The organism is Marinobacter sp. C7, assembly GCF_022343555.1.
Lineage (GTDB): Bacteria > Pseudomonadota > Gammaproteobacteria > Pseudomonadales > Oleiphilaceae > Marinobacter.
The window spans coordinates 515,667-573,337 of the sequence record NZ_JAKQZH010000002.1 but is presented as its reverse complement, the minus strand read 5'-3'; the positions used below and the strand labels follow the sequence as shown (position 1 = coordinate 573,337).

General features: G+C 59.6%; 46 protein-coding genes (2 of these 46 cut by a window edge). 17 read left to right on the top strand and 29 right to left on the bottom strand.

Annotation, left to right across the window (positions count from 1 at the left end; all coding sequences use genetic code 11):
* The 4 genes from MD273_RS12510 to MD273_RS12495 form a co-directional block, all read left to right on the top strand.
* Positions 1 to 2,034, top strand: the 3' portion of a protein-coding gene (locus tag MD273_RS12510) for an amidohydrolase family protein (RefSeq protein WP_239038120.1). It extends 435 nt beyond the left edge of the window; only the last 2,034 of its 2,469 coding nucleotides appear in the window; its start codon lies beyond the left edge, outside the window; it ends in the stop codon at positions 2,032 to 2,034.
* Between the two features lie 15 nt (positions 2,035 to 2,049).
* Positions 2,050 to 5,055 carry a parallel beta-helix domain-containing protein gene (locus tag MD273_RS12505; RefSeq protein ID WP_239038119.1) on the top strand — a complete coding sequence of 1,002 codons (3,006 nt, stop codon included), beginning with the start codon at positions 2,050 to 2,052 and terminating at the stop codon, positions 5,053 to 5,055.
* 139 nt (positions 5,056 to 5,194) lie between these two features.
* Entirely contained in the window at positions 5,195 to 7,072 is a 1,878-nt protein-coding gene (locus MD273_RS12500) for a putative nucleotidyltransferase substrate binding domain-containing protein (protein WP_239038118.1), read from the top strand.
* A complete protein-coding gene (locus MD273_RS12495) occupies positions 7,062 to 7,790 on the top strand; it encodes a 3'-5' exonuclease (RefSeq protein ID WP_239038117.1) in 729 nt (242 codons plus the stop codon). Before MD273_RS12500 ends, MD273_RS12495 begins: the two co-directional genes overlap by 11 nt.
* A gap of 7 nt (positions 7,791 to 7,797) precedes the next feature.
* Here MD273_RS12495 and msrA read toward each other — a convergent pair whose 3' ends face one another.
* The 5 genes from msrA to MD273_RS12470 form a co-directional block, all read right to left on the bottom strand.
* Positions 7,798 to 8,961: a peptide-methionine (S)-S-oxide reductase MsrA gene (gene msrA, locus MD273_RS12490; protein WP_239038116.1), complete on the bottom strand. Its 1,164-nt coding sequence runs from the start codon at positions 8,959 to 8,961 to the stop codon at positions 7,798 to 7,800.
* A gap of 105 nt (positions 8,962 to 9,066) precedes the next feature.
* Positions 9,067 to 10,548, bottom strand: coding sequence for a sensor histidine kinase (locus MD273_RS12485; protein WP_239038115.1), 1,482 nt, complete (start codon positions 10,546 to 10,548; stop codon positions 9,067 to 9,069).
* A 3-nt stretch (positions 10,549 to 10,551) separates the two neighbouring features.
* Positions 10,552 to 11,253, bottom strand: coding sequence for a response regulator transcription factor (locus MD273_RS12480; RefSeq protein WP_239038114.1), 702 nt, complete (start codon positions 11,251 to 11,253; stop codon positions 10,552 to 10,554).
* A 35-nt stretch (positions 11,254 to 11,288) separates the two neighbouring features.
* Positions 11,289 to 11,576 (bottom strand): hypothetical protein, encoded by a 288-nt coding sequence (locus tag MD273_RS12475; protein WP_239038113.1) that lies wholly within the window; start codon positions 11,574 to 11,576, stop codon positions 11,289 to 11,291.
* Between the two features lie 146 nt (positions 11,577 to 11,722).
* Positions 11,723 to 12,697, bottom strand: coding sequence for an NAD(P)H-dependent flavin oxidoreductase (locus tag MD273_RS12470; RefSeq protein WP_239038112.1), 975 nt, complete (start codon positions 12,695 to 12,697; stop codon positions 11,723 to 11,725).
* A 55-nt stretch (positions 12,698 to 12,752) separates the two neighbouring features.
* Between MD273_RS12470 and MD273_RS12465 the strand changes: the two genes are divergently transcribed.
* On the top strand, positions 12,753 to 13,334 hold the full coding sequence (locus tag MD273_RS12465) for a QsdR family transcriptional regulator (protein ID WP_239038111.1): 582 nt from the start codon (positions 12,753 to 12,755) through the stop codon (positions 13,332 to 13,334).
* Between the two features lie 197 nt (positions 13,335 to 13,531).
* Here the strand turns inward: MD273_RS12465 and MD273_RS12460 are convergent, their stop codons facing one another.
* The 6 genes from MD273_RS12460 to MD273_RS12435 all read right to left on the bottom strand — a co-directional run bounded on the left by MD273_RS12460 (position 13,532) and on the right by MD273_RS12435 (position 22,666).
* The gene (locus tag MD273_RS12460; protein ID WP_239038110.1) at positions 13,532 to 14,947 is read right to left on the bottom strand and encodes an aldehyde dehydrogenase family protein; all 1,416 of its coding nucleotides are present in this window, start codon (positions 14,945 to 14,947) and stop codon (positions 13,532 to 13,534) included.
* 10 nt (positions 14,948 to 14,957) lie between these two features.
* On the bottom strand, positions 14,958 to 16,064 hold the full coding sequence (locus MD273_RS12455) for a zinc-binding dehydrogenase (RefSeq protein WP_239038109.1): 1,107 nt from the start codon (positions 16,062 to 16,064) through the stop codon (positions 14,958 to 14,960).
* 171 nt (positions 16,065 to 16,235) lie between these two features.
* Positions 16,236 to 18,038 carry an acyl-CoA dehydrogenase gene (locus MD273_RS12450; RefSeq protein ID WP_239038108.1) on the bottom strand — a complete coding sequence of 601 codons (1,803 nt, stop codon included), beginning with the start codon at positions 18,036 to 18,038 and terminating at the stop codon, positions 16,236 to 16,238.
* A gap of 18 nt (positions 18,039 to 18,056) precedes the next feature.
* Complete coding sequence (locus MD273_RS12445; RefSeq protein ID WP_239038107.1) at positions 18,057 to 19,241, bottom strand: acetyl-CoA C-acyltransferase; 1,185 nt, start codon at positions 19,239 to 19,241, stop codon at positions 18,057 to 18,059.
* Positions 19,242 to 19,441: 200 nt separating this feature from the next.
* Positions 19,442 to 21,535, bottom strand: a complete 2,094-nt coding sequence (locus tag MD273_RS12440; RefSeq protein ID WP_239038106.1) for a 3-hydroxyacyl-CoA dehydrogenase NAD-binding domain-containing protein — start codon at positions 21,533 to 21,535, stop codon at positions 19,442 to 19,444.
* 306 nt (positions 21,536 to 21,841) lie between these two features.
* Complete coding sequence (locus MD273_RS12435) at positions 21,842 to 22,666, bottom strand: IclR family transcriptional regulator (protein WP_239038105.1); 825 nt, start codon at positions 22,664 to 22,666, stop codon at positions 21,842 to 21,844.
* A gap of 275 nt (positions 22,667 to 22,941) precedes the next feature.
* On the opposite strand from MD273_RS12435, the gene MD273_RS12430 reads away from it, so the two are divergent.
* Entirely contained in the window at positions 22,942 to 23,871 is a 930-nt protein-coding gene (locus MD273_RS12430; protein ID WP_239038104.1) for a 2-hydroxyacid dehydrogenase, read from the top strand.
* 33 nt (positions 23,872 to 23,904) lie between these two features.
* Here MD273_RS12430 and MD273_RS12425 read toward each other — a convergent pair whose 3' ends face one another.
* On the bottom strand, positions 23,905 to 25,266 hold the full coding sequence (locus MD273_RS12425) for a hypothetical protein (RefSeq protein ID WP_239038103.1): 1,362 nt from the start codon (positions 25,264 to 25,266) through the stop codon (positions 23,905 to 23,907).
* 171 nt (positions 25,267 to 25,437) lie between these two features.
* On the opposite strand from MD273_RS12425, the gene MD273_RS12420 reads away from it, so the two are divergent.
* Complete coding sequence (locus tag MD273_RS12420) at positions 25,438 to 26,607, top strand: acyl-CoA dehydrogenase (RefSeq protein ID WP_239038102.1); 1,170 nt, start codon at positions 25,438 to 25,440, stop codon at positions 26,605 to 26,607.
* Here the strand turns inward: MD273_RS12420 and MD273_RS12415 are convergent.
* From MD273_RS12415 to MD273_RS12400, 4 genes are all read right to left on the bottom strand, one after another.
* Complete coding sequence (locus tag MD273_RS12415) at positions 26,592 to 26,900, bottom strand: DUF6316 family protein (protein ID WP_239038101.1); 309 nt, start codon at positions 26,898 to 26,900, stop codon at positions 26,592 to 26,594. The two genes, MD273_RS12420 and MD273_RS12415, sit on opposite strands and share 16 nt — an antisense overlap.
* A gap of 69 nt (positions 26,901 to 26,969) precedes the next feature.
* Positions 26,970 to 28,331 (bottom strand): DUF1329 domain-containing protein, encoded by a 1,362-nt coding sequence (locus MD273_RS12410; protein ID WP_502846057.1) that lies wholly within the window; start codon positions 28,329 to 28,331, stop codon positions 26,970 to 26,972.
* Positions 28,332 to 28,360: 29 nt separating this feature from the next.
* A complete protein-coding gene (locus tag MD273_RS12405) occupies positions 28,361 to 30,253 on the bottom strand; it encodes a DUF1302 domain-containing protein (RefSeq protein ID WP_239038100.1) in 1,893 nt (630 codons plus the stop codon).
* Between the two features lie 133 nt (positions 30,254 to 30,386).
* A complete protein-coding gene (locus tag MD273_RS12400) occupies positions 30,387 to 33,377 on the bottom strand; it encodes a hypothetical protein (protein WP_239038099.1) in 2,991 nt (996 codons plus the stop codon).
* 279 nt (positions 33,378 to 33,656) lie between these two features.
* On the opposite strand from MD273_RS12400, the gene MD273_RS12395 reads away from it, so the two are divergent.
* From MD273_RS12395 to MD273_RS12380, 4 genes are all read left to right on the top strand, one after another.
* Positions 33,657 to 34,244 (top strand): RNA polymerase sigma factor, encoded by a 588-nt coding sequence (locus tag MD273_RS12395; protein WP_239038098.1) that lies wholly within the window; start codon positions 33,657 to 33,659, stop codon positions 34,242 to 34,244.
* Positions 34,231 to 34,920: an anti-sigma factor family protein gene (locus MD273_RS12390; protein ID WP_239038097.1), complete on the top strand. Its 690-nt coding sequence runs from the start codon at positions 34,231 to 34,233 to the stop codon at positions 34,918 to 34,920. The genes MD273_RS12395 and MD273_RS12390 overlap by 14 nt, the downstream gene beginning before the upstream one ends.
* Complete coding sequence (locus MD273_RS12385; protein ID WP_239038096.1) at positions 34,917 to 35,363, top strand: hypothetical protein; 447 nt, start codon at positions 34,917 to 34,919, stop codon at positions 35,361 to 35,363. The genes MD273_RS12390 and MD273_RS12385 overlap by 4 nt, the downstream gene beginning before the upstream one ends.
* A 77-nt stretch (positions 35,364 to 35,440) precedes the next feature.
* The gene (locus tag MD273_RS12380) at positions 35,441 to 36,757 is read left to right on the top strand and encodes a tetratricopeptide repeat protein (RefSeq protein WP_239038095.1); all 1,317 of its coding nucleotides are present in this window, start codon (positions 35,441 to 35,443) and stop codon (positions 36,755 to 36,757) included.
* 21 nt (positions 36,758 to 36,778) lie between these two features.
* On the opposite strand, the gene oadA is transcribed toward MD273_RS12380, so the two are convergent.
* The 5 genes from oadA to MD273_RS12355 all read right to left on the bottom strand — a co-directional run bounded on the left by oadA (position 36,779) and on the right by MD273_RS12355 (position 43,115).
* A complete protein-coding gene (gene oadA, locus MD273_RS12375; RefSeq protein ID WP_239038094.1) occupies positions 36,779 to 38,578 on the bottom strand; it encodes a sodium-extruding oxaloacetate decarboxylase subunit alpha in 1,800 nt (599 codons plus the stop codon).
* Positions 38,579 to 38,598: 20 nt separating this feature from the next.
* A complete protein-coding gene (locus MD273_RS12370) occupies positions 38,599 to 40,020 on the bottom strand; it encodes an acetyl-CoA carboxylase biotin carboxylase subunit (RefSeq protein ID WP_239038093.1) in 1,422 nt (473 codons plus the stop codon).
* A 583-nt stretch (positions 40,021 to 40,603) separates the two neighbouring features.
* The gene (locus MD273_RS12365; protein WP_239038092.1) at positions 40,604 to 41,203 is read right to left on the bottom strand and encodes a CBS domain-containing protein; all 600 of its coding nucleotides are present in this window, start codon (positions 41,201 to 41,203) and stop codon (positions 40,604 to 40,606) included.
* Between the two features lie 71 nt (positions 41,204 to 41,274).
* The gene (locus tag MD273_RS12360; protein ID WP_239038091.1) at positions 41,275 to 41,601 is read right to left on the bottom strand and encodes a hypothetical protein; all 327 of its coding nucleotides are present in this window, start codon (positions 41,599 to 41,601) and stop codon (positions 41,275 to 41,277) included.
* A 203-nt stretch (positions 41,602 to 41,804) separates the two neighbouring features.
* Positions 41,805 to 43,115, bottom strand: a complete 1,311-nt coding sequence (locus MD273_RS12355; RefSeq protein ID WP_239038090.1) for a DcaP family trimeric outer membrane transporter — start codon at positions 43,113 to 43,115, stop codon at positions 41,805 to 41,807.
* A 331-nt stretch (positions 43,116 to 43,446) separates the two neighbouring features.
* On the opposite strand from MD273_RS12355, the gene MD273_RS12350 reads away from it, so the two are divergent.
* The 5 genes from MD273_RS12350 (at position 43,447) to MD273_RS12330 (ending at position 47,634) form a co-directional block, all read left to right on the top strand.
* Positions 43,447 to 44,643, top strand: a complete 1,197-nt coding sequence (locus tag MD273_RS12350) for an acyl-CoA dehydrogenase family protein (protein ID WP_239038089.1) — start codon at positions 43,447 to 43,449, stop codon at positions 44,641 to 44,643.
* A 10-nt stretch (positions 44,644 to 44,653) separates the two neighbouring features.
* Complete coding sequence (locus MD273_RS12345; protein WP_239038088.1) at positions 44,654 to 45,796, top strand: acyl-CoA dehydrogenase family protein; 1,143 nt, start codon at positions 44,654 to 44,656, stop codon at positions 45,794 to 45,796.
* Between the two features lie 130 nt (positions 45,797 to 45,926).
* Complete coding sequence (locus MD273_RS12340) at positions 45,927 to 46,688, top strand: class II aldolase/adducin family protein (RefSeq protein WP_239038087.1); 762 nt, start codon at positions 45,927 to 45,929, stop codon at positions 46,686 to 46,688.
* Positions 46,689 to 46,723: 35 nt separating this feature from the next.
* Positions 46,724 to 47,179 (top strand): MaoC family dehydratase, encoded by a 456-nt coding sequence (locus MD273_RS12335; protein WP_239038086.1) that lies wholly within the window; start codon positions 46,724 to 46,726, stop codon positions 47,177 to 47,179.
* Between the two features lie 143 nt (positions 47,180 to 47,322).
* On the top strand, positions 47,323 to 47,634 hold the full coding sequence (locus MD273_RS12330; RefSeq protein WP_239038085.1) for a site-specific integrase: 312 nt from the start codon (positions 47,323 to 47,325) through the stop codon (positions 47,632 to 47,634).
* A gap of 11 nt (positions 47,635 to 47,645) precedes the next feature.
* Here the strand turns inward: MD273_RS12330 and MD273_RS12325 are convergent, their stop codons facing one another.
* Positions 47,646 to 48,068: a hypothetical protein gene (locus tag MD273_RS12325; protein ID WP_502846056.1), complete on the bottom strand. Its 423-nt coding sequence runs from the start codon at positions 48,066 to 48,068 to the stop codon at positions 47,646 to 47,648.
* 274 nt (positions 48,069 to 48,342) lie between these two features.
* On the opposite strand from MD273_RS12325, the gene MD273_RS19095 reads away from it, so the two are divergent.
* Positions 48,343 to 50,472 (top strand): TonB-dependent receptor plug domain-containing protein, encoded by a 2,130-nt coding sequence (locus MD273_RS19095; protein ID WP_285229154.1) that lies wholly within the window; start codon positions 48,343 to 48,345, stop codon positions 50,470 to 50,472.
* Here the strand turns inward: MD273_RS19095 and MD273_RS12305 are convergent.
* From MD273_RS12305 to MD273_RS12275, 7 genes are all read right to left on the bottom strand, one after another.
* Positions 50,469 to 51,284, bottom strand: coding sequence for a citrate synthase family protein (locus tag MD273_RS12305; RefSeq protein ID WP_239038084.1), 816 nt, complete (start codon positions 51,282 to 51,284; stop codon positions 50,469 to 50,471). The two genes, MD273_RS19095 and MD273_RS12305, sit on opposite strands and share 4 nt — an antisense overlap.
* On the bottom strand, positions 51,281 to 52,117 hold the full coding sequence (locus tag MD273_RS12300) for a citryl-CoA lyase (RefSeq protein ID WP_239038083.1): 837 nt from the start codon (positions 52,115 to 52,117) through the stop codon (positions 51,281 to 51,283). The genes MD273_RS12305 and MD273_RS12300 overlap by 4 nt, the downstream gene beginning before the upstream one ends.
* Positions 52,118 to 52,129: 12 nt before the next feature.
* The gene (locus tag MD273_RS12295; RefSeq protein WP_239038082.1) at positions 52,130 to 53,854 is read right to left on the bottom strand and encodes a thiamine pyrophosphate-binding protein; all 1,725 of its coding nucleotides are present in this window, start codon (positions 53,852 to 53,854) and stop codon (positions 52,130 to 52,132) included.
* A 29-nt stretch (positions 53,855 to 53,883) separates the two neighbouring features.
* Positions 53,884 to 55,611 carry a putative bifunctional diguanylate cyclase/phosphodiesterase gene (locus tag MD273_RS12290; protein ID WP_239038081.1) on the bottom strand — a complete coding sequence of 576 codons (1,728 nt, stop codon included), beginning with the start codon at positions 55,609 to 55,611 and terminating at the stop codon, positions 53,884 to 53,886.
* Positions 55,604 to 56,062, bottom strand: a complete 459-nt coding sequence (locus tag MD273_RS12285; protein ID WP_239038080.1) for a response regulator — start codon at positions 56,060 to 56,062, stop codon at positions 55,604 to 55,606. The genes MD273_RS12290 and MD273_RS12285 overlap by 8 nt, the downstream gene beginning before the upstream one ends.
* A 105-nt stretch (positions 56,063 to 56,167) precedes the next feature.
* Positions 56,168 to 57,628 carry an ATP-binding protein gene (locus tag MD273_RS12280; protein WP_239038079.1) on the bottom strand — a complete coding sequence of 487 codons (1,461 nt, stop codon included), beginning with the start codon at positions 57,626 to 57,628 and terminating at the stop codon, positions 56,168 to 56,170.
* Positions 57,625 to 57,671: the end of a YfiR family protein gene (locus MD273_RS12275; RefSeq protein WP_239038078.1), read on the bottom strand. It continues 490 nt past the right edge of the window; the window shows 47 of its 537 coding nt (coding positions 491-537); its start codon lies beyond the right edge, outside the window; its stop codon occupies positions 57,625 to 57,627. The genes MD273_RS12280 and MD273_RS12275 overlap by 4 nt, the downstream gene beginning before the upstream one ends.

Here is a 57,671-nt window from a genome sequence, read left to right as displayed (position 1 = left end):
GGCGAGATCAGCTACCTCATCGCCGGGCTTGGGGATACCACCAATCTGATCCTGGACCCTGTCGCTCCCCTGGGGGATGCCCTGCGGGCCATTGGTGAGAGCCTTGAGTTCACCGGTGATCAGATCGGCGATACCACCGTCAACCCGGCCCTGGCCATGGTCGATGCCCCCAGCGATCTGGCGGTGTGGCAACTTCAGCGATCCGGCCCGGGACCGGTGTTCAACATGGCATCCGATGTAACCGGCCTGATGCTGACAACCACCGAAAACGGCCTGGCCCTGGTGTCACCCTCTCTGATCGACGAATCGGGCGGTTTTGCCCTGCACAAGGCGGAGGGCTGCCAGCAGTACCCGGAAGCAGAACTGAACGCCGAGACGCTTGATGAGCAAGGGCCGGCCATCTACCTGAAAGAGGTGGATCGTTTCCGCAATGTCCGGGGCATCGACAAAGACGACGTGTTCGGCTTCGTCGATACCCACTCCCATATTTCCGCCTATGAGTTCATCGGCGGCCGGGTCAATTACGGCGCCCCTTTCCACCGCTTCGGGGTGACCCACGCCCTGAAAGACTGCGAAGCCGTTCACGGCCCCTGGGGTGCAACCGGTTTCGTGGAGCTGGCCACCAGCGGCATCGGCCTCCACGACACCCAGGGCTGGCCTACCTTCAACGACTGGCCAAGGTACAACTCCCTGCAGCATCACCAGAGCTATTACCGCTGGCTGGAACGGGCCCACCTGGCGGGCATGAAGATCCTGGTCAATCACCTGGTGCACAACGAGATCCTCTGTCGCATCAATCCACAGAAAAAGAACGATTGCGACCCCATGGAATCCATTCTTCTACAGATCCAGCGCATGTATGAAATGCAGGATTACATCGATGCCCAGCACGGCGGCCCGGGCGAGGGCTGGTTCCGGATCGTGACCAGTCCGGGTGAAGCCCGCGAGGTCATCGGGGATGGCAAGCTCGCCGTGGTACTGGGCATCGAGATGTCCAAGGTGTTCAAGTGCGGCGAGTTTCTCGGGATAGCCGAATGCACCCGCGAGGATATCGTCGAACGACTGGATCAGCTCTACCAGCTGGGTGTGCGCAACATCTTTCCGGTCCACAAGTTCGACAATGCCTTCGGTGGTCACCTGCCGGATCTTTCAACCGGCATCGGGATCGGCCCGATCCTGTATGCCGGAAACCTGCTGGAGACCGGCCATCCGGTCGAATTCGAGCAATGCCCGGAGAACGTCGAATACACCGGGGGCGAGCCGGATCAGAATGCCTCGCTCCAGCCTTTTGGCCTGATCGACCAGCTGCTGTACCAGATGGACTACCTGGGCGAACGGTTCCCTGAGACCCCCGAGGAACTGGCCGCTCTCGATCCCCGCCGGGGCACCGACCAGCTCTGCAACCGCCGCGGCCTGAGTGACCTGGGCGACTTCCTCATCGAGGAACTGATTCGCCGCAAGATGATGATTGAAACGGATCACATCAGCCGCAAGGCCGCAGCACGGATTCTGGAAATAACCCGACCGCTGGATTATCCGGTGATCAACAGCCATGGCGGCTGGGGTGGCACCGAGGCCCTCAGGGACCGAATTGCTGCCCAGGGCGGCATCACCGCGTCCTTCGGTGGCACCCGGGAAGACTGGGTACGCAAGCTGACCCGGGATGGCAACCGCCCGCGCAATGAAGACGACAAGGTCGGTCCCTTCGGCGGTGCCGGCTTCGCCTCCGACGTCAACGGCATCGCCCAGCTGGCAGCCAATTCCGGCACCGCCGAGGATGAAGCCGCGCTCTATCCGTTCACCTCCATCGATGGCCGGGTCCGGTTCGACATCCAGCGCACCGGTGACCGTGAGTTCAGCCTCTACGACGGGCGCGGCGTTGCCCACTACGGCCTGTATCCGGACCAGATCGAAGACATGATCCGCAACAGCGCAGCTGATCCCGAGCAGATCGATGACGCCATCAATCAGCTTTTCACCTCCGCCGAAGCCTACCTGCGGATGTGGGAACGAATTGAAAACGCCCCGTTGTAAGGAGAACAACAAGCCATGAACTTCACCAGAATCCAGAACCGTCGGCAACGGGGTCCGTTTGGCCTCATTTCCGTAATGACTGCCCTCGTGTTGCTCACCGGTTGCTTCGGTGGCGGAGGCTCATCGGATGCAACACCGACCGGTGAGAACGCGGGCGATAAAAACAGTGTGGCCGGCAACCGGGTGGAACGCTTCAGTGACGGCCGAACGTTCCGGGTCGATCCCGGACCCGAGGCCACCCACGAGATGATCAACGCCATGATCCAGCTGCGTCCGGGGGATACCCTGGAATTCGGCTGTGGTTTTTTCGAGCTGGATCATGGCCTGCTGATCCAGGCCACCGAGGACGTCCTGATCAAAGGCTGTGGCAAGGACCGTACCGTGCTGTCTTTCCGTGACAGTGACAACGTGACCGGTCTGGAAGCGCTCAACGTTCGCGGCATCACCGTGCGCGACCTGACCATCGCTGATTCCCCGGGTGATGCCTTCAAGCTCAAGGGCGTCAAATGGGGAACGCTGCTGAATGTGCGGGCCATCTGGTCCGGCGGTGGCGACCCCATCACCGCCGATAACTACACCAGCAGGCTGGACGTGCAGTGCACCAACCCGCCGCTGAACGAGGGGGACCCGACTCCGGATTACATCCCCAGCTCTGCCAGTGGCCGCTACGGCATCTATCCGGTGGAATCGGAGAACATCCTGGTGGACAACTCCGAATCCGTCGGCGCCTCGGATGCGGGCATCTACGTGGGTCAGACCAACACCGCGATCATCCGCAACAGCCGGGCCATCTATAACGTTATGGGGTTCGAGATCGAGAACGTCCAGGGCGGCGAATACGACAGCAACGTGGCCGAGTGCAACACCGGCGGTTTCCTGATCTACGATCTGGAGAACATCACCCAGTACGGCGACACCTCGGTGATGCACGACAACGTGGCCCGCAACAACAACACCTACAACTTCGCCCACAGCGGTCTGGTGTCCGCCGTGCCCCGGGGCACGGGTTTCATCACCCTGGGCTACGACAACATCGAGGTCTTCAACAATACCTTCGAGGACCACAGCACTGCAGCGGTCATCTATACGAGCTATGAGCTGATCGACGGCAAGGGCAAGACCTCGGACAAGAAGCTGGACCCGTATACCGAAGGCCTGCACATCCACGACAACGTGATGCGCAACTCCGGTTACGACCTGCCCCCACCCAACTTCGAGAAAGTGCTGCTCGAAGGTCAGGTGGAAACCGTGCTGCCCACGCTGATCGGCCTGAAAAACATCACCAATCCGGGTAAGGGCGCGCACATTGTCTGGGACGGGTTACTGGACGAACTGGATGCGGACTGCCCCTACCCGGTGGACGCCAACGGTGATCCTGTGCCCGCCGATGAAAACGGCAAGCCAATCCACACCAATGAGCACCCGAACCCGTCGTGTCACTACAACGCCTACAAGTTCAACGACGCAGGCGAACGGAAACTGCCCCAGTGGGGTTCCTGTTTTCATGACAACCTGCTGGATCCGGACAGCCAGCCGTACATGAATTTCCATGGCACCGAGGGACTGGAACTCGTCCTGGCGGCAGCAGAGCAGGACACCAGCATCCTCACCCTGGAAGGCCTGCAATCGGTACTGGCAGGTCTGGATGGTGCGGTCGCCGACACAGACCAATCCGTCCACGACTGTCAGGCCCGGTTCGGAAAGGTCCTGCCAGAGTTGCCTCGCGTGGAGATCCCGCCATTCGAGCCCAGCGGCACGATTGATCCGGCGCCAAGCGAGGAATACATCAACCGGCTCTGCAGCAACACAGGCAAACCCGGCAGCGTCAACCGGGAGGCCCTGGCAGTCAACTGTCCCAGACTCGACCAGTACAATCTGTTTGCCGATCCCCACGATCCCCGCAGCATGCCGAACGAGGGCGGGGTTCCTTTCGTACTCAACAGCAAGCTGTTCTCGGACTATGCAACCAAGTACCGGGTCGCCTTCGTGCCGCCGGGAACAAAGGCGGTCTACATGGATGGCCAGGGCGGCGGCAACCTGAACGGCACCATCCACTTCCCCACCGGCACGGTGATCGTCAAGACCTTTGCCTTTACCGACGAGAGCCAGGGCACCGAGGAACTGGTGGAAACCCGCCTGCTGATCAAGCGGGTCAGCGAGAGCGGCAAGGCATTCTGGGATGGTCCCACCTATATCTGGGACAAGGACAGTGAGGGCAATCCCGTGGCAAAACTCGCCCTGGGCGGCGGTACCCGGGCGGTGAGCTGGCATTATCAGGACCCGGTCACCGGGGAACTGCTGTCCGGCAGCACCGACAGTTACGCCATCCCCAACGCCAACCAGTGCATTACCTGCCACAGCAACGATGACGTGGAATCCGGCAGTGCACCGATCGGCCCGAAGCCGCGCAACCTGAACCGTGCCTACGCCCCCGAATCCGCCTTCATGGGCACGCGGGGCCAGGGAGGGTTCCCCCGGGTCAACCAGCTCAAGTACTGGCGGGACCAGGGCATCCTGACCAACGTGCCGGACCTGCAGATCGACGGTCGCGGCGTGGCCACCAACATTGAGCGCCTGCCCCACTGGAACCTGCCGGGTGACAGCGGCGAGACTGCCGGCTCCAACGCCGATGTCGAGGCCCGCCTGCGCGCGTACCTGGAAGTGAACTGCCAGCATTGCCATAACGATCGTGGCGCCGCCTCCAATACCGGGTATTACCTCGACCACTACCGGACCGTGGACGCCGGCTACGGTATCTGCAAGAAACCGACCGCCACCGGCGGTGGCTCCTGTGGCCGTCAGCACATCGTGGTGCCCGGGGATGCCGACAGTTCGATTGTGTCCTGCCGGCTGGCGGATGATTCCGATCCTCAAAGGCGGATGCCGCCCATCGCCCGCAGCGTTACCCACGCCGAAGGAGTGGAGCTGCTGAATTACTGGATCAACAACGTAGTGGACACCGACTACGAAAACGGCGATGCCTGTGGCAACCAGAGCATCTTCCAGTCCCTGAACCCGTAAACGCCCTCCCCGGACAATGGATGGCGACCTTCCGGTCGCCATCCATACACCACCCTCATGGCCAGTTTCCCCTCCGGTTGCTATAGTCCTTGATTAACAACAACTTTCGGACCTCACCCACGGCGCACCAGGGAGCGATATGCAGGCGGAACTCATTGATATCCGGAACCACATGGCCCAGTTCCCCCCGTTTGACGAAATGCCCGAGGAGCTGCTTGATCACGTGGTCGGCGGCGTTGAGGTTCAGTATTTCCGGGCCGGCACGCAGATCCTGGAGTTCGGCCAGGACAACCCGTGGCTCTATTACATTCGCAGTGGTGCCGTGGAGATCTTCCGACGCTCGGGCGAACTCTATAACCGGATCGGAGAGGGCGATATCTTTGGCCAGTTCGGGCTGCTGATGAACAAGACCGTGCGTTTCCCCGCCAAGGCGCTCGAGGATACCCTCATCTACCGGATCCCGGAGGCCACTTTCCAGTACCTGTTTGAAAACGATGACGGTTTTGCCGATTTTGTCGAGACGGAGGACCGGTCCCGGCTGCGATCCGCGGTGTCCCGTCGGGAGAAGTCCAATGACCTGATGACGTCAAAGGTCACCCGTCTGATCTCCCGTGCGCCGGTCTCGGCGCCCTGCACAGTCCGGCTGCAGGAGGCGGCCCGGATCATGACGGATCAGGGCGTTTCGGCGCTGCTGCTGATGGACGAGAGCGGCGACGAGCCCAGGTTAAAGGGCATCATCACCGACCGGGACTTGCGCACGCGGGCTGTCACCGAGGCCCTGCCATCGGAAACCCCCATCAGCGACATCATGTCCGAGGGCCTGATCACCATTCGTGCCAGCGCCTACATATTCGAGGCGATGCTCATGATGCTGCACAACAACGTCCACCACCTGCCGGTCATGGACAAGGACGAGGTGCGGGGCGTCATCGCACTCTCGGACATCGTCAAGTACGAGAGCCAGAGCAGCCTGTACCTGGTCAGCAACATCTACCACCAGAACGACGTCAAGGGCCTCAAGAAGCTCAGCCGGGATGTGCCCGATACCTTTGTCCGGATGGTCAACGAGGACGCCAACTCCCATATGATCGGCAGTGCCATGGCCGGCATCGGCCGCAGTTTCACCCAGCGGCTGCTGGAGCTGGGCGAAGAAAAGCTGGGGCCGCCCCCGATTCCTTACTGTTTCATGGCACTGGGCTCCATGGCCCGGGACGAGCAGCTGGTGGTAACCGACCAGGACAACGCCATGATCCTGGACGACAGCTTCGTGCCCGACGAGCACGACGAATATTTCCAGGCGCTGGCGAAATTTGTCAGCGACGGCCTGGCGGAATGCGGTTACAAGTACTGTACCGGCGAGATCATGGCCACCAACCCGAAATGGCGCCAGCCGCTGCGGGTGTGGAAGGGCTATTTCACGGACTGGATAGAGAACCCCAAGGCCGACGCGCTGCTGAACAGCAACATATTCTTTGATCTGGACGGAATTCACGGCCAGAACGGCTTTGCCGAGGAACTCAAAGCGCTGGTTGCGGAAAAGGCCAGCCACAGCCAACGCTTCCTCTCACTGATGGCACGCAATGCCCTGAACCGGACTCCGCCCCTGGGCTTTTTCCGCACCTTCGTTCTGGAAGAGGATGGCCAGCACCGCAAGACCTTCAACCTGAAACGGCGCGGCACCGCCCCGCTGTCGGATCTGATCCGGATCCATGCCCTGGCCTGTGGCTCCCGGGCCCAGAACTCCTTTGAGCGCCTCAAGGCCATCGGCCAGACCAAGCTCCTTCTGGAGGACGATCTCGGCAACCTGCGCGACGCGCTCGAATTCATTTCCATCGTCCGGATCCGGCACCAGGCCCTGGCTATCGAAGCCGGCCGGGCCCCGGACAACAACGTACGGCCCGAGGATCTTTCCCCCTTCGAGAGAAGCCATCTCAAAGACGCCTTCCAGGTGGTCAGTAACGCCCAGAAATTCCTGCGCTTCCGCTACAACGCTCAGGTAGGCCGCAATGCCCAGTAATCCGGATGATCAGGTGAGCAACCCGAAAGCCACCTGGCCGGAGCAGTACCGGACACTGGCCGACCAGGCCAGGTCCCCGCTGCTCAAGGCCTTCTACGAGGCGGGCTGCGTCGACCCGGATACTCCGATGTCGGATGTCCCGCTGGTGGCAGTGGATTTCGAAACCACGGGACTCGACCCCAACCAGCATTCCATCGTCAGTGTCGGTCTGGTGCCCTTTACCCTGAACGGTATTCAGCTGAGCCGTTGCTGGCACCAGGTGGTGCGCCCGGCACTACCCCTGCATCAAACTTCCATCGAGGTGCATGGCATCACCCACTCCGACATCGACAAAGCCCCGGACCTGGCCGAGGTCCTGGACAAAATGTTCAGCTACCTGAACGGTCGGGTCCCGGTCGTCCATTACCGGGAGATCGAACGGCCATTTTTCAATGTGGCACTGCAATGGCGACTGGGGGAGGGCATCCGGTTCCCGGTGATCGATACCATGGCGATTGAGGCCCACCTGTATCCCGACCGGCGGCCGGGCCGCTGGCAACGTTTGCTGGGCCGCAAGCCCGTATCGATTCGGCTTGCAGACAGCCGGCTGCGCTATGGGTTGCCCCATTACGCCTCCCACAACGCGCTGATCGATGCCATCGCCACCGCCGAGCTGCTGCAGGCCCAGGTTTACCACCATTTCGGGCCCAACACGCCGGTCAAGGATCTGTGGCTCTGAACGAGGGTCAGGACTGCTCCCCCGTGACCTCGTCAATGTACTCCCCGTAACCCTCGGCCTCCATCTGCTCCAGGGGAATGAAGCGGAGCGCCGCAGAATTCATGCAGTAACGCAGCCCGGTGGGGGCCGGTCCGTCATTGAAGACATGGCCCAGGTGCGAGTCGGCATAACGGCTACGGATTTCGGTGCGGGTCGTCCACAGAATTCGATCCTCCCTTTCAACCACGGCATCCGGGTGAATCGGGCGGGTGAAGCTCGGCCAACCGGTGCCGGACTTGTACTTGTCCCTGGAAGAGAACAACGGTTCTCCCGACACAATATCGACGTACAACCCCGGACGTTTGTTGTCCCAGTATGCATTGTTGAAGGCTCGCTCGGTCCCGTCCTCCTGGGTGACTTCGAACTGGATATCGGTCAGGCGTTTCTTCAGGGTTTTCCGGTCGGGCTTCACGAAGGCCTGCGGGTCAAAGCCCTCGCTCTGCCCGTCTGATTCCATGGCCGCCGGCCTGAACTTCGAGAAATCCAGCTCATAGTTCTCACCATAGATTTTCTCGATGAACTGGTAGCGTCCGGAATTGAAGGTGTAGAACTTGTAGCGCAATGGATTCTTCTTGTAATAATCCTGGTGGTACTTCTCCGCCGGATAGAAGGTGTCCAGCGGTACGATTTCAATCACCACCGGCTTGTCGTAGATACCCGACGCCTGCAGCTCCTGCTTGGCGGCCTCGGCCAGACGCTTCTGTTCGGGATTGTGGTAGAAGATCGCCGGCCGGTACTGCTTGCCCCGATCGACAAACTGGCCATTGGCGTCGGTGGGATCCATCATCCGCCACAGGCCCTGCAACAGCCCCTCGTAGGTGATTTCATCCGGGTCGTAGTAGACCTGGACCGCCTCGGTATGACCGGTGCTGCCTGACGAGACCTGCTTGTAGGTGGGATTTTCGACACTGCCACCGGCATAGCCGGAAACCGCCTCGACCACGCCGGGCACCTTCTCGTACCCAGCTTCCACACACCAGAAGCAGCCGCCAGCGAAGGTCGCGACCGCCAGGTCCGGGTTCTCCGGGGCGAATTCGGTATCGTGCCTGTCTGCGGTGGCGAGTGACGTATATGCCACGCCTGCCACTAGCAGGGACAGCACGAGGGCAAAACCTGAGTTTCTGCGTTTCATGGTACATCTCCTGTGTTTGATACCATGCTGTCAGCCTAACCCTGTGGCTTCACGAAACCGTTCACGGAGTATTACGAATCTATAACGGCGTGGATTTTCCGGGCGTTACCCGGTGCTGGCGAGCGGCAAACGGACCCGGAACTGGGCACCGGTCGGATCGAGGTTCCGAACCTCGATCCGACCCTGCTGGAGATCCACCATACGCCGGGCGATGGCGAGGCCCAGGCCCGCATGACCGGCGTTTGCTGCCCCGCCCCCCTGGTAGAAAGGTTCGAACAGGTGGGCGCTGTCTTGCGGGTCGATGCCCGCGCCGGCATCCGAGACAGTCAGCAGCACGGCATCCCCGTCCTGCCGGACGGCCAGGGCCACCTCGCTGTTGGCCGGGGCGTGGGCAATGGCATTGCTGATCAGGTTGTCGAGGACACGCTCGGTCATGGCAATGTCCGCCATCACCATGACTCCGTCAGCGTCAGTGATCCGGAGCCGTACCGATGCACGCTCCGCTTCAGGCTGGTGTTTCTGGACCACATCGTGCAGCAGTTCTGCCATCATGAAGGGTTCCGGGGACGGCTGTTTCTCCCGGGCTTCCAGCGCGGCCAGCTCGAACAGCTCCTCGACCAGCCGGCCGAGGCGCCAGGTTTCCGCCAGGGCAACGTCCAGGAAACGGGCTCGCTCAGCGGAATCCAGGTCCGCCTGTTTCATTTTCAGGGCCTCCAGGTAGCCCTGGATAGACGCCAGTGGCGTGCGCAGGTCATGGGAGACCTGGGCAACCATCTGCCGACGCTGGTGGTCCTTGTCTTTCAGAAGATCCATCTGGGCGGCAATCCGACCGGCCATCTGTTCGAACCGTGCTGCCAGGTAATCGATGTCGTCCCCCCGGGAGACGGGGAATTCCCGTGTCTCCGGGAGCAGAAGCTCGCCGTTAATTTCGAAGTTTTCCACCCGCTCGGTCAGTCGGGACAGTCTCCGCGTCAGCAGGTGAAAGAACACCAACCCTGCCAGAAGGCCGACAACCAGGCTGATTGCCAGGGCTCCCGCCCCCATCTGCAGCAACTGATTGCTGTGCACCATGCTCTCGGCAAGGTCATATTCCTCGCCCCGGAGCACGACGTACAGATAGCCCGAGCGGCCATTCTCGAAAGGCACAGGGGTTACCGAAAACACCTTGCGACGGTCGTGACTGCGGGGGTCATCCCCCGGGAGCGGGAAAGCACCGGGTTGGGCAAGCAGAGTCCGGATCGGCTCCAGGGAAACCCGATTGCGCTTGATCCGGTCCGGGTCAGCGGAGTAGGACAGGATCTGGCCTTCCGGGCCCAGCAGGTAGATCTCGATACCCGGGTTGATGGTCATGTACAGGTCGAACAGTTTTTTCAGGGCTTCCTGATCGAGCTGGCCCTCTGTCACCAGATTACGGTCGGATACCAGATTCCGGGCCAGGTCGCGATTGAGTTCCTGATTGACGGCAGCGGTGTACTCACGCACCGAATAGAGGCTGAGGAACGTGAACAGGCCGCCCACAATGACCAGCAGCAGGAACAGACCGAGCGCCAGCCGGGCATAGAGCGTTCGGAACAGTGACAGCGCCATGATTCAGTCCATAAACCGGTAACCGACGCCCCAGACCGTCTGGATGTATCGGGGCTGGGCCGGGTCGGCCTCGATCTTGTTCCGAAGCCGATTGATGTGGGTGTTGACCGTATGCTCATAGCCTTCATGGTTGTAACCCCACACCGCATCCAGTAACTGGGCACGGCTGAACACCCGGCCACGGTGACGAACAAAATGCCAGAGCAGATCGAATTCCCGGGCAGTCAGCTCAACCTCCTGGTCGTTCCTGAAGACGCGATGACGAACCGGATCTATCCGGAGGCCCTCCACCACCACCTCTTCTGTTTCACTCTCGTCGGTGTGCCCGGATGACAGGGCATCGACCCGGCGAAACAGGGCCTTGATACGGGCGGCCAGCTCGGCCACGCTGAACGGCTTGGTCAGGTAGTCATCGGCCCCCATCTCCAGGCCAAGCACCCGGTCCAGCTCGGAACTCTTGGCCGTCAGCATCAGCACCGGAACGTAACCGGTACCCGAGCGGATTTCCCGGCACACCGCCAGGCCATCCATCCCGGGAAGCATCAGGTCCAGGATCACCAGGTCGATCCCGCCCTGATGGAAACGCTCGATGCCCTCATCACCACGGCCGGCAAGAATGGCCCGCATACCCAGGTCGGTCACCTGCATACGCACCAACTCGCCAATACCGGGGTTATCCTCAATGATCAGTACGGTTCGCGTCATGGTTTCCTGGCCCTGATGGGCATTTCCGGCAATGATTATTCCATGGTGTCGTTGTCCATAGTGTCGTCCATGGGCATGGTCTTGTCGTCCATGGACATGCTGTCCATGTCGTCCTCTTCCATACCCTTCATGGTATCGTCTTTCATGCCGTGCTCCATGTCATTGGTCATGTCCTCTTTTTCCATGCCTTTTTCCATGGATTCTTCCGCCATCATCCCGTCGTCTTTCATGGTCTCGTCGGACGCCCCCATGTCGTCGGCAAGAGCAAACGAGGCGCCAACGCCCAGCATGACGGCCACAAACATTCGTGTCAGTGATTGCATGATAATCTCTCCGTGTGGTTCTCAAGGGTGCGGGCACCAGTGGCCCGCCTCACGGAAAAGATTCGCAGCATAGATTTACGGCAGCGTCACACCCGGATAAAGAGTCTATCGCGGAAATATCACGAAATGATCACGCCTGTCGCCGGCTACAGGAAGCTGGCCAGTCGCTCACGCACAATGGCATTGGCCTCGGCCATGATCCGGCTGATCAGTTCGTCGCAGCTGGGAATGTCGTGGATCAGTCCGGCCACCATGCCGCAGCTCCAGGCCGCTTCGTCCATGCGGCCCTCGTGGAGTACCAGCTTGCCCTTGGCGCCAGTCACCAGGTGGCGGATGTCGTCAATGGTGGTGGCGTCGCCCTTCTCGGCTTCAATGCGGATGATTTCATCCACGGCCCGGTTGCGAAGGACCCGCTCGGTATTCCGGAGCGGGCGCATGATCAGCCGGGTCTGTAATTCATCCGAGTCGACAATGGTCTCTTTCACCCGCTCATGTATCGGGGCTTCGCGAGTCGCCAGAAAGCGGGTGCCCATGTTCATACCCTCGGCGCCCAGCGCCATGGCAGCCACCAGACTCCGGCCATCCGCCATGCCACCGGAGGCCACGAACGGAATGGTCAGTGCCTCGGCGGCCCGCGGCAGCAGGATGAAATTGGGAATGTCATCCTCGCCGGGGTGGCCGGCGCACTCAAAGCCATCGACGCTGACCGCGTCACAACCGATACGCTCGGCCTTGAGGGCGTGGCGCACCGAGGTACACTTGTGTATCACCCGGATACCGGCAGTTTTCAGCTGATCCATGTACTTTTCCGGGCTCCGGCCGGCGGTTTCCACGATTTTCACACCGCCGTCGATGATCGCCTGGATGTAGTCCGGATAGGGCGGCTCCTTGAACGACGGCAGAAACGTGAGATTGACACCGAAGGGCTTGTCCGTCATTTCCCGACATCGGGCAATTTCCCGCGCCAGATCCTCGGGCGTCGGCTGGGTCAGGGCTGTCAGGATACCCAGGCCACCGGCATTGGATACCGCCGCTGCCAGTTCGGCGTAGCCGACCCAGTGCATGCCGCCCTGGATGATGGGGTGTTCAATGCCAAACAGCTCGGTAATTCGTGTCTTCATAGCGGCGTTCTCTTTTTGTCGTTAGAATGAAATCGAATTTGGATAAGAGGTTCCAGTGACAGCCAGAACAATAACGAAAGCGACACCGGCCGATGCCTTCAAGCGCGCGCGGCGGATGTGGCTGAAGGGCGAGCGTATCCACCTTGCATCCCTCTCGGACGAACTCAATATCGGCCGGGCCACGCTGTTTCGCTGGGTCGGCAACAAGGACCTGCTGATTGGCGAAGTCCTCTGGTCGCTCTACGAGCCGGTCCGGCAGGAAGCGCTGGCCGTCACCCCGGGGCACGGTGTTGACTACGTGGTCGGGGTTTACCGGCACATCAACTCCACCGTCATGCATTTCGAGCCTTTACGCCGCTTCATCAACGAAGATCCGGAGTACGCACTCAAGATCCTGACCTCATCCAAATCGACGTTGCGCAGCCGCACCGTCGAGGCAAACACCCGCCTGCTCCGGGACCAGGTAGCCAAGGGCTACATCACGCCGCCGATGAACATAGACAGCCTGTCCTCATTCATGGTCCGTCTCGCCGAATCCTGCCTTTACAGCGACATCCTCGGGGGGCGTGAACCCCGGGATGAAGAGCTGGAAGACGCCTGCACCGCGGTCCGGATCCTGCTGGGCGGCAAGGCCTGAGGTGAAGCTGGGGTCAGAAGAAGGTTTTCTTCAGACCCCGGGAACTTCGGCAGTTCGGATCCTGCTTGGGGGCAAGGCTTAAGAAGGGGTCAGAAGAAGGCTTTCTTCAGACCCCGGGTTTGAGCGTGAAGTCGGGGTCTGATGAACGCTTTCATCTGACCCCTTTTTCAGACCCCAGGTACAACGCCCACTCCGCCTCACAGCTGCAGCGACCGAACCTCCAGGAACTCCTCCAGCCCCCACTTGCCAAACTCCCGGCCGAGACCGGAATGGCCAAAGCCACCGAACGGCGCCAACGGGTTGAAAGCACCACCGTTAACGGTCACCTGACCGGTGCGCAGCTTGCCCGCGACCTTCTTCGCATGGTCGTCATCAGCGGACCAGACGGCGCCGGACAGACCGTAGGGCGTGCCATTGGCAATGCGGATCGCCTCGGCCTCGTCGTTGTAGGGGATGACGCACAGCACCGGTCCGAAGATCTCTTCCTGCGCGATGCGGCTGTCCGGTTTAACGTTACCGAACACGGTCGCCTTGACGAAGTAACCCTTCTCACAACCTTCCGGTGCTTCTGGACCGCCCGCCACCAGCGTCGCGCCTTCCTCGATACCGAGCTTGATGTAGTCGATCACCCGATCAAGCTGCTGCGCGGATGACAGCGGGCCCAGACGGGTGGTTTCCTCGAGCGGATTGCCCGGGGTCATCTTGGCCACGGCGGCGGCCGCCAGTTCACAGGCCTCATCGTGCTTGTCCGCCGGCACCAGCATGCGGGTCAGCGCGGTGCAGGTCTGACCGGAGTTCAGCAGGCAGTTGTTCACGGTGCCTTTGACCGCGCCGGCGAGCTCGGCGTCCGGGAGAATGACCGAGGCCGACTTGCCCCCCATTTCCAGCGCAATGCGTTTGAAGTCGTCGGCGGCGGCATGAGCGATCAGGTGACCGGTCCGGGTCGAGCCGGTGAAGGACACCATGCGTACGTCCGGATGCTTGATCAGGGTGTCGCCGACGGTCTGGCCGAGGCCACACACCATGTTGAACACGCCCTTGGGCAGATCGGTGCCGTCGAGGATTTCCGCCAGGATGTACGCCGTCTGGGGCGCGATTTCCGACGGCTTCAGCACCACGGTGCAACCGGCGGCAATGGCCGGTACGATCTTCAGGATCACCTGGTGCAGCGGGTAGTTCCAGGGGGTGATACAGCCGACCACACCCACCGGCGCGTACTGCACCTCCGAATTGCCGGACTGCTCGGTGAACGGGAACTCCGGCAACATCTTCAGGTAGGTCTTGGTGACCGCCGCCGGCATGCCGGCCTGGATGGGTGTGGCCAGTTTGATCGGCATGCCCACTTCCCGGCTCACGGTCTCGGCAATTTCCGGCGCCCGCTCCTTGAGTCCCGCGTGCAGCTGCTCCAGCACTTTCAGGCGCTGCTCCAGGCTGCTTTCGGACCAACTCTCGAACGCAGCGTCGGCGGCGGCGATGGCCTGTTCCATCTGCTCGCGACCGGAGGCGGGCACCCGGGCAATGACATCGCCGGTACCGGCCTCGTGGACATCGATCAGCTCGCCATTCCAGTCGACCCACTGGCCGTTGATGTAATTCTTGCTCAATTCGTTCATATGCTCCCCCTTAATCAAAGACGATCACGCCACGGGCGTTCTTGCCGGCCACCATATCATCGAAGGCCTGGGCAGCCTCTTCAATGGGGTAGGTCCGGGTAACCAACTCATCCAACTTGAGTTTACCGGCCTTGTAAAGTCCCAGGATCCTGGGGAAATCGTGTTGCGGGCGGGCAGAGCCCAGCCAGCTGCCTTTCAGCGTGCGCTCATCCGCCGGCAACGTGAGGGTAGTCAGGGAGGTCTTGTCCTTCGGATCGGCAACACCCACCACCACGGCGGTGCCCCCACGGCCGAGGCATTTGTAGGCCTGCTCCACCACCGGGCCGGAGCCGACACACTCAAAGGCGTAGTCCACGCCACCGGTGAGTTTCTTCACAGCCTTCGCGGCATCCTCCACCTCATTGATGTTGACCGTGTGGGTGGCCCCGAATTCCCTGGCCATCTCCAGCTTCTTCGGGTTGCTGTCCACTGCCACGATCATCTCGGCACCGGCGGTGGCACATCCCTGGATGGCGTTGAGTCCCACGCCACCGATACCGAATACGGCCGCCCGGGAGCCGGGTTCCAGTCGGGCGGTGTTGAAGACGGCGCCCACGCCAGTCATCACCGCACACCCGACCAAGGCGGCGTTCTTCATGGGTACGGTGTCGTCCACTTTCACACAATTGTCCACGTGCATAGTGGCGTACTCCGCCATCACACCGCAGGCCCCGAACACGTTCAGTGACTCGCCGTTGGCGCCCTTGGTGCGCACTGTGCCATCCGGCAGATTAAACATGGCTTTGCGGGCGTTCTCACACAACACCGGCCGGCCCCGGACGCACTGGCGGCACTTGCCACACATGGAGATGAAGGAACTGACGACGTGGTCCCCTTCCTGGAATTCAGTCACCCCTTCACCCACTTCCACCACGACTCCGGCAGCCTCGTGGCCCAGCACCAGGGGTGGCGGATAGGGAATCTTGCCGGTGGTGGCGGACAGATCGCTGTGGCACACGCCGCAGGCGGCAATCTTGATGGTGACCTCACCCCGCTTGGGGCCCTCAACGGTAATGGTCTCAACCTGGACGGGCTGGCCCCATTCCCGGCAGACCACGGCTTTGGCTTTTCTGTCCATTTTTTACTCCCCTTTTTTGTTTAAGGAGGGGTCAGATGAAGTTTTCATCAGACCCCGTTGGGGTTGGTGGAGGTGAAGATGGGGTCAGATGAAAGCATTCATCTGACCCCGGTTTAACGTCGCTCTCTGGGGTCTGAAGAACACCTTCTTCTGACCCCCTCTTAAGGCCTATCAAAACGCCTCATCGGCCATGCTCAGCGCCGTCTCGTCGACTGCACCCAGAAGCTCGGCAGCAGTCACCACACCCGGCAATTCATACGTCGCGAAATATTCACAGGCCTTGAGCTTGCCCTCGTAGAAAGCATCGTCCTGCCCCTCCGATCGTGCCAGGCCCTCGAGGGCTTTCAGTCCCTGGCGCAACCACAACCAGCCGACCACCACCTGCCCGAAGGCATCGAGGTACAGGGTCGCGTTGGCCAGGGCTTTTTCCTTGTCACCGCCGGCCTTGACAGCATTGATGGCCTCGGTGGCACCCGCCATCGCCCGTGCCGCTGCCTCCAGACGTTCGGCGCTGTCGGCCAGTCTTGGCTTTGTGCGCCCTTCGCCAATGGTGGCGTCAATCTTGGCCATCAGCTCCTGATAAAACCGTCCGCCGGCCATGGAGACCTTCCGGCCCAGAAGGTCCAGACCCTGAATGCCGTGAGTACCTTCATGAATCGGGTTCAGCCGGTTATCCCGGTAGAACTGTTCCACCGGATACTCCCGGGTGTAGCCATACCCTCCGTGCACCTGGATGGCCAGACTGTTCGCCTCCAGGCAATAGCGGGAAGGCCAGGACTTGATGACGGGAGTCAGCAGATCCAGCAAGCCGGCGGCCAACTCACGCTGTTCACCGGTTTCCGCAAACTTCTTCTCGTCCACCAGCATGGCACCCTGCAGGCACAGGGCAAGACCACCTTCCACGTAGGCCTTCTGGGCCAGCAGCATGCGCCGGATATCGGCATGACGAATCAGCGGCACCTGCGGGCTTTGCGGGTCCTTTTCACCAATCGGGCGGCCCTGGCGCCGTTCCCGCGCATACTCCAGGGCATGCAGGTAGCCGGTGTAACCCAGCATCACCGAGCCGAGGCCGACGCCGATCCTGGCCTCGTTCATCATATGGAACATAGCGGCAAGCCCCTGGTGTGGCTCACCGACCAGGTAACCGACCGCACCGCCGTTTTCGCCGAAGTTCAGCATGGTGGAGGTGGTACCGCGATAGCCCATCTTGTGGATCAGACCGGCCAGGGCCACGTCATTACGCTCGCCCAGGGAGCCGTCCTCGTTCACCAGGATTTTCGGCACCAGGAACAGGGAAATGCCCTTCACGCCCGGTGGTGCATCCGGCAAGCGGGCGAGCACCATGTGGATGATGTTCTCGCTCAGCTCGTGATCACCGCCGGAGATGTAGATCTTGTTGCCGAACAGCCGGTAGCTGCCATCCGCCTGGGGCTCGGCACGGGTACGAAGATCGCCCAGGGACGATCCCGCGTGGGGCTCGGTCAGGCACATGGTGCCGAAGAACCGGCCCGCCAGCATCTGGTCGGCGTAGCGGGTCTTCTGTTCCTCGCTGCCGTGAGCCAGGATCAGGTTGGCGGCCGCGATCGTCAGGCCGGCGTAGCCCTGGGTGCCGACGTTGGCCCCCTTCAGCAACCCCACGCACATCTGGGCCACGGCGGCCGGCAGTTGCATGCCGCCCCGCCCGTAATCCTGGCTGGCCGCCATCAGGCCGGTGCCCTTGAGTACATCCAGGGCCTTGCGGACTTCCGGTCGCATTTCCACGCGCCCGTTCTCGAAGACGGGTTCTTCCTCGTCCACCAGTCGGGCGTGTGGCGCAAACTCTTCCGCCGCCACTTTCAGGGCCAGGTCGAGCGCCGCCTGCAGGGTCTCGCGATTGTGCTCCGAGTAGCGTTCAAACCGAAGCACCTGCTCCACGTCGTGCAGCTCATAGAGCTGGAACGCCAGATCGCGGGTGTTGATGATTTTCTGCTGCATGGCGACGCTCCTCCGGTTTTACACGACTTCGAACAGACCGGCTGCACCCTGGCCGCCGCCAATACACATGGTGATCACCACGTACTTGGCTCCGCGACGCTTGCCTTCGATCAGGGCATGACCGGTCATGCGGGAGCCGGTCACGCCGAAGGGATGGCCGATGGAGATGGAACCGCCGTTGACGTTCAGCTTCTCCATGGGGATGCCCAGGCGGTCACGGCAATACACGACCTGGGACGCGAACGCTTCGTTGAGCTCCCAAAGATCGATGTCGTCCATGGTCAGACCGGCACGCTCAAGCAGCCGGGGAATGGCGAACACCGGGCCGATGCCCATTTCGTCAGGCTCACAGCCGGCAACGGCGAAGCCACGGAAGATCCCCATGGGCTCGATGTTGTGCTTCTCGGCATAGGTGCTGTTCATGACAGTACACACCGACGCGCCGTCGGAGAGCTGGCTGGCGTTACCGGCGGTGATGAACTGGTCCGGCCCACGCACCGGCTCCAGACCCGCAAGGCCCTCGAGGGTGGTGTTCGGGCGGTTGCACTCGTCGCGGTTCAGGGTTACCTGCTTTTCGCTGACGTCACCGGTTTCCTTGTCTTTGACCAGCATGGTGGTGTCGAACGGTACGATTTCGTCATCGAACTTGCCGGCCTGCTGGGCAGCTGCCGTGCGCTGCTGGGAAATCAGCGAGTACTCGTCCTGGGATTCCCGGCTGACGTTGTAGCGTTTGGCCACGATGTCCGCCGTCTCGATCATCGACAGGTACAACTCGGGCTTGTGCTTCATCAGCCAGTCGTTGGTGGCATGGAAGCTGTTGATCTTGTCGTTCTGCACCAGGGAGATGGACTCGACGCCACCGGCGACCATCGCCGGCACCTTCTCGGACACAACGCGCTGGGCAGCAAGGGCAATGGACTGCAGACCGGAGCTGCAGAAACGGTTAATGGAAAAACCTGCGGTGGTCACCGGAAGACCGGCGCGAATGGCCGCGAGGCGGGCGATATTCCGGCCCTGGGCACCTTCCTGGAACGCGGCCCCCATGATGACATCTTCAACGATGGCCGGATCAATGCCGGCGCGCTCGACCGCGTGCTTGATGACATGGCCGGCCATGTCCACGCTGTGGGTGTTGTTCAGGGAGCCCCGGTAAGACTTGCCGAGGCCGGTGCGGGCGGTGGAGACGATGACTGCTTCAGACATGGGTTTGCTCCCGTGAAGGAGGGGTCAGAAGAAAGCGTTCTTCTGACCCCGGAATTTTGGGTTAAACGCTGGTTAAGGTGGGGTCAGATGAAAGCTTTCATCTGACCCCGTTTTCATGAGACTCCGGGGCGGGGCCCTCAACCTGGGGTCAGAAGAACGTTTTCTTCTGACCCCGTCTTCAAACCCACCCCTCACTCAGATCAGAGGTCGCCGAATTTCTTCCCTTCGCTGACCAGCTTCTCCAGCAGTGCCGCCGGCTTCCACTGCTCACCGCCAACGGTATCCTGGTACTTCTTGACGGCTGCAAGGATGTTGTCCAGGCCTTCCTGGTCGGCCCAGAACATGGGGCCACCGCGGTAGGCCGGGAAGCCGTAGCCGTAGATCCAGACGATGTCGATGTCGATGGGACGGTCGGCGATACCCTCTTCGAGGATCTTGGCGCCTTCGTTGACCATCACATACATGCAACGCTCAAGGATTTCCTGGTCGGTGATCTCGCGCGGTGTAATGCCCTGCTCCTTGCGGAACTCCTCGATCAGCTGCTCCACCTCCGGGTCCGGAATCGGCTTGCGGCTGCCTTCCTCGTACTTGTAGACGCCCGCCTGGGTCTTCTGGCCAAGACGGCCCTGCTCGGCGAGTTTGTCCATCCAGCTGGCCGGGATGTCTTCGCCGGCCTTGCGGCGCTCCTCGCGGATGCGGTAACCGACATCGATACCGGCCAGATCGGACATGGCAAACTGCCCCATGGGGAAGCCCAGGTCCGTCAGGACCTTGTCTACCTGCTGCGGCGTGGCGCCCTCATCCACCAGGGACATGGCCTCGGTACCGCGCTTGTGCAGCATCCGGTTGCCGACGAAGCCGTAGCAATTACCCACCATGACGCCGACCTTCTTGATCTTCTTGGCGACGGCCATGACCGTGGCCTTCACCTCGTCGGAGGTCTTGCTGCCGCGCACGTTCTCCAGCAGCTTCATGACGTTGGCCGGGCTGAAGAAGTGCATGCCCACCACGTCCTCGGGACGCCCGGTGGCGGAAGCGATCTCGTCGATGTCCAGGGTGGAGGTATTGGAGGCCAGGATGGCGCCCGGCTTGCAGACCTCATCCAGCTTGGCAAAGATCTCCTTCTTGATGGCCATGTTCTCAAACACCGCCTCGATCACCAGATCAACATCCCGGAAATCGTCGTAGGTCAGGCTCGGCGTAATCAGCGCCATACGCTGCTCGACCTGTTCCTGGGTGAGCTTGCCCTTCTTCGCAGAGTTCTCGTAGTTGCGGCGAATGATCGCCAGGCCCTTGTCCAGCGCTTCCTGCTTAACCTCAACGATGGTGACCGGAATGCCCACGTTGGCGAAGTTCATGGCAATACCGCCACCCATGGTGCCGGCGCCAATGATGCCCACGCTTTTCACGTCACGAACCGGCGTGTCCTTGGCCAGCCCCTTGACCTTGGAGGCCTCACGCTCGCCAAAGAAGGAATGGATCAGGCCCGCGCGCTGGGGCGATTCCATGCACTCCATGAACAGTTCACGCTCGCGCTTCATACCTTCCTCGAAAGGCAGGTTGAAGGCAGCTTCCACGGCATCGACACACTTGAATGGTGAGAACAGGCCGCGGGCCCGCTTTTTCAAACCTTCGCGGAACTGGTCAAAGACATCGCTGCCCTTTTCCGCGTCAATCTTGTCGGTGATGTCCCGAACCCGGCGCACCGGCTTACCCTCGTCTGCGATCTTCTGGGCAAACGCCAGGCCCACGGCGCGGATATCGTCGCCCTCTTCCACGGCATCCAGAATACCGAGGGCCAGGGCGTCTTTGGCCCCGACGAATTCACCGGTAGTGATCATTTCCAGCGCCTTCTGGGCACCGGTCAGGCGCGGCAGGCGCTGGGTACCACCGGCACCGGGCAACAGGCCCAGCTTCACTTCCGGCAGGCCCACCTTGGCGCTGCTCAGGGCTACCCGGTAATGGCAGCTCAACGCGGTTTCCAGGCCCCCCCCCAGGGCGGTGCCGTGAATCGCGGCAACCAGCGGCTTGTCGCTGTTTTCATAGGTATTGACCACCGTCGGCAGCGACGGCTCCTGCATCGGCTTGCCGAATTCGCGGATGTCAGCGCCGGCAATAAACGTGCGCCCTTCGCACACCAGCAGCAGTACCTTGGCGTCTGTGTCCTTCTGGCCTTGCTCCAGGGCTTCCAGCAGCCCGGAACGAACAGCATGGCCGAGGGCATTGACCGGCGGATAGTTCACGGTAATAACGCCGATACTGCCTTCCCGGTTATAGCTTACGACCTCAGACATAATCTCTCCTCGCCTTAATTGAAATGTGATTTTAACTAGCGAAACATGCGTACGATTTAATACAAGTTTCCGGACGGTTTCAACCATCCATTAAACTACAGACACAAAAAAACCGCAGAATTTCCTCTGCGGTTTTTTTGTTTTTCCCGGACCAGGGACGCGTCAACCCGCCAGTCATGGGAGGCGGCGGGCAGGGCGATCCGAAACCTTGCGGAGCCAGGGATGGCGGAGCAGAGCGTACAGGGACGTATTCACAGCGTGTTTCGGATCGCCCTGCCCGCCGGCTACTACCCCAAGGTCTGGCAGTTAGACACCCAGCGATTCAATATCACCCGCCAGCATCGCCAGCTGATGGGCAATGGAGCCACGAAGCTTCTCACCGGATACCAGGTAAGACGGCGCCGCGCAGGTCAGGGCCATGATGGTGCCGTCCTGCAGGTGGATCGGCACACCCGCGGAGTTGATGTTGCGGTCCCATTCCCCCAGGGACAGGCAGAAGCCGTGCTCCTTGTAGTCCTTCATGGCCTGTTCCAGGCCCTCTTTCTTTTCCGGCCAGGCATCGCCGTATTTGTCGGCCATGGCCTCGTCGATCATCTTGCGGGCCTTGTCGCTGATGGCGCAGTAGTAGGCACGGCCGGCAGAGGTGGTGGCCATCGGCAGTTTCAGACCAATCTCCATGCGCAGCAGGGAGGCCTCGGGCGGCAGCCGGTTTTCCACGTAGATCATGTGCAGGCGGTCACGGCAGGTCAGGCCTACGGACATATTGGTCTGGCGCGCGAACTCATCCATGTACGGTTTGGCCAGCTGACGCACCTTGAGGTTGGAAACGTAGGCGTAACCCAGTGCCAGTACTCCGGAGCTGAGCTGGTACTTTTCCAGCTGGGTGTTGTAGCTCAGATAGCCAAGCTTGGTGAGGGTGTAGGTCATGCGGGACACCGTCGGCTTGGGCAGGCCGGTGATGCGGGCAATGTCCTGGTTACCCAGGATGACCGAGCCCTGGCTGAAAGCACGGAGCACGTCCAGGCCACGGGAAAGGGCCTCGACGAACTTGCGATCCTTTTCCGGCTTGACCGGCTCACCGTCACCCGATGCCACTTTCAGTTCCGGTGAACTCTGTTTTGTTCTTGCCATAATGGGGCGTCCTCCAACCGCGTCGCCTGCTCCGGTGTGCGGGATATGAATCTGATGAATAACCAAAGATTCGGTATTTTAATCGCTGCGTAAATCAAGTACCAGAAAGTCTTTTCAAAACTCGTGCCAAATATGAAACACTCTTGGGTTATGTTTCAAAATAAAGCTCGCAGGGCGATACCGAGTATCGCCTTTACGGCAATTAATCGATACCTTATTCTGCATTGCAAAACAAATTAGCAGTCTGAATAGTCAGTTACGACCCGGGAGGCCAAATGAAGGTTCTATTTGTAGCAGGTGACCCCAAGCCAGAGCGCTGGACGGTTCCCATCAAGGAATTGCTTCCGGAAGCCGAGGTCCATGTCTGGGACCCCGAGGGCCCGGCAATTGATGCCGACTATGCGATTGTCTGGCAACCGCCAGCGAAACTGTTCGAACGGGAGAAGCATCTCAAGGCGGTATTCAACCTCGGAGCCGGGATCGACGGGCTGCTGAAGGTGCCCAACCTGCCTGAAGATCTCACGGTGGTGCGCCTGGAGGACGCGGGCATGTCGGTGCAGATGGCCGAATACGTGCTGCACCAATTACTGGAGGCCAGTCGTGAGATGGAAACCTACCGGGAGCAGCAACGCCGGGGCATCTGGAAAATCCACCGCCCGATAAAGCGCAGCGAATGGCCGGTGGGCGTTATGGGGCTCGGGCATATTGGCAAGCGCGTGGCCCGCACCCTGGCGGATCTCGATTACCGGGTACACGGCTGGGCCCGGGGCCAGCACGAACTTGAGGGCATCAACACGTATGCTGGCCCGGACCAGCTTGGCGATTTCCTGGAATCCACCCGGGTACTGGTCAACACCCTGCCCCTGACCGATGAAACCCGGGACCTCATCGACTATGAATTGCTGAGTCAGCTGCAGCCCGGTGCCGTACTGATCAATGTCGGCCGGGGTGAACACCTGGTGGAAGAAGACCTGCTACGGGCCCTGGACGAGGGCAAACTGGCCAGGGCTTCTCTGGATGTGTTCCGCAAGGAACCGCTGCCCGAAGGGCATCCTTTCTGGCAGCGCAGTGAAATCACCATTACTCCGCACATATCGGCCCGAACCCTGCGGGATGCAACCCTGGAACAGATCACCGGTAAAATCCGGGATCATGCACGGGGCCGCCCCATTTCAGGCATTGTCGATACCGCCAAGGGCTACTGAACACCGGGAAAACGCGAAGAGTGGCGGCACCGATTACGATACGGTCGGTGCCAGCCAGGCCACCAGGGCCGTCAATACCAGCAGCAGGGGCACAGCAATCAACACGAATCGCCCGTTCCAGCGGAATGCCACCGCCCATCGTGACACCTGACCGAATCTTGAGAGCAACATCACCGACGGGCCAAACGGCGAGAGCATCATGGCCAGTGAGAAGCCGATCACCAGGGCCACAGCCACCGGCAGCGGATTCATCCCGGCGGCCACCAGTTGCGGCAGCAGTCCGGCCTGAACGCTCAGGACGGTGATCGGTATGATCCCGATCATCGAAAACATCGGCATCATCAGCATTCCCAGCACCGCCAACAGGAACAATCCGCTACCACTCGTTACCAGTCCCGTCAGAGCGTCGGCGGGTATTACCGCTGACAGGGCCACCCCCAGAATCGCCGAAGCAGCAAATATGGCCATCTCATTGTTCATGGTTCCGACCTGCTCCGCGCCTTCCTGCAATACCCTAATCAGGCTGCGTTCCGTCCAGAGCATGTAAAGCAGCGTCACGGAGGGCACAGCCAGCATGGCCGCCACGGACACTTTGAGACCGGTAACGGCCACAAGGCCCGCCATAACCGCAAACACCACGCCAATGAGGATCAACAGGCGACCGGTCCCTCCCGGCCAGCTCTCCAGCGCGATTCTTTCACTGCTGACCCGGCGGAAACGTTGCTGTTCAAGTACCCAGCCCACCAGAATCAACAAAGCCGCGGCAACCAGCCCGAAAGGCAACAACAAGGACCAGCTCAACTGGGGAAGCTCCCGGGTGAGAATGGCAACAGCCACACTGGTCGGGGCTACCAGCGGTACCAGGGCAAAGCCCCTCAGGGCGCTGATCAGAACACTGCGCAGCCACTGGAGACGGGATTCGCCGGTAATCCCCCTTTCCCGCAAGGTCTCGGACAGGGTTCCGCACAGGAGACTCATCATGCCGAAACTCAGTACCGAGGCAATGCCACAACTTACCACCGCGTACTTGGGATATAACCACAGCGGACGGCCACCCAGCAGTACATCGTGAATGCGGCGCAGCACCTCGAAGCGCCGAACAAGGCACTGCATCATCCCCAGGCTACCCAAAAACGCCGAATAGAACGCCGCATCCGACGCCGCCTTCACCAACCGGGCTGCCTCGAGCACTCCGTGCGCGGCAAGCCCCACCAGCACTGCAAGGGCGACCAACAGCAGCATCCGGGAATAACCCTGCAAACGCCGCGCGCCCGCCAGGAAAGCAGAAACGAACATCAGCCCGGCAAACGCGCTGAGCCCCCGGTGCCCGAGGCAGATGGCCACCAGCTCCGTCAGCACCGCCAGCGACATAAGCCATTTCAGAATCCCGTTCATATCCGGCCTGACCGATACCAATTGATCACTGCTTGCATTTCCATAATACCCGGATTAGTCTTTTGCCGCCCATTTACAAAACTGTGTTTCACTACACGAAACCATATTAACACACATAGCCGGGAAATCTTATGATCGGGCTTCCCGCTCATTGCCTGCAGGAGAATACGAATGGCTTCCGCACCCTGGAATGACCTGCTGAACTTCGATGCACAACTGGACGAGACCGAGCGCCAGGTTCGCGACAGTATCCGGAGTTTCTGTGATCAGAGATTGATGCCCGGCATCATCGAGGCCAACCGCCACGAGAAGTTCGACCGCAACATCTTTAACGAGATGGGTGAACTGGGCATGCTTGGGGCCACCCTGCCGGAAGAATATGGCGGCCCGGGGCTGAACCATGTCTGCTATGGCCTTATCGCCCGGGAGGTGGAACGGGTGGATTCGGCCTATCGCTCGGCCCTGAGTGTGCAGTCATCCCTGGTCATGTACCCGATCTTCTCCTACGGCAAGGAAGCGCTGAAACAACGCATCCTCCCGAAACTGGCTTCCGGTGAATACGTTGGTTGCTTTGGTTTGACCGAGCCCAATCACGGTTCCGATCCGGGTGGCATGGAAACCCGCGCGAAAAAGGTCGATGGCGGTTACCTGCTGAGCGGCTCCAAGACCTGGATTACCAATTCTCCAATCGCGGACATCTGTGTGGTCTGGGCCAAACTGGATGGCAAGGTGAATGGTTTTGTCATCGAACGCGAAGGCGCCGAGGGTCTGGACACGCCCAAGATTCCGGGCAAATTCTCCCTGCGGGCATCTGACACCGGCTCCATCTTTATGGATGAGGTGTTCGTGCCCGAGGAGAACCGTCTGGAAGTGGAAGGTCTGAAAGGTCCGCTGAGCTGTCTGAACAAGGCCCGCTTTGGCATCAGCTGGGGCGCCCTGGGCGCGGCGGAATTCTGCTGGCATGCGGCCCGCAACTACACCCTGGAGCGCAAGCAGTTCGGCAAGCCCCTGGCCGCCAACCAGCTGATCCAGAAGAAACTGGTGGACATGCAGACCGAAATTACCATCGGCCTGCAATCCGTGCTGCAGCTCGGCCGGATGATGGATGCCGGCATTGCCACCCCGGATGCGGTGTCACTGCTCAAGCGCAACAACTGCGGCAAGGCCCTGGACATTGCCCGGGTTGCCCGCGACATGCACGGTGGCAACGGCATCGCGGATGAGTACCACGTGATCCGGCATGTGATGAATCTGGAAGCGGTGAACACCTACGAAGGCACCCACGATGTTCACGCCCTGATTCTTGGCCGTGGCCAGACCGGAATTCAGGCGTTCAGCTGAATCGCGGTTGCGACCGGCAGTACTGCCAGCAGGTCAGCGCACAGGTCGCATGACTGCTGGCAGCACTTTTGCACCGAGTGCTGCATGAACGCCGCCGCCTCGTCATGATCGCAATGGCTGAGCTTGCCGGTGCAGATCGCGACGTGACGGTACAGCCCCTCCACAGCCTCCAGACGAGTGTCGTAAGGCCCCCGCTCGGGAATCTCACGAGTCCGGACAAACCACTTGCCATTCCGATAAACCAGCCGGTTTTCGATCTCAAGCAAGCCTATCTGGGTTAGCACATCAATCATCTGGAGCACCTCCTGAAAACCTCCCGGGCTCACGCCCGGGAGGCGGACCTGCGGTCTTTGGTACTGGAATCAGCGGACACCGGCGCGCCGGAGTGCCGCTGGGGTATACTCCCGTGAACTCCGTTCTGTGCCGTACTCGTAGGGGTTTTCCTCTTCGTTGGTCAGGCCCATGACCAGATAACGGCCGGAAAGCAGGTCATACAGGGACTCAAAGGCATAAGCCGGGATGTCGGCATCGTAAATCTGCATGGCGTGCGCCTCTGCGACGCGCCAGAGGTTGCCTTTGCCGTCGTAGTGGTCGACCACAGCGATCTGCCACGTGTCCTCATCGATGTAGAAGTCGCGCACCTCGTAAATGTGACGCTCGCCGTCCTTGAGAGTGGCACGGACGTGCCAGACACGGTGCAGCTCATAGCGTGCAAGTTCCTGGTCGACGTGACCCGGCTTGATGATGTCCTCGTAGCTGAGATCGGCACTGGCCAGCCGGTAGGAGTTGTAGGGAATATACAGCTCTTTCTTGCCCACCAGTTCCCAGTTGTACTTGTCCGGTGCGCCGTTGTAGAGATCCAGGTTGTCCGAGGTACGCTGGCCGTCGGCGGCAGTACCCGGACCGTCATAGGCGACGTTCGGTGCCCGGCGCACCCGGCGCTGGCCGGAGTTGTACAGCCAGGCCCGGCGGGGCTCCTTGACCTGGTTGATGGTCTCATGAACCAGCAGGACGTTACCGGCCAGACGGGACGGCGCGGTGATGGTCTGTTTGAAGTAGAACATCACGTTCGGGTCTTCCGCCGGATCGTAGTCCTCCAGCGCCACGCGCTCGGTGAAAGACTCGGTGAATTTCACCGGGCTGAAGTCGCCGTTGGGCTGCGGCGTCACCTGGGCCACGTTACGGGTGAACGAGCCACCCCGATAACGGGTGATATGGTTGAAAATCGCCTCCAGACCATTCTGGGGAATGGGGAACGGAATGGCAGTCTGGTAGTTCTGCAAGCCGTTACCACTCTCCACCAGCTCAACCGTGGTGGCGTTTTCCTTGCTCTTTTCCTGGATGAAGTCCGGATAGGTCGCCGTGCGCCGGGTTTGGTACACGGGAATAAAGTAGTCATCGTACTTCCGGATCATGGCAACCTGGCCCGGTGTCAGCTTGTCGCTGTATTGATCCACATTGCTCTGATCAATGCGGAACAGCTCCTGGTCACCCGGGAAGGGATCAACATAACGGCCGTCGCCCTGGTATCCGGCGGGGGCGTCGGTCAGCCCGCCGGTCCAGGCCGGGATCTCATCGCCATTGCCTGCCTTTTCGGCACCGATCGGGGTCAGCGTGTCCCCCAGCTTGGCGGCCTCGTCAGCCGATACCGCGGCCCCCGCATTGGCGGAAGCCATTATCGCTGCGGTTACAGCTCCGTAGATAAGGGTTCTTGTGGTAGTCATAGTGCTCACCTTTGGGTTCACGTGTTGATTCAGAACGAATAGGAAACAGAAGCGGCAACGAAATCCCGGTCATTGGTCTCGTTGTAATCACCGCCGAAATAAGTGGTGTAACTCAGGGATGCCTTGTAGGAGTTCTGGTAGGTCGCATCGAGCCCCAGGCCGACCGACTTGTTACCCTCCTTGAAGTTGCCGCCGGGGTCCGGTGCATAGCCCTTGACGTCGTGAGTCAGGAACAGCTTCGGACGGAGGTTGACCCCGGCAAATGCACTGGGGTAATCCCAGACAAACAGTGTCCGGTAACCCCATGAGAAGCTGGTGGTGAAGCCGTCGCCACCACAGTTGGTGGGGTTGATGTTCAGCCTTGATACGTCATCAGTGCCCTGGCTGCAGAAATCACCGGTGAAACTCTCACCATCCAGGGGCACCGGACCGACACCGTAAATGCCCGAACGGCCATACCGGGCTTCGGACTTACCGGGCAGATCGTGTACATAGGTCGCGCCAACTTCGCCAACAATGATGAAGCGGGCCGCGCCCATCACCCGGTCAATGAAGTGGATAAACGTCGCCTGGGCCTGGGACACCCCGAAACGGTCATACCCCTCCACTGCCTTGCCGGCGTAGTTGTAGCCTTTCTCGATTTCCCGCTGTTCAAGCTTGCTGATCACCTGGCCGTCCGGGCCTCTCTGCTGCAGGCCGCCATAGATCAGCTCGAAGGTGTTCCACTGGATCGGCATGTTGGGGCGATAGCTGTACTCGGCCCCGAGCGAGGTTCCGGTGGGAAGCGTCGTGTTGACGCTGATACCGTAAAGCTCGATATCCTGGGGATACTCGATGAAGTAGCTGGGGAAACGGGCATCGGGCAGGTCCGGATCCCGCATCTGCGTCTCGTCGGCATCGGAAGGGTTGTTCACGACGCCGCTGATGTAGGGCAGCCGGCTGTTGTAGCGGGTGTAGAACAGCCCCAGCTCGGCGCCCAGATCGGTCACGTACCAGCGGGCCGCCATACCATACTGGTCGGTGTCACCCGGTTCCTTGTCGCCAAGGCGCGGCGCGATGAAGCCCTCCTCGAAGGCCTGGGAGTCGGGTACCTGGCCAGCCAGTAACACCGGCCCGCAACCGTCAGCCGCGACATCCGCCGTGGAGAAGAAGGTACCGCAGTCGTCAATACGGAACGGCTCCCACTCCGTCTGTACGAATGCCTCGAGCGTGACCTCCTGCGTAATACCGACCGAGCTGTAGAGCATTTCCACCGGCAACAGGACGTCCTTCAGCTCTGCGCCCGGGGCGCGGAACGCAGGCACATCAATGGGGTTGACCGCATTAATACCGCCGAGGATGAATGTACTTTCACCCCAGTTCACCACCTGCCGGCCATATCGAACCGAAACCGGGGTGTCCCCGAAATACCAGTCGGTGAAAACATAGGCATCCAGCAAGTCGGCACCGGCGGCATTGTCCAGTGCTTCCTCGTTGAGCTCGCGACGCTGACCGACAGGATCCACGGCCCGGGGGTTATCCTTGAGTTCATAGTCGTAGTAATAGGTGCCGCGGACCAGCGCGCCCACCCGGGTCAGGGTGTCGCTGTCTGGTGCGTAATCCAGGAACAGCTCCGACCGGCCCCGCAGGATCTGGGAATACGGTTCCCCCTTTTCAAAATTCAGGTTGCCGTCATCGAAGTTGTTCGACGAGGCACCGGTGTTGCTGAACGCAAACTCCGGCCCCAGGTTACCCTGGGAGATCAGGTCCTTGTCCTGGTCTTCGAGACGGTAGGCCATACCCGCCGTCAGGGTTGTGCTGAACGAGGCGTCAATCTCATAGATGCTGAAATCAAAGGCCGACGCGGTCATCGAGAGGCCAGCGAGTTGAACAGCCAGCGCAAGCCGCAGGGGCGTATGCAAAGTCGGTTTTGTTGTTTTCATTGCGTGTCACTCCGCAAGTTTCAGGCGTAGCCTCCCCTGTATGGCGAGGCTAACGCCATGTTTTTATTGAATTCTCTGGTTGCTTCAGGGCGCCTGCTCGTACTCGGCGCTCTGGATCAGAATCGGATCCGGGTCAGAGCAGACCGCCCCCTCCGAGGAGACCGCCGTCACCGCCACCGTCTCCGCCGCCATCACCTCCGTCGTTCGGGGTGTCGCCGGCATCGGTGTTGCCGCTGCTGTCGGAACAGTCGGTGCCGGAGGTATCGGCGTCCTTGACGACGCAGGGGTTGGTCACGGACACGGTTCCGTCAGTGAACAGCTCAAGCATCTGCGCGGTCATTTCGTCGAAGACAGCCCGCGAAGAGAAGGGATCGGCCGATTTCTGACCCGCGGAAATCGGGTTGCCATGAGAGCCTTCCAGATAGCGAGTGATCAGCGGCAGGCCGTCAGTCTGCAGGGGCGTGGATTCCGCCCCCATGGCTGCAGCCAGGGGATCGGTTCCTGCCAGCGGCATGTTTTCGCCCTCGATCACGAAACCGGTCTCGGGAAGCGTGGTGGACAGCGGTCCGAGCGGGTACAGCACATCGTCGGCCGCGTTGGGCACCGTGTTATCGGTCGGGCGTTCGGGGTCATCGGGAACGCCGGCAATCTCCGTCAGCAGGATCGGCGCTTCCTTATAGAGCGGGGCGAAGGCGACCGGATCCGCGGAATCGAGCAGGCCCTGGAACACGTTGAAATAGATGTTGAGTTCCGTGCGGCCCTGGGCAAGCAGACCATCCGAGGCGGCATCCAGCCCAGGCAGTACCCGCGGCGCCACCGACTGGGAGTTCTCGACCAGACGCCCGAAGCTACCACCGGTATTGAACAGGTTGGCGGCAAGGATCGGATTGAGAGCGGTGTTGCCCGCCTCGATGGCGGCATTATTGACGTGGGGGAAGGCAGCCCCGCCCATCCCGCTGAGCGAATGACTCAGGAAATAGACCCGGTTCGGGTCCAGGTTGAGGCCCTGCGGACACTCGGCGCAAGCGGCGATGGCATCCTCGATGGCCTGCAGTGACGCATTCACGTTGAGCAGATCGAGCGCACCCTGACGCATATTGTCCCGGGTATTGGCATAGTTCGCGAAATTCAGGAACAGACTGCCGGATTCAGGCGCCTCGAGCTGACTCGCAGGTACCGGGTTCAGATCGGCATCGGCCGCAAATCCGAAGTGGCGCTCGACGGCATCGGGGGATGCACCGGCTTGCTCGCTGATCGGATTGAGGCCCACGAAGCCTTCACCAAAGATCCCGTGCAATGGCTGATCGATACCGATGGTCACGAAACAGTCATAGGTGTTGCCGGGGTCGGCGCACAGCAGGCCCGCAGCTGTGGCCAGAGGCAGGGTAGCAGAGCGGTCTGTGGTCACCGCATGCTGATAGATGATGACCGGGTAGCCATTTGCGGGAATACCGCCACTCAGTGTCAGGAAGGTGGCGTTGTTGGTGTCCGGCGCCGTAATCACGATCGGTACTGTGGTATCCGCATTCTTGCCCGCAAACGGGAACCGATAAGTGATCCGGTCCGAGGGCGCGCCATCGAGGCTGTCATCTCCGGAAAAATCAGCCGGCAGCCAACTTTCGGAGGTCAGTGCGGAACCATTACCCTCTTCGGGCAAAGACTGGAAATACGGCAGTGTGATTTCACCCTCGTAGACATGGACGTTTAGAGGCGTTCCCTGGACTTCCTGGGCCAGCGCCGGATTCACGTCACCACCGTCACGCTGACTGAACACCCGCACCTCCCGGGGCTTGGGCGTATCGACCAGAGTTTCGGCCGCAGAGGCGAGGGCCTGGGCGTCCGGCTCCACATCGGTACTCATATCTGTGGCCCGGGCGGTCGCTGCCTGCAGCGCGTAGGCCAGCTCGCGATCGGCCAGGGCATCGGACACCAGGTCGGTATAGAGCACCGTCATGCCGTTATCCCGGGCCTCGGTGAGGAGCGTGGCGAGCTCTTCATCGTAGAGACGGAAGCCGGTATCGGTCAGGGTCTGATAGATCTGGCTGTTGAGTGCCTCCTCTTCGGCCGTGGCATCGCCACCGATGGCCTGGTCACTCAGGTTATAGAAACCATCCACCAGCTTGTTCAGGGCCTCCTGGCGCTCGGCAACCGACAGAACGGACCGGTAGTAGGTGATCGGTGCCGCATTGGCGAGCAAAACGTCATCCACTGCGGTCGTGGTGATGGTGGTCGCGTAGGTGACGTCTTCAAAGGTCTGGGCAAAGCCCGCGGACGCAGTCACCTCGCGCTTGAAGTCGAAATAGTCCGCGGCCAGCTGTCGGGCCGGCAACATGGCATCCCGGAACGGCTGGAAGGCCGGGTTGGAGAGGGTCCGCTCCGGATCGGCGACGCTCTGGTAGGTGGGAGATCCGACCAGCGGCTCGCCGTCGGCATCGACGATGTCGTTGGTGAGCACCAGAACGTACTGGGTCTTTTCGGCGAGCGGCTCCAGTGGCAGCACCCGCACCAGGTTGTTCTGGCCCCCGTCGATATCCAGCAGCTCCACCCGGAACTTTTCCCGGAGCAGGTCGCTGAAGATGGCATCAGCCTCGGCGGTGTTGCCCTGCTCCCGGAGCCTGAGTGCCTGACGGTAGCGAATCGCCGGTGTCAGTCCGGCCGCTTCGGCATCCAGCGTCTCGATGGTGTCGCCACTGGCGTATTCAACCGGGAAGAAAAACACGTTCTGGTCCGGATTCGGAACGACTTCTCCGTCTACCTCGACGAAGTCCCGGGCGTCCAGGATCTGCTGGCTGTCGAGGCTGGCACTGATCTTGATATCGACAGGCGCCAGCACCGAGCTGCCGTCCAGGAAGCCGATGCCGGTCGTGACGGGATTGGCCGGGTCGGTACCATTGAGCATGGTGCCGTCGTCCGCCTCGCTCAGATAGAACAGGGCATCGCTGGGAATGGGGAATTGGGTTGCCAGCGGATCGAACAACGGATGAACACCGCGCTCGATCAGGTTGCTGGTGATGTTGTAGTCGGGACTGGCGTTCTTGCTGGTCTGGCTGCTGCCTTCGAGACAACCGGTCAATCCCAGTGTCGTAGCTGACAGCGCAGCAAGGCATACGGTGCGAATCAACATACTTCGTTACCTCTGGTTTTTTGTAGTTCGACGGTCCTTCGCCTTTAGTTGCCCTCGACGGAGGTCTAATTGCAAAGGTTCCAAAACCGGGTCCGATTTTTTGTCAATTCAGCCAAAAAAACGTCCAACCCCCTGACCTGCAATGAAAAAATTTATATTCATTTTTTTACAAACAGACATACCTCCCGAACGGGTGCGCTGGTACCATTGAAAATGCGATAAAAACCAGAAAAGTCATGCACCGCGTGTGACATGCAGGGTGTTTTCAGGGGTATCCGTTTGGCCTTACTTCCATTTCGCCAATCAAAATCGAAGCGGTTCGATCGTCTGGTGCAGCCTCACCTCAAGACGATGTTCACCTTCGCTTACCGATTGACCGGTCGCGAACACGATGCCGAGGACCTGGTCCAGGACGTCGTGGTCAAACTCTATCCGCGACTGGAGGAGCTGGAGTCCGTCGATCACCTCCGCCCCTGGCTGCACCGGGTGCTTTACCGGCATTTCATCGATACAATCCGTAAACGTCCGGCGGGACGTGAAATCAACACCAGCGCCCTGGACCTGCATGACGAGCAAACCCCGTTTCTGGAAACCCGGGTCGGCAGCGAGCAGGACCCACTGACAAATGTGGAAGGCGATATCCGAAGCCGGACCCTGAAACGGCTGCTCGGAGAGCTTCACCCCGACCAGCGAACCCTTTTATTACTGCACGACGCCGATGGTTGGCGTCAGGAAGACATCGCAGAGGTACTCGACGTGCCCATCGGCACCATCAAATCCCGACTTCACCGGACCCGCGCCCTGCTCCGCACAAAATTGCAGGAAGAGTTGGAACCTTTTGGAGAGCAACTCCGTGGACTCCAATGAGGTAGATGCGATGAACTGCAAACATTTTCTGCAAGACGTTGATGCCATGGCCGCCGGGGAACTGGCAGAGCCGGTGGAACTTGAGATGCGCCGCCATGCCGAGCGCTGCGGAGCCTGTGCCAGGGCCCTGTCCACGGCCCGGCTGATGATGGAAGGAATTGCCAACGAGCGTTCGCCCGAACCGGGACCGGACTTCGAAACCCGAATGCTGGCCGCGGCGAAGCAGGGCGAACAGAGTTCCGTCAAGTGGCATCGGAGCCTGCCCGTCTGGAGTAGTGCTGTGGCGGCTGCACTGGTTGTCGGCATCTTTATCGGCAGCGGATTTTCCGGGCCGAAACAGGGTGCCGATCCCGTAGCGCAGTCCGGCACAACCGTAGTCCAGGGTATTGCGGCGTCACCAGAGCAGAGAACCGTAAGGCTTGCGTTCACCTCGAAGGAGGCAGTGGACAACGTCACCCTGACCCTGGAACTGCCCCCGAATATGGAACTGGCGCCCTTCCCGGGTCGCCACCATGTGAGCTGGAAGGTCAACCTCAAGCCCGGGGACAATCTGCTGGCCCTGCCCATGAACATTCTGTTCCCGGGTGAGGGCACCCTGGTGGCCCATCTCGATGATGGCCGGAAACGCAAAACCTTCCGCACAGACATTGGCACAACGCCGGAGCCATCGTCATGAGTTCAGCATTCTTTTTTGTACGCCTGGTGGCTGCCATGATGCTCGCCCTGGCCCCAGCATTGGCAGCAGCCGAAACCGACTTTGAAGTCACCATGAGAATGGTGGAGGACGAGGACGTCCTGGACTCCTCATTCGTCCAGGAGATGGAACTTCCCGAATCGGTCAACGAACTCGACGTCACCGAAATCCGGAATGACGCGAGAGAAATGGAGGAAACTCTGGCTTCCGAGTCGAGGGAAACCCGCGATGCCCTGGATCTGGAACTGCCCGGAGAAGAGGATTCGACCCTGCCTGTAATCGACTTGCCGGATTCGGATCTTACCGATCCGGATCTGCCCCTCCCCACAGATCAGCTCCCCGGCTCCGACCTGGACCTTCTGGACACGGGCGACACCCTTCTGGACAACAGCGGAGAGTTGCTGAATAACACATCTGGCAACTAATACTGATTTTCTCCAGCCCCCTGAGTTAAGCTTACCCCTGAGACGCCGGTTTTGTTCCAGCTTCAAGGGTAATGTACTTGCTGCCTCGTTTCGTAAATCTACTGCTCATCACCTGGCTGGTCATGCTCGCTCCGGTCTTGAAAGCCGATACCCGGGTGGAAGCGGCTAACCAGCTCCGGTCAGGCATTGCAGCCTTCAAAGCCGGCGACCTCAAGCAGGCGCGGGCACTCCTCGAATCGGCGGCCGAACTCGGCATGCAGTCACGAGCCCTGACCTACAACCTTGGCGTGATTTACTACAAAACAGGCGATTTCCAGAGCGCTGAACGCATGTTCCGGCAGCTGCTCCAGACCCGCCAGAGAACCCTCGCTTTTTACAACCTCGGACTCATTGCACTCGCCCGCGATGACAATGCGGGCGCCCGGGCGGCATTCCGGGAAGTTGTCGACACCAATGATTCCGACAACCTCACCCGACTGGCCGCAGCTCAACTGGAGCGACTGGGTGAAAAGGCACCGCCGCCCCCCTGGCAGATACTCGCCTCAGTAGCGGCCGGCTATGAAGACAACATCGGCCTGTTTCCCGATGAGGCTGCCAGCACGATCGAAGACGGCTTTCTGGAGTCGGTGGCAGCTGCATCCGGCTACCTCTACCGACAGGACCAACACGGACTGATCCTGCAAGGGCAGGGCTATGCCCGGGAATACGATTCCGAGGACGATTTCAACTCCCATCTGTTGCGTCTGGATGCCAAGTGGGAATACCGGCTGGATCACTATCGGCTGCACGCCGGCATCGGTGGTGACAAGCTCTGGTATGGCGACAAGCCCCGGGAAGAGAGGGCCCGGATCACGACCGGCATGAGCACCTCAGCCTGTGCCCTGGCGAAGGAGCGAGCCCGATGCTCGCTATCGGCCATTGCCGAGCACGTATCCGCGGGTTCCCGTTACAGTGCTTACGATGGACGACACTATCGGCTGGATGCCCGCTACCGGGCGAGGATGGGCAACTGGGGAGGGGGATTGCGGTACTACCTGGATTACGATGACCGCCGCAACCTTGAAACGGAACGGGAGTACTTCAGCGTTTCTCCCCTGGGCCAAACCCTTGAGTTCAGCACCAGCTATTACCCGGTTCCGGCCCTGGAGGTCGGCGGTGTGCTGGGCTATCGCTACAACTTTTACCGCAACGCTCACCGACTGCGGGTGCCCGAGGGAACCTGGATCATCAACCGGGTGGACCAGCGGTTGTCACTGGGCGTGAATGCTGACTACCGGATCAACGACACCTTCTCCGTGGTCGGCGGCTGGCGGGGAATCCTGAATGACAGCAACATTCCCCGTTACGACTACAAGCGCAGTACGGCAACCCTGGGGATTACCGTACTGCTCTGAGGACGCTATCGGTCCGGTGGCTCAGCCGATCTCTACCAACACCTCACCAGGCACGACCCGGTCGCCCTTGGAAATAAACACGCCCTTGACCGAGCCGGAAATGGTCGCCTTTACCTCGGTTTCCATCTTCATGGCCTCGATAATCAGCACCGGGTCGCCGGCCTCGACTTCGTCGCCCTCACCGACCAGCACATCAACGATGTTACCCGGCATGCTGGTGGTAACGTGGCCCTCTTTGGTGGCACTGGCCCTGCCACCACTCCTGGCACTTCCCTCATTACCATCTCCATGGGACTCCAGGTGTATTTCCTCGGGGACACCGTCCACCGTCATGTAAAACCGGCGCTCGCTGTCACTGACCGGGTTGGCGCCTGTGACGTGAATATCATAACTCTCGCCATGAACAGTGATCTTGAACCGGGTATCCACCGGCCCCCCACTGCCCTTGGCCGGTAGCGGCTCAAGCGGTTCCGGCTGGAGCGTGCCATCCCGGCGCTGCTCCAGGTAAGCCTTCGCCTGGTCCGGGAACATAGCGTAGGTGAGCACGTCTTCCTCGCTGGTGGCCAGCTCTCCCACCTGCTTGCGCAGCTCCTCCAGCTCCCGGGGAATCAGGTTGGCCGGGCGCTCCTCAACCAATTCTTCCTTACCGACTGCTCGGCGCTGCAACTCCTGATCGACGTTGGCCGGGGCTTTGCCGTACCAGCCCTGGAGGTACTTCTTCACCTCGTTGGTGATGGATTCGTAACGCTTACCCGCCAGGACATTGATGACCGCCTGAGTCCCCACAATCTGGGAGGTTGGGGTGACCAGGGGCGGATAACCAAGATCCTTCCGTACGCGGGGAATCTCCTCGAACACATCCTGGATCCGGTCCAGGGCACCCTGTTCCTTCAACTGGTTGGCCAGGTTCGACATCATGCCACCAGGCACCTGGGACAACAGCACCGAGGTATCGACACCGTTATAGTCACTCTCGAACTGATGGTATTTCTTGCGAACCTCCCGGAAATGACGGGTGGCCTTGTCCAGCAACTCCAGGTTCAACCCGGTTTCAAGACCTGCATCGTGCAGTGAGGCCGCCAGGGATTCGGTGGGGGGATGGCTGGTGCCGCCGGCAAAGGCCGACAGAGCGGTATCGATATGATCAACACCCGCTTCCATGGCCGCCCACTGGCACATCGGCGCCATGCCCGAGGTGGCATGGGAGTGCAGGAAAACCGGCAGATTCAAGGTCTGCTTCAGCTTGCCCACCAGCTCGGAGGTAACCGCCGGTGTCAGCAGGCCCGCCATGTCCTTGATTGCAATACTGTCCGCACCCATCTCGGCCATGGCTTTGGCCTGCTCAAGATAGGCGTCCGTGTTGTGTACCGGGCTGACGGTGTAGCAGATGGTGCCCTGTGCATGCTTGCCGGCCTTCTTCACGGCCTTGATGCTGGTCTCGAGGTTACGCACATCGTTGAGGGCGTCAAAGATACGGAATACATCCATGCCGTTTTCCGCGGCCTTGGCCACGAAGGCCTCCACGACGTCATCGCCGTAATGACGGTAGCCCAGCAGGTTCTGGCCGCGAAGCAACATCTGCAGCCGGGTATTCGGCAGGGCCTTACGCAGTGTGCGCAGACGTTCCCACGGGTCTTCCTTGAGGAAGCGAACGCAGGCGTCAAAAGTGGCACCACCCCAGCATTCCAACGACCAGTACCCGGCCTGGTCCAGCCATTCGCAGGCCGGGAGCATGTCTTCTGTGCGCATGCGCGTGGCAATCAGGGACTGGTGGGCATCCCGCAGGATAACGTCGGTAATATGAATCTTGCGTTTGGTCATGGGATCTCTCCAATATTCTTTTACAGGCCCGCCTGAGCCGCGATGGCAGCGGCAATGGCTGTGGCAATGGATTCGGGGCGGGTCTTGGTGCTGTACTCCAGCAGCTGCGGATTGCGTTCAACAAAGCCGGTGTTGAAGTCGGCCGCCTGAAAATCCGGATGCTCCAGAATTTCTTTGTAATACGGGATAGTGGTCTGCACCCCATAGATACCCATGTCACCCAGAGCGCGGCGGGAGCGGGCAATCAGCTCCGACCAGTCCATGGCCCAGACAATCAGCTTGGCGCACATGGAGTCGTAATACGGCGGAATCTCATAGCCGGTGTACATATTGGCGTCGGTACGGACACCGGGGCCGCCGGCCGAGTAATAGCGGCTGATCCGACCGAAACTGGGCAGGAATCCGTTCTTCGGGTCCTCGGCGTTGATCCGGAACTGGGCCGCGAACCCTCGATAGCTGATGTCTTCCTGTGTCAGCCCCAGAGGCTCGCCGGCGGCGATACGGATCTGCGCCTTGATGATATCCACACCGGTGATTTCCTCGGTAATGGTGTGTTCGACCTGCACGCGAGTGTTCATTTCCATGAAATAGAAACTGCCATCGTGGTCGAGCAGAAACTCCACGGTACCGGCATTGACGTAGCCGCACTGTTTCGCGACCCGCTTGGCGAGATCGCCGATATACTCCCGCTGGCTCTCCTCCAGCTGCGGTGATGGCGCCAGCTCGATCAGTTTCTGGTTGCGGCGCTGGATGGAACAGTCCCGTTCGTATAGATGAACGACGTTACCGTGGGTGTCCGCCAGGATCTGGACCTCGATATGACGGGGTTCGATGATGCACTTCTCCAGAAACACCTCGGCACTGCCAAAGGCCTTGGTGGCCTCGGAGATGACCCGTTCATAGTTCTGGCGCAGTTCCTTTTCGTCGTCACACCGGCGGATGCCGCGCCCGCCACCACCGGAGGTTGCCTTGAGCATCACCGGATAGCCGATATCGGCTGCCTGGGCAACCGCGTCCTCGACGTCCCGGAGGTTGTCTTCCGACCCCGGCGTCACAGGTACCCCGGCGGCGATGGCCGTTTGCCGGGCCTGGGTCTTGTCACCCATCGAAGCAATGGCGTCGGCCGACGGACCGACAAAAGTAATGCCCCGTTGCTCGCAAACCGCTGCGAGTTCGGCGTTTTCAGACAGAAAACCATAACCGGGGTGCAGGGCATCGCAGCCGGTTTCCACCGCCATGTTTACGATGTGGTGGGGATTCAGGTATCCCGACAGGGGATCCTTACTGATCTGATAGGACTCGTCGGCCTTCTTGACGTGTAACGAGTACTCGTCAGCCTCCGAATGAATAGCGACTGAGCGGATGCCCAGTTCGCTACAGGCCCGGGCAATCCTGACCGCAATCTCACCACGATTGGCGATCAGCAGCTTCCGTATAGCCATGGAATATCCTCCAGGTGATGGAAGTCGTTTGAATCGAAAGGTCGGTTTGAACGGCGCGGAAGCCGATCATGAAGTTGGCCGTCAGGCCAGGGGCGGTGCCTGGGGAAGCACCGGGAAACTCACGCAGTGGGAAAGGTGAGGTGTTGCGGGGATCGCTGACTGGCAACGACCAAAGCTCGGCCCTGACTGCCCGGCCGGTTCGTTCCGGGGCAAGCCCCCCTCCGGATTCCCGTCACCGGTCGTTTCGCCGGCGATCAGGCACGAACTGGATTCACAGGGCAATAATGTAACGTCTCCGGCCGCAGGAAGAGAGAATCCCGACAGCAGAAACAGCACCATGAGCGTGAACAGACCTGGTGCAGTCAATCTGGCGTTACTTTGGGCGTCCTGCATGGGCGTCCTTTGGCATGACAAAAGTCAATGAGAGTTTCGCGATATCAAACATTCGATTCAATACCGTTTTTTGGGCCTTATACATCGATTTTTTCGAGGTAAAGCCCGGGAACGCCCACGTTCACACTGTGCGAAAGCATCGAGGAAATGGCGGCTTCGGCACCAAATCGGTACGGAAGCCGCCGGTATCCTAGAAGCCCCCCTGCACCACATTCACAATTTCATAGAATTTGGTCGCGCGATGCTCCAGGTCTATGGCCAGATTCAGCCGCTGAACAAGCTCCCTTGCCCGGACAAGGCCTCTGAGGTAGGTCTGGGAAGGATGTTCGCGATCATCGTCAAGCACGAGAAGGTACTCTTCGTGCACCTCGCGGAAGGTACTGACGAGATCGCCGACCGTTGCGGCACGCAAGTCACGGTAATGGATCGCCGGCAATTCGCTGAGCGGACGCATGATATCCCTCACTCGCAGGTCCTTCAGTGCCACACCCTGGCGATTAGCCAGCATCATCGGTTTTTCCCCGTTAACGTCCTCGATGGTAATGATGCCCAGGCAATCACCCACCTGGTTTTCCACCAGCTTGATGGACGTATCGGCAAGTTTCATCCATAGCCGGGCGTCTGATACCGGCATGTCGGAACTCAGGGAAGGTAGTTTCTGTTCGGAGAAATCGGTGAGCAAATGCACCGCCGAGTCGTCACTGCCGATATGTGAAAGGGGCTTGGCTGTCGTAATTGCGCCGGTACGTGCCAGATCCTGCACCGGCAAGGCGCTGAATACACTATTCATGGTGAACCTCGTGATTCTGAATTCAGGTTGGAAAGCGTGCGTCGGCACGGACAATCCCGTTGTGGTCAGAGTCAGGCGAGGTAAGGGGGCCCCTGCGGCAATTCCGGAAAGCTCAGCAACCGCTGTGGTGGCTGGACGAAACCCAGACAGGAAGAGAACTCCGCCCGCAACCCCGGATCCCGGAGCAGCAAATCGGAGGAGACTGAAACCGAAGGTTCGGGAGAAGCGGAGTCACCGGAGCCATCCACCGAAACCAGCGTCGGCGAACCGTGGTCATCAAGCTGGGGATCAAGGACCGGATGAGAGGCTCCACTGACAAACAGCAACAACAGGCCGGTGATCAGCAGTGAGAAAAGGCTGATACGGATGGCTTCCCTGTTGAACGAACATACGGGCATACGCTGGATCTGCTGTAGATGTTTTCAGTGACCGCCTTTAACTAACATAAGGCCTTTTTGGTTCAATGCAACATCTGCGTGCACCTGTACCTGACCAGGCATTCGGATTGGACCCAAAAAAAGCCCCGGCTCGGGGGAGTGTGAGCCGGGGCAAGAGAGCGCAAAAACCTGCGTTTATCTAACTCAACAGGAAGTGGGCCGGATCAGAAGCTCAGCTTTGCCGAAGCCATGACCTGCTCGTACTGCTCACTACCCGTTGTGGCGATCTCGCCGAAGTCCCAATACGCGTACTCAAGGCCCAGGGTGAGATTCTTGTGGGCAGACCACAGCAGGTTGGCGTGGACGGAGGTCGAACTGTCGAAATAGCTGAGGGTGCCTGCCGGCGAGAATGCCAGATCATCCACGATCTCGGTGTGAGAAACGGTCACCGAGGAACGCCAGGCGGGCGTCCAGAAATGGCGGTAGGCGGCAGTCGCGCCGTAGGTCTTGAGCGGCTCAACCTCACCCGCCGCCTGAGCACCAAGGTCGATGTCGGGATAGGTGAATAGCCCCATATAACGACCAAGCGCGCCATAACTGTACTGCAGGCGCAGATCATCACGACCGAAGGTGGGGATCCGGGCGCTCAGTGAGACCGCACCGGCAAGCTTGCTGTCATTTGATGCATCGTCTTCAAGATTACGGGCCATGGCGGCAATGGAATAGAAGCCGTGCTTGCCACGAACCTGATAACGGGCCGTCAGGTCCGGGTATGACTGGTCGTCATAGGAGTTATCGCCGAAACCGTCCTCCGGGTTTTCCAGGGCGACCATCAACTTCCCGCCGGGCACTGCCATGGTGTAACGGAGCATGGGCTGAACCGTATAAATGAAGGCTGCCTGTTTCCCCTGGTTCAGTATCTCCGGCATGGCCGCGAGGTCGGTGAAGGTGGTGTAGGTCTGGCCGAAATCCCAGCCATTCCAACTGCCGTAGGCCTGACGCAAACGAGGTGAGTAGCTGTTTGAAACTACCTCATTGCCTGGCGCACCGATACCTTGGTGAAAATCCATTTCCAGGTAGGTGCGCAGCCTGTGACCAGCCACATCGTCGGTTGACGTGCCGAAACTGAATCTGGATTCCCGGGCACTGAAGCCCACTTTCCAGTCATTTTCCGTTGCCGCTGCCGAAGCAAAGGTGCGCGGGAGGCCAATCGAATAGGTGTTGAGCTGGCCATTGCCATTAGAGCCGTAAATCAGGTCCGCCTTGATAAAGCCACCGAACGAGATGGTGGTCCCACCGATTTTGAGCCCGTCGCCTTCGCGCAGGATATAGGGGTTGTCATCACTCAACTCCGGGGCAGTGGATACGGCCTCTTCGATTTTCCGTTCCAGCATCTGTACCCGCTGGCGCAGTTCTTCCACATCGGAGTTGCTCTGTGCCATGGCGGAACCCGTTCCCAGGGTAAACACGGGAATACTGGCGAGTGTAATGGCGCGGACTAGCGGGCGGGTATTCGAGCGTATTCTTGTTGTCATCTCTTGACCTCGTATCTGAGTTCGTTGGTGTCTTTGTTATTGAAATTGCCGGCGCTGACACCTGCGGAACGTCCTTGCAGCTTTCTTATTCCGCTGTGCGGTATTATTGATATTATAAGTTCCGCCTAGCAGTACCAGCTTCCGGATTGTCGAATATAGACAATGATTTTTACGCTCACAAGTCGGTGAAACCAATTTTTTACGAAACACGTATTCAAATCCCATTATCGGGTTTCATTTTTATTGACAGCTCCAGAGTGATTAAAGGATCATTGAGTAATTCTGCTATGCGGTATATCTTTTCGCTGAAACGCCAAAACGAGGTTGTCTCATGAACATGAACTACACGGCCGAGGAACTCGCTTTCCGCGACGAAGTGCGCGCGTTCCTGGATGAGAAGCTGCCGGCGGACATTGCCGCCAAGGTGAAGGGCTTTCGCCGGCTGTCCAAGGAAGACCACCAACGGTGGCAGAAAATTCTGAGTGAACAGGGCTGGTACGCCACCCATTGGCCGGAGGAATACGGCGGTGTGAAGTGGACCCCGGTACAGAAACATATCTGGGATGAAGAGTCCTGCCGCTACGGTGTGCCCCGTTCTATTCCATTCGGTGTGAACATGGTGGCGCCGGTAATCATCAAGTTCGGCAACGAAGAACAGAAACAGCGCTACCTGCCGCGAATCCTGAGTGGTAAGGACTGGTGGTGTCAGGGTTACTCCGAGCCGGGTGCCGGCTCTGACCTGGCGTCGCTGAAGACCCGTGCGGTACGTGACGGTGACCATTACATCGTCAACGGCCAGAAGACCTGGACCACCCTGGGCCAGCACGCCAACATGATCTTCTGCCTTGTGCGCACCAACACCGAGGTCAAGGCCCAGGAGGGAATCTCCTTCCTGCTGATCGACATGAATACCCCGGGCATCACGGTGCGCCCCATCATCACCCTGGACGGCGAGCACGAAGTCAACGAGGTGTTCTTCGAGGACGTGAAAGTCCCGGTGGAAAACCTGGTGGGCGAGGAAGACAAGGGCTGGACCTACGCCAAGTATCTTCTGACTTATGAGCGTACCGGTCTGGCCGGAATCGGTTTGTCCAAAGCCGCTCTCCAGCATCTCAAGGAGCTGGCGTCACGCCGCCTCAAGAATGGCCGGCCGCTGATCGAGGATTCGAGCTTCAGTCAGCGCATTGCCAAGGTCGAAATCGACCTGATGGCTGCGGCTATCAGCAACCTGCGTATCATCGCCTCGGTTGAGGGTGGGGGTGTTCCGGGAGCAGAAAGCTCGATGCTCAAGGTCCGCGGCACCGAGATCCGCCAGGCCATCAATGATCTGGCGCGCCGGGCGATTGGCCCTTACGCGATTCCGTTCGTGGAAGAAGAGCTGGACCTGGATTACGAAGGCGACTTCCTGTCGGACGAGAATGCCGCCCCGCTGGCAGCCCAGTATTTCAACAACCGCAAGCTGTCTATTTTCGGCGGGTCCAATGAGATCCAGAAGAACATCGTGTCGAAAATGATTCTCGGGCTTTAAGGAGGCGACCATGGATTTCCGACTCAACGAAGAGCAGCAGATGCTGCAGGACACCGTGGCCCGTCTGGTGCGCGGTGAGTACAGTTTCGAAAAGCGCCTCGAATTCAGCGAATCCGACCTGGGATTCAGCGAGGACTTCTGGAAGCAGCTGGGCGAACTGGGCCTGACCGCTGTGCCCTTCCCCGAGGAACTCGGCGGTTTTGGTGGCACCGGCGTGGAAGTCCAGAGCGTCATGACCGAGCTGGGGCGTGGCCTGTGCATCGAGCCCTACCTGCAGTCGGTCGTGCTGGGCGGAGGCCTGATCAGCCAGGCCGGCAATGACCAGCAGAAAGAACAGTGGCTCGGCGGCATCGCCAGTGGCGAAACCCGTGCAGCGGTCGGCCTGCAGGAGCCCCAGAGTTTCTACGACCTCAACAACGTGGAAACCCGCGCAGAGAAATCCGGCGACAGTTACGTGCTCAACGGCCGGAAGGCCGTGGTCATTGGCGGCCATTGCGCTGACGTGCTGGTGGTTTCAGCCCGCACCGGTGGTGACAGTCGGGATGCCGATGGCATCAGCCTGTTCCTGGTTCCCGCTGACGCCGACGGTCTTGAACGGCGAACCTACCCGACCATCGATGGTGCCAGGGGTTGCGACCTGTTCCTGAATGACATCACGGTCGGCGCAGATGCGCTGCTGGGCGAGGAAGGTAAGGCCTCCGACATTATCGAGTATCAGACCGGTCGCGCCATCGCCGCCCTGTGCGGTGAGGCCGTCGGCGTGATGGAAGTGGCCTGTGACCTGACACTGGACTACCTGAAACAGCGCAAACAGTTCGGTGTGCCCATCGGCCGTTTCCAGGTTCTGCAGCACCGCATGGTGGACATGATGTCCGAACTGGAGCAGGCCCGCTCCATGGCCATTCTGGCCGCCAGCGTGGCCGACGAGCCCCAGAGTGACGAGCGACGCCGGATCCTGGCCGCAGCCAAGAACGTGATCGGTCGCAGTGGCCAGTTCATTTCCGAGCAGGGCATCCAGTCCCACGGCGGTATTGGCATGACCTGGGAGTACAACTTCGCCCATTACGCCAAACGCCTGATCATGCTCAACCACCAACTTGGCGATGACGATTTCCATCTGGAGCGTTACGCCACCCTGTTACAGGCCAGCTAAAACCCTTCATCAGTGAGCCTGGGGCCTCTCTCCACCAGTCAGAGGCCTTTTCGGGGGTGGCCACAGGCCATCCCCTTTTTTATTTTCGGGAAGCGGCCTTGCCTCCTGCCCGCCTGCAGAGGTGATAACCATGACAACAGACACCACGCCCGACGAACTGGCCAACCTGAAAAAAGCCGAGTGGAAGGTACGGACGGAACTGGCTGCGGCCTACCGTCTGGTCGCCCTGTTTGGCTGGGATGATCTGGTATTTACCCACCTGTCCGCCCGCGTGCCGGGCCCGGACCATCACTTCCTGATCAATCCCTACGGTCTGCTGTTCCACGAGATTACCGCCTCATCGCTGGTGAAGGTCGATCAGGACGGAGACGTCGTCGAATCTGGCAGTATCAGCCGGGTCAATCCCGCAGGCTTCACAATTCACAGCGCCGTTCACATGGGACGAGAGGACGCCGGTGCCGTCATGCACCTGCATGCCGCCGATGGCGTGGCCGTTTCAGCACACCGGGACGGACTACTGCCGCTGAGCCAGACAGCCATGCTGTGCCTCGACCACCTGAGTTATCACGACTACGAAGGCGTTGCCCTGAACCTGGACGAACGCGAGCGACTGATTCGGGATCTGGGTGACAGATCCATGATGCTGCTGCGCAACCACGGCGTACTGACCGCCGGCAAGGACGTGCCAGAGACCTTCACTTACCTGTATTTCCTGATGAAGGCCTGTGAGATCCAGGTCAAGGCACAAAGCTGTGGACCGGTCTACATGCCTTCGGAGGATGCGATCCGGACCACTGCCGAGCAGTCCCGGTCCCTGGGTATGGCCGCCCGCCTGACCTGGCCGGCACTGGTGCGGCTGCTGGACAGCAAAAACCCCGGTTACGGCGTGTAGGCCAAGCCCCCACAACCGATTGTCAGGAGAGTTCAATGGTTTCAGTCGCCATCAACGATCTGGAGAACTATCAGGGCGTGGTCATCGGCCACAGCCCCTGGGTCACCATCAACCAGGACATGATCAACGCGTTTGCCGATGCGACCGGCGATCACCAGTGGATCCATGTGGATATCGAGCGGGCAAAGCGTGAGTCGCCATGGCAGAGCCCGGTGGCACATGGCTACCTCACTGCCTCCCTGATCCCCAGGCTCAACAGCCAGATCCTGAAGGTCACCGGCATCACCGCCACAATCAATTATGGCCTCGACAAACTGCGCTTCCCGGCGGCGGTAAAGGCCGGTGCGGATATCCGCAGCAAGGTCGAGCTGAAAAACCTGACGCGTGTCGACGAGAAGCGAGTACTGGCAACCTACCACACCACCATCGAAATCCGGGGTGAAGACAAGCCAGCCTGCGTGGCCGACAATCTCGCCATGTACGTAATCTGAGGAGAACCTCGTCAGGCAGGCTGAACCGGACGAGGTAACAAGGCGCTTACAAACGGTAAAAGGAAATTTTTGCGACCTTCAAAAGATTGTCATAAGATGCGGCCAACATAAAAACAACAATCCCTGGCGGAAGAGTTTTACCCATGACAATCACCCAGGTACTGGAGCAATCCCAGCCAGACCTTGTCCGTCGTTTGACGGCTGCCATCCGTGAACAGCAATTGAATCAACGGGCAGAGCAAACCTACCTGCACTGGATTACCCGCTTTGTTCTGTTCCACGACTCCAAGGACCCCGAAGCCCTGGAAAACGAGGATCAGCAGCAGTTCCTGAGCTACCTCACCGAGGGCATGCGTGTTTCCCGGGCGCGCCGGAACCAGGCCAGACAGGCGCTGGCGTTCTTCTATGAGAAGGTGCTTGGCAAGTCCGAATTGAGCAATACTGTCGCTGCCTGAATACCGAATTCTCAGCGCTCGGTCATATTGGTGTTGAGCGCTTCGTAGCTGCGATTTGCCGGTGGCCGGATGACGTAGTTGTTGCTGTGGGTCTGCCCCGGGATGGATTTTGGATTGCTGAAGCGAATATCCACGGGTATCTCCGAACGCCTGAGATCGGTCCGCTCATCCCGGGGCTGCAACGCAAGCGGATCCAGATAGGCATCGTCGTCCGACCAGGGCTTGACGGCCACTCCCTCTGCGGGAGCCGCGAGGCCACCTTCGATCACCGTGTTGGCAAGCGCATCCTCCTCGATGGAACGAAGCGGGATGGTGTCGATTGTCGATCGCTCCTCGTAATGGAAGCCCTCCGTCACAACCGATTCAGCACTGGCCCACTGGGCCGCACCGTAAACAAGCATCACTGAAATCGGCAGGCCGATTATCCTTTTCATCAGACTGTCCCTACTCTGGTCCGGGGTGACAATTTCCAGTCGAATAACACGATAAACATAATAACCCGCCGGCTTCTGTCAGGTTTGTGACGCATTTACAATGCTCAAAAAATGTTCTGCCTTTCCGGGCTTGTGGATTGCCCGTAAAAAACTAGACTGCAATTTCAGGAATGAAATCCGTAAACTAACGAAGCCCCCCAGAATCCTGTAAGGACAAAAACAACTTGCTCGTGGTCAAGGTGAACAAACAAATCCCCTATGGCAGGGATCATTAATGAGAGACATCTCCCGATTCCTGACGTCGGGCAGGTTCGCCCGGAAGATCTGGCCTGCCCTGGTGCCACTCGCCGTATCACCTGTCTATGCTCAAACATCTTCTGACAGCAACGGGCTCTGGGATCTTTCGCTCGAACAGCTGAGCCAGATCCGCGTGGTTTCCATTGCATCGGGCACGGAAACGCCTCTGGACAAGGCTGCGGCCGTAACCTCCGTCATCACCGAGGAGGAAATCCGTGCCATGGGAGCAAATGATCTCGACCAGGTGCTGGAGACCGTACCGGGGCTGCACGTCAATTACTCGGACCAGGCCTATTCACCCAAGTACGTCTTCCGGGGCATCACTTCCAGCTTCAATCCACAGGCCCTGATGCTGGTGAATGGTATTCCGGTAACGACAACGATGTTCGGAAACCGGGGAAATGCCTGGGGTGGCATGCCGGTCAAGGCCATCCGGCGCATAGAAGTGATTCGGGGACCGGGGTCGGCTTTATACGGTGCGGATGCCTATGCCGGTGTCATCAACATCATCACCAAGAATGCCAATGACATTGACCGTACAGAGGCGGGCATCCGTGCAGGGGAGTTCGATACCGCTGGTGGATGGGTCGAAACCGCGGGGCAACTGAACGAAATTGATCTGAGCCTTTCACTGGAATACCAGACGACTGACGGCTGGGATAAAAACATTGAGGAGGACGCCCAGACGCAGTTTGACCAACAGTTCGGCACCTCCGCCTCTCTTGCCCCGGGGCCCGTGAACACCTCGGTTGATCAGCTTGAGGCCCGGATGGAAGCCAATGCAGAGCAATGGACATTTCGCGCCGGCGTCCAGGATCGTTCAAACATCGGCACTGGCCCTGGCGTTGCGCAGGCACTGGATCCACGAGGTCGTTTCGCCTCCCAGCGAATCAACACCGATTTCACCTACAATTGGCGGGAGGTGGCGGAAGGCCTCGATGTTGCCGCCAGACTGAGCTATTTCAACGTCACCCAGGAGCCGGAAGGTGATATCTACCTATTCCCTCCGGGCGCCTTCGACGGGGCCTTTCCATCCGGCCTCATCGGCAACCCGGGGTACGACGAACGCCAGTGGCGGGCCGAGATCAACTCCACCTACGCGCCAGCCGGGAACCATCGCATTCTTTCGGGCATTGGCGCTGTGTGGGCCCGTCTCGAAGAGGTGACCGAACGAAAGAACTACAATTCCGACTTCACACCCAAGGATTCCGTCGTGGATGTATCCTCGGATCCGGACCAGGTCTGGATGCCCGAGGAAAGCAGGCGGAACTACTACGCATTCATTCAGGATGAATGGCAGTTCCGGCAGAATTGGCAGCTGGTCAGTGGCGTCCGCTTCGATCACTTCACCGACTTTGGCAGCACGATCAACCCGCGCGCCGCTCTGATCTGGGCAACCACTGACAAGATCACCACCAAGTTTCTTTACGGTCGAGCCTTCCGGGCGCCCTCACTCAATGAGCTCTATGTATCCAACAACCCGGTTACCGCAGGCAACCCGGACCTGGAACCGGAATCCATCGATACCTACGAAATCGGGGTATCCCACTCTGTCGATCCGGGCTTTTCCTACGGGGTTAACCTGTTCTATTACGAGATTGACGACCTGATCAACGCCGAACCGATCGAGGGCCCGGTGAGCACACGGTACGAGAATTCCGGTAAACGTGAGGGGTACGGCGGGGAACTCGAGCTCCGCAAAACAATAACGGACTCCCTCTCGACGGTCGGAAATTATGCGTTTCAGCGCTCCGAAGAACGCGATACAGGCTCGCGTGTCGGCGATGCGCCAGAGCATCAGGTGTATGCCCGCCTCGAGTGGGACGTCCTGACAGACTGGCAGCTGAACACTCAGATCAACTGGGTGGGTGAACAATACCGTCGGCCAGGTGACACCAGGGACCCGGTCGACGACTACACAACCATCGACCTTACGCTGCTTGGCAACAGGGTGTGGCGGGATCTCGATGTTTCGCTGACCGTACGCAACCTGCTGGATGAGGATGCGCGTTCACCCAGCCCCTTTGCGGATCCCAGCCCGGCCGTGCCGGGCGATTTCCCTCTGCCAGGACGACAGGTGCTTGGCGAACTCAGTTACCGTTTCTAACCGGCGGTGGCGGTGTCGTCAAACCAGTCACGCTTGGGTGGCCCCTCGTACACCACGCTTTCACACCTGACCGGGAAAAAGCTTCCCTCCGGTCGTGCCATCGTGTCCTGATAGCACGGAACCATGCCGGTCACGAAACAAGGCGTCAAAAACAACTGGTACTGCTGGCAGGTCAGCCCGATATCCGCGGCGAGGCCCGCATGCAGTGCCGCAACGTTCATCGAAAAGCCATAACGGGCATTGAGATACTCGTACACATCAAACGACATCTTCAGATACCGCCCACCGGCGAATCCGTATTCCCGGGCCTTGTCCATCATGAACGGGATACGCTCATCCGTTTTGGCCAGGGGGCGTCCGTAGCCATAGAGGTTGCGGCCAGCGGCTTTTTCGCGCTCGACGAAGTCTTCCAGGGCACCTCCGGCATCACAATGCTCGCCAGCGCGATAGAAGAAATCCAGCGCCCTCACTTCCGGCCGTCGCCCGTATATGGAGGCCTCCGAAACACTCAGGCCGGCCATCAGAGACAATGATGGTGTCGAGCGGGCACTGGCGGCTAATGCGGTCACGTGATTGGGCCAGATGGAAGGATCCGGGTAAGCGGTTGAGACCCAGTAGGATTCCAGAAGGGCGGCCACCTTCTCACCGGGATCCCGGCCCAGAATGGCGTGCAGATACAGCCGTATCCAGTTTGAATCACCAAGATCCCGGTGCAGATCCAGGCCGTGCAGAACGACCCGATCGGAAAGAAACGCTTTGCCCACACGGGTTCGCCAGTGGCTCTCGGTCTCAAGCAGGCGCTTATGTGTCATTGGCCTTCCCCATCCTGTTCAGCAGATTCGGCAATCGTGTCAGCCGAAGGTTCCAGTTCGACTGCAGGCCCGTAATAGGGGAACTTCTTCCATCCCATATCCCACTGTTCAAGGGCATGCGCCGCAGCCCCCGGCAGGCGCATGATCAGGTAGAGCATGCTCGCCTGATCCGGATTGAAGCCCAGATCCACGAAAGCGGCTGATGCAACACCACTCATCGCAAGCGGGTATCCGACTCGGCTCTCAAGATCGGTCCGGTGGGCCGCCAGCCAGCACAGGGCACCATCACTCGGCGCGATCTCTGCCAGATGGTTCAAAACCTGTTTAACGGGTGTGGGAGTGACATCGCCATTCGGGTCAAATCCGGGTGCGTGCTCCATGGGGAGCCAGATGTCTGCAAACTCGGGCGCGTCCGGGTTCGTCAAGGCACGGGTCCACCGGTCCAGATCGGTTGAGCATGACTGCCAGAGCTTCACACACTCAACCACCTCCTGGGCTCCACCATATTGCCCCGCTCCGACAGCCAGGGCTGCCATCAAGGCAGAGCTGTGGTTGGTCCCGGCCACTCCTGCGTTCATACCTGCCCGGACGCTGGCTTCCCGGGGGCCGGGATTAGCCAGCGCAATTGCGAGCTTTTCCATAAGCCGGCTGGACTGGGGCGAGGGTCGTTCACCCAGGAACATAAGCAGCAGATAGTCGAACCAGCCGGCGTTGGGCAGGATCTGCCCATAAACATCGTAGCCACTGCAATAGCAGGCCTTTGCGGCGAACGGGTTTTCAGGCTCAGCCTCTTCCAGCCAGATTTTTGAATGATACTTGTATTCAGAACTCATGCGTCACCTGTCTCAGTGTGCACCGGTTAATACCTTGATGCGGGATCCCATGGGCGGAACCTGCTCCCGATCGATCACAACATCCAGCAGAAACGGCCCCGGACGATCCATTATGGCTCTGATGTCCAGGTCCATGAGGCTCTCCATCGAGGAGATACGGCGCGATTCGATCCCCAACGCTGCAGCCATCGCAGCGTAATCAATTCGGGGCAACTCATTGGCAATCGGTTCACCGCCACCCAGCGATTGGCCATGCCGAACCATGCCCAGGGCCGAATCGTTGAGCACGACCATCAGTACGTTGAGATTCTCCTGCAACGCGGTGGTCAGCTCCTGGCCAGACATCAGGTAACTCCCATCCCCCGTGAAACAGAGTACCGGCGCGCCACCAGCTGCCGCGGCCACACCAACGGAAGCACCAATGGCCCATGCCATGGAGGAAAAGCCGATACCGATATAGAAGGGCTGACCCCGGACTCTGGCTTTAGCCGGCGTCCCGGTGTTCCAGTGATGGATACCCCAGAGGTAGCTGTTCCCGCTGTCAAACAGGACATGGGCATTGTCCGGGCATACCTTGCTCAGTTGTGTCATCAGTGCCTGGGGCTTTATCGGGCCCTCCTGAGCAAGGCACCCGGCATGAAGCCCGGACTTGATGAACCCGGGCAAACCGTCTCCCGGAACAGGGATCTCCACAGCGGGCTCCGGGACTGAGCTCTGTGACTCGAGCAGACGTCTCGCCAGGGCACCGGTTTCTCCCAGCAACGTACACGCAGCGAAGGCTGACCGGTAAAGATGCCCCGGATGATCGGAAACGTGAATAAGGCGCTCGTTCATGAGGGCGTCCCGGTTCCAGCCTGATGTTGTCACTTCATCAAGACCGCTTCCAACCAGGACAATCCTGTCGGCGTATTCCGTACTCAGGGCCGTTGTCGCGCTCTCGTGACCGGCGAACCCGAAAACCCCTTTATTCAAGGGGTGGTAACTGTTGAGCAACCCTTTTGCGCGGGGAGTCGTCACCATGTTCCAGCGCCGGGCTTCAGCCAGCTTCACCCAATCCCGGACCGAGGGTTCGGCCCGCTCCCCCAGCACAAGGGTCACGTTCCGGGCATCATCGAGCAGGGCCTGGGCTTCCTGAAGTCCGGTCTCATCCGGCGCGCCCATGGGTGCAACCACCGGATTCATGCCACGATGTCGGCTGTCGCGGCCCAGAGGATGTCTCATTACGTCGTTTGGAATAGACAGGTGCACCGGCCCCGGACGGGGACCAAGGGCGACACTGATCGCCTGTAACAGTTTCGGCTCGAGCTGCTCGGGGTGGGATACCAGAGAGTTGTACAGTGTGCATTCCGCCAGCATGCGCAGGGTATCAACGCTCGTACAGGAGCTCTCCTGCAGCGCTCCCTGGCCAAACCTTTTCAGGGAGGTTTGTGCGGTTATCACCAACACCGGCACATTATCCGAGTACGCGGCGGCTACACCTGTAATCAGGTTGGTGGCTCCCGGACCGGCGGTAGAACAGACAACCCCCAGTTTACCGGAAGCCCGGGCATACCCGTCAGCCATAAAGGCAGCACCGGTCTCGTGCCGGGCGGTCACCGGGCGAACACCACCACGCCGCATACTTCTTGCCATGGCATTATAGAAGGGCTCTATGCTGCCACCCGGGACACCGAACACACATTCGACTCCCAGCTTTTCAAGGTACTCAAGGATCAGGTCACCACATTCGAATACCACTGCTAAAGGTTCCTTTTCTGCGGCCTTGTTCAGCGTTCAACAATCGGTAGGGGCATGGGTTTCCTGATGCCATAACCTTGTGCGTAATCGACTCCCAGATCCACCAGGGCGTCTTTGATGCTGTCGTTTTCTACAAACTCCGCAATCGTCTCCAGGCCCGCGGCGTGGGCAATCCGGTTACAGGCATCGACAATGCCGTAGTCGACCGGATCTTCCAGCATGTTTCGAACAAACCCACCGTCGATCTTCAGGTAATCGATGGGCAACGCCTTGAGATAGGAAAAAGAGCTCATTCCGGAGCCGAAATCGTCCAGGGCAAACTTGAAACCGTCGGCACGCAGTTTTTCGATGAAACCGATGGTCTCGTTCAGATTGGAAATGGCTGAGGTTTCGGTGATCTCGAAACAGATGCTCGACGGCAGGATGCCATGTTCTCCGGCTTTGTCCCGGATGTACCGATAAAGCCCCTCATCACTCAGGGAACTGCCTGAGAGGTTGATGAAGTAGGTATTCCCGCTCTCCCCGCTGGAGCCACTGGCCTTGATTGCCTCGAATGCCAGTTCAATGACCCGTCGGTCAATCCTGGGCATCAGGCCAAAGCGCTCTGCCCCCGGAATGAATGCCCCCGGCGGAATCAGGCTGCCATCGTATTCCAGACGAAGCAGGAACTCTGTATGGAAACTGCCACGGCCTTTACTCGCAAGCCCGAGCATCTGCTGGTAATACAGAACGAAATGATTCACATCGGACCGAAGCGCTTCCTGCAAGCGCCCGAACCAGTCCATATCGCTCTTCCTTCTTCGCATGTCCTGATCGGTGGCCTGGAACAACTGGACATTGTCGCGCCCCCGGTCCTTGGCGGCATAACAGGCAAGATCGGCCTGACTCAGCACCTCGCCCGAAGATCTGGTTTTCCGGCTTATCTCGGCCATACCGACACTGAGTGAAACCGAGAACATTTTTTCCTGCCAGATGAAACGGAATTCCCGGACCTCCTCACAGAGCTTTTCTGCAATGTCTCGGGCGTGCAAAAGATCACAGCCGCGCAACAGGATGCCGAACTCGTCACCTCCAACGCGGGCAAACGTATCGTCAGTCCTGATGAACCGTTTCATATGGGCGGAGAGTTGCTTGAGAAGCTCATCGCCGGCGAAGTGTCCACAGGTATCATTGACCACCTTGAACTGGTCAAGATCGAGAAAGAGCAGGGCATGGTTCTCACCGGTACTGTGCGTCTCCTCGATTGTCAGCGACAGCCGTCGCTCGAACTCTCTCCGGTTTACCAGACCCGTGAGGCTGTCGTGATAGGCCAGGTGCTCCAGTGTCGACTCGGCGGTTCGTTTCTCCCTGCGAACCCGGGCCTCCTGCAATTCTCTCTGGATCGCCGGGATCAGCCGCGCCGTGTTCCCTTTCATGATGTAGTCCTGGGCGCCCCCTTTCATGGCCCGGACCGCTTCCTCTTCACCAATCAGACCGGAAACAATGATGACTGGCAGATCGGGACACACCTGCCGGGCCAGCTGAAGTACAGAGAAAGACGAAAACCCGGGCAGGACGTGGTCGGTGATGATAATGTCCCAGTTATCGTGGTGCAGAGCCTCCTGTATCGAGGCCTCGCTATCCACCACCCTGAACTCTGCCTCCAGGCCACCCTTGCGTAATGACCGGATCAGAAGCATGGCGTCGTCTTCCGAGTCTTCGACCACCAGTATTCGAAGAGAAAGGCTTGTTTCCATCTGCAATCGCGTCTCACCCATTGCGTTCACCTGATTCGACCAGGGGTATTGAGTTGACGTTCAGCCAGTAATTCGCCAACACTTCCATCCGGGCCTTGAATTCACCATAGTCGATTGGTTTCACGAGATAACTGTTCGCTCCGAGTCTGTAGGCATCGACAAGCTCATGCGGCTCATCGGTCGAGGTCACCATTACGACCGGTATCCACTGGGCCCGGGGCGACGACCGCAACGCCCTCAGAACTTCCAGCCCATTGATTTTAGGCAGCTTTATATCGAGCAGGATCACGGCAATCGAATCCAGATCAATGCTCGGGAGCGTAAGCGGGGACCCCAACAGACAGTCCAGCGCTTCCTGGCCATCATTCAGGACATGAATCGCGGATTTATCAACAAGCCTTGATAGCGCCCGTACCGCGAGAAACTGATCATCGGGGTTATCCTCTACCAACACGATCGATCTTCTATCCATAGGACACCAATCCCTTATCTTCATCCATTGAAAACAAGCATGACACTTTCTGAGCTTCCCGCTATGCAGCCAGAAACGACATGTGGAGCCGCCCCATGCCAACCCTCAGCTATCATCCGGCTTTCGCGGCAGCTCAACAAAAAACGTCGCGCCTCTATCCACCGCGGATTCGGCCCGGACACTGCCCGCATGGCGGTTAACAATGCGGTAAACCGTTGCCAGCCCGAGCCCGGAACCGGGAAAGTCACTCGGTGAATGCAAACGATTAAAGGAAACGAAAAGCTTATCAACATATTTCATATCAAATCCCACCCCGTTGTCATCAATCCGTACGGTGATGGTCTCGGATTGACGGTCGGAAGAGACTCGAATTCTGCGTTCCGACTGTCGCGATGAGTATTTCCAGGCGTTCTGCAGCAGATTCTGGAAGGCGATCCGAAGCAACCGTTCATCGCCGGTCACCTTCATGCCCTCTTCGATCTCGATCACAGACTTTTTCGCAGCGTCGACCTCCTCAAGCTCCTCCACGATCTCACGAAGCATGGCCGAAAGGTCGATAACGTCAACATCGAGCTGTTTCCGACTTACGCGGGACAGAATCAGTAATCCGTCGATCAGGCTCCCCATGCGGATGGTGGCCGCCCGTATGCGGCGCAGGTAATCGCGGCCGGTGTCGTCGAGCCGGTCGGCACAGTCTTCCTCAAGCGCGAGGCCAAAGCCCTCGATAGCACGCAGCGGTTGCCTGAGGTCGTGTGAAACCGAATAACTGAAGGCCTCAAGTTCACTATTTGCCAGACGCAACTGTGCCGTGCGGGTCTCGACAACTCGCTCCAGTTCATCCTTGCTCCGGGTAATCCGCCGGTTCTGCTGCTGGATTGTGCTGATCATGTCATTGAACGCTGCCCCCAGCCTGCCCAATTCATCATCTCCGGCGACCCGGACGCGAACCGAGTAATCTTCATCCCGAGCGATGGTTTCGACCGCGTCGGAGAGCTCCTGGATGGGCTGTGAAACCAACCGCTGGAGTTTGAAGGCGATCAGCACAAGAATGGAAATGATCGTGACCGAAATCACCAGTGCATAGAGGATGAACTTGCGGATGTGTTCACGCAGCACCTGGAGCCGGGACTTCAGGTAGAAAGAGCCCACGGCATCGCCCTCGATGAGGATTGGCCGCATCATGGTGTAATGCTTCTCCGAGAAACCTTCATCCAGGGTGCCGGACGTGGACGGACACACTTCCCCTGCTTTTTCCTGGAACGAACTCAGTACCTCGCCGTTGGCGTCATAGATACAGACCTGCTCGATTGTCTCAATCTGCCGCAGGCTCGCGATGATAGTGTCAAGCTGGTTCTGATCTCGGAAAAGCACAGCGGCGGCCGACTGCTCGGCCAGAATACTCGCAACCGTGATCAGTTCCGATTCCAGCTGTTTCTTGTAAGCCTGGTGCTCGACAACCACCAGACTGATACAGACAAGAACAATTCCAAGGCAACTGACTGACAGGGTCAGCAACAGCAGCTTGGCCTTCAGGGGTAACGACCGCCAGTAATCCATGCTGGTCATCGCAGCACCCTCACGGCGAGTTCGAGCAGCCGGGAATTGACCA

Coding starts and splice junctions, on each gene's coding strand:
- MD273_RS12505 (WP_239038119.1), top strand. CDS start 2,050: ATGAACTTCACCAGAATCCAGAACCGTCGGCAACGGGGTCCGTTTGGC.
- MD273_RS12500 (WP_239038118.1), top strand. CDS start 5,195: ATGCAGGCGGAACTCATTGATATCCGGAACCACATGGCCCAGTTCCCC.
- MD273_RS12495 (WP_239038117.1), top strand. CDS start 7,062: ATGCCCAGTAATCCGGATGATCAGGTGAGCAACCCGAAAGCCACCTGG.
- msrA (WP_239038116.1), bottom strand. CDS start 8,961: ATGAAACGCAGAAACTCAGGTTTTGCCCTCGTGCTGTCCCTGCTAGTG.
- MD273_RS12485 (WP_239038115.1), bottom strand. CDS start 10,548: ATGGCGCTGTCACTGTTCCGAACGCTCTATGCCCGGCTGGCGCTCGGT.
- MD273_RS12480 (WP_239038114.1), bottom strand. CDS start 11,253: ATGACGCGAACCGTACTGATCATTGAGGATAACCCCGGTATTGGCGAG.
- MD273_RS12475 (WP_239038113.1), bottom strand. CDS start 11,576: ATGCAATCACTGACACGAATGTTTGTGGCCGTCATGCTGGGCGTTGGC.
- MD273_RS12470 (WP_239038112.1), bottom strand. CDS start 12,697: ATGAAGACACGAATTACCGAGCTGTTTGGCATTGAACACCCCATCATC.
- MD273_RS12460 (WP_239038110.1), bottom strand. CDS start 14,947: ATGAACGAATTGAGCAAGAATTACATCAACGGCCAGTGGGTCGACTGG.
- MD273_RS12455 (WP_239038109.1), bottom strand. CDS start 16,064: ATGGACAGAAAAGCCAAAGCCGTGGTCTGCCGGGAATGGGGCCAGCCC.
- MD273_RS12450 (WP_239038108.1), bottom strand. CDS start 18,038: ATGCAGCAGAAAATCATCAACACCCGCGATCTGGCGTTCCAGCTCTAT.
- MD273_RS12445 (WP_239038107.1), bottom strand. CDS start 19,241: ATGTCTGAAGCAGTCATCGTCTCCACCGCCCGCACCGGCCTCGGCAAG.
- MD273_RS12440 (WP_239038106.1), bottom strand. CDS start 21,535: ATGTCTGAGGTCGTAAGCTATAACCGGGAAGGCAGTATCGGCGTTATT.
- MD273_RS12435 (WP_239038105.1), bottom strand. CDS start 22,666: ATGGCAAGAACAAAACAGAGTTCACCGGAACTGAAAGTGGCATCGGGT.
- MD273_RS12430 (WP_239038104.1), top strand. CDS start 22,942: ATGAAGGTTCTATTTGTAGCAGGTGACCCCAAGCCAGAGCGCTGGACG.
- MD273_RS12425 (WP_239038103.1), bottom strand. CDS start 25,266: ATGAACGGGATTCTGAAATGGCTTATGTCGCTGGCGGTGCTGACGGAG.
- MD273_RS12420 (WP_239038102.1), top strand. CDS start 25,438: ATGGCTTCCGCACCCTGGAATGACCTGCTGAACTTCGATGCACAACTG.
- MD273_RS12415 (WP_239038101.1), bottom strand. CDS start 26,900: ATGATTGATGTGCTAACCCAGATAGGCTTGCTTGAGATCGAAAACCGG.
- MD273_RS12410 (WP_502846057.1), bottom strand. CDS start 28,331: ATGACTACCACAAGAACCCTTATCTACGGAGCTGTAACCGCAGCGATA.
- MD273_RS12405 (WP_239038100.1), bottom strand. CDS start 30,253: ATGAAAACAACAAAACCGACTTTGCATACGCCCCTGCGGCTTGCGCTG.
- MD273_RS12400 (WP_239038099.1), bottom strand. CDS start 33,377: ATGTTGATTCGCACCGTATGCCTTGCTGCGCTGTCAGCTACGACACTG.
- MD273_RS12385 (WP_239038096.1), top strand. CDS start 34,917: ATGAGTTCAGCATTCTTTTTTGTACGCCTGGTGGCTGCCATGATGCTC.
- oadA (WP_239038094.1), bottom strand. CDS start 38,578: ATGACCAAACGCAAGATTCATATTACCGACGTTATCCTGCGGGATGCC.
- MD273_RS12370 (WP_239038093.1), bottom strand. CDS start 40,020: ATGGCTATACGGAAGCTGCTGATCGCCAATCGTGGTGAGATTGCGGTC.
- MD273_RS12365 (WP_239038092.1), bottom strand. CDS start 41,203: ATGAATAGTGTATTCAGCGCCTTGCCGGTGCAGGATCTGGCACGTACC.
- MD273_RS12360 (WP_239038091.1), bottom strand. CDS start 41,601: ATGCCCGTATGTTCGTTCAACAGGGAAGCCATCCGTATCAGCCTTTTC.
- MD273_RS12355 (WP_239038090.1), bottom strand. CDS start 43,115: ATGACAACAAGAATACGCTCGAATACCCGCCCGCTAGTCCGCGCCATT.
- MD273_RS12350 (WP_239038089.1), top strand. CDS start 43,447: ATGAACATGAACTACACGGCCGAGGAACTCGCTTTCCGCGACGAAGTG.
- MD273_RS12345 (WP_239038088.1), top strand. CDS start 44,654: ATGGATTTCCGACTCAACGAAGAGCAGCAGATGCTGCAGGACACCGTG.
- MD273_RS12340 (WP_239038087.1), top strand. CDS start 45,927: ATGACAACAGACACCACGCCCGACGAACTGGCCAACCTGAAAAAAGCC.
- MD273_RS12335 (WP_239038086.1), top strand. CDS start 46,724: ATGGTTTCAGTCGCCATCAACGATCTGGAGAACTATCAGGGCGTGGTC.
- MD273_RS12330 (WP_239038085.1), top strand. CDS start 47,323: ATGACAATCACCCAGGTACTGGAGCAATCCCAGCCAGACCTTGTCCGT.
- MD273_RS12325 (WP_502846056.1), bottom strand. CDS start 48,068: ATGAAAAGGATAATCGGCCTGCCGATTTCAGTGATGCTTGTTTACGGT.
- MD273_RS19095 (WP_285229154.1), top strand. CDS start 48,343: ATGAGAGACATCTCCCGATTCCTGACGTCGGGCAGGTTCGCCCGGAAG.
- MD273_RS12305 (WP_239038084.1), bottom strand. CDS start 51,284: ATGACACATAAGCGCCTGCTTGAGACCGAGAGCCACTGGCGAACCCGT.
- MD273_RS12300 (WP_239038083.1), bottom strand. CDS start 52,117: ATGAGTTCTGAATACAAGTATCATTCAAAAATCTGGCTGGAAGAGGCT.
- MD273_RS12290 (WP_239038081.1), bottom strand. CDS start 55,611: ATGGGTGAGACGCGATTGCAGATGGAAACAAGCCTTTCTCTTCGAATA.
- MD273_RS12285 (WP_239038080.1), bottom strand. CDS start 56,062: ATGGATAGAAGATCGATCGTGTTGGTAGAGGATAACCCCGATGATCAG.
- MD273_RS12280 (WP_239038079.1), bottom strand. CDS start 57,628: ATGACCAGCATGGATTACTGGCGGTCGTTACCCCTGAAGGCCAAGCTG.